The organism is Candidatus Moraniibacteriota bacterium (assembly GCA_035390125.1).
In the GTDB taxonomy this organism is placed as follows: domain Bacteria; phylum Patescibacteriota; class Minisyncoccia; order Moranbacterales; family GWC2-37-73; genus DAOOTD01.
Genome location: DAOOTD010000002.1, coordinates 173,015 through 229,979, shown reverse-complemented (window position 1 = coordinate 229,979; position 56,965 = coordinate 173,015). Strand labels below are relative to the sequence as shown.

Annotated in this window: 62 protein-coding genes and 3 tRNA genes (2 of these 65 cut by a window edge); 18 read left to right on the top strand and 47 right to left on the bottom strand. The window is 34.7% G+C overall.

All coding sequences use genetic code 11. The features are described from left to right. The 4 genes from PLR68_03050 to lepB all read right to left on the bottom strand — a co-directional run. Positions 1-31: the beginning of a GatB/YqeY domain-containing protein gene (locus PLR68_03050; GenBank protein HOW60697.1), read on the bottom strand. It extends 422 nt beyond the left edge of the window; the window shows 31 of its 453 coding nt (coding positions 1-31); its start codon is at positions 29-31; its stop codon lies off the left edge, out of view. Positions 32-36: 5 nt separating this feature from the next. Then, complete coding sequence (locus PLR68_03045; GenBank protein ID HOW60696.1) at positions 37-291, bottom strand: 30S ribosomal protein S21; 255 nt, start codon at positions 289-291, stop codon at positions 37-39. 148 nt (positions 292-439) lie between these two features. Beyond that, positions 440-1,852, bottom strand: a complete 1,413-nt coding sequence (gene hisS / locus PLR68_03040; protein HOW60695.1) for a histidine--tRNA ligase — start codon at positions 1,850-1,852, stop codon at positions 440-442. Positions 1,853-1,884: 32 nt separating this feature from the next. After that, complete coding sequence (gene lepB / locus PLR68_03035) at positions 1,885-2,511, bottom strand: signal peptidase I (protein HOW60694.1); 627 nt, start codon at positions 2,509-2,511, stop codon at positions 1,885-1,887. Positions 2,512-2,711: 200 nt separating this feature from the next. Here lepB and PLR68_03030 point away from each other — a divergent pair, with 200 nt between their 5' ends. The 5 genes from PLR68_03030 (at position 2,712) to PLR68_03010 (ending at position 9,753) form a co-directional block, all read left to right on the top strand. Further along, positions 2,712-4,313: an LCP family protein gene (locus tag PLR68_03030; protein HOW60693.1), complete on the top strand. Its 1,602-nt coding sequence runs from the start codon at positions 2,712-2,714 to the stop codon at positions 4,311-4,313. Positions 4,314-4,319: 6 nt separating this feature from the next. Further along, a complete protein-coding gene (pth, locus tag PLR68_03025) occupies positions 4,320-4,835 on the top strand; it encodes an aminoacyl-tRNA hydrolase (protein ID HOW60692.1) in 516 nt (171 codons plus the stop codon). Continuing rightward, positions 4,835-5,917 carry a DNA-processing protein DprA gene (gene dprA, locus PLR68_03020; GenBank protein ID HOW60691.1) on the top strand — a complete coding sequence of 361 codons (1,083 nt, stop codon included), beginning with the start codon at positions 4,835-4,837 and terminating at the stop codon, positions 5,915-5,917. The genes pth and dprA overlap by 1 nt, the downstream gene beginning before the upstream one ends. 13 nt (positions 5,918-5,930) lie before the next feature. After that, positions 5,931-8,165: a type I DNA topoisomerase gene (gene topA / locus PLR68_03015; protein HOW60690.1), complete on the top strand. Its 2,235-nt coding sequence runs from the start codon at positions 5,931-5,933 to the stop codon at positions 8,163-8,165. A 94-nt stretch (positions 8,166-8,259) separates the two neighbouring features. After that, positions 8,260-9,753: a RelA/SpoT family protein gene (locus tag PLR68_03010; GenBank protein HOW60689.1), complete on the top strand. Its 1,494-nt coding sequence runs from the start codon at positions 8,260-8,262 to the stop codon at positions 9,751-9,753. Between the two features lie 68 nt (positions 9,754-9,821). On the opposite strand, the gene PLR68_03005 is transcribed toward PLR68_03010, so the two are convergent. Both PLR68_03005 and PLR68_03000 read right to left on the bottom strand, forming a co-directional pair. Continuing rightward, positions 9,822-10,724, bottom strand: coding sequence for a ParB/RepB/Spo0J family partition protein (locus PLR68_03005; GenBank protein HOW60688.1), 903 nt, complete (start codon positions 10,722-10,724; stop codon positions 9,822-9,824). Positions 10,725-10,747: 23 nt separating this feature from the next. Further along, positions 10,748-11,536 carry a ParA family protein gene (locus PLR68_03000; GenBank protein HOW60687.1) on the bottom strand — a complete coding sequence of 263 codons (789 nt, stop codon included), beginning with the start codon at positions 11,534-11,536 and terminating at the stop codon, positions 10,748-10,750. Positions 11,537-11,608: 72 nt separating this feature from the next. Here PLR68_03000 and PLR68_02995 point away from each other — a divergent pair. Further along, positions 11,609-11,690 (top strand) — tRNA-Leu (locus tag PLR68_02995). Between the two features lie 45 nt (positions 11,691-11,735). On the opposite strand, the gene PLR68_02990 is transcribed toward PLR68_02995, so the two are convergent. The 14 genes from PLR68_02990 to PLR68_02925 form a co-directional block, all read right to left on the bottom strand. Beyond that, complete coding sequence (locus PLR68_02990; protein HOW60686.1) at positions 11,736-12,179, bottom strand: hypothetical protein; 444 nt, start codon at positions 12,177-12,179, stop codon at positions 11,736-11,738. Positions 12,180-12,205: 26 nt separating this feature from the next. Further along, positions 12,206-12,640 carry an ATP synthase F1 subunit epsilon gene (gene atpC, locus PLR68_02985; protein ID HOW60685.1) on the bottom strand — a complete coding sequence of 145 codons (435 nt, stop codon included), beginning with the start codon at positions 12,638-12,640 and terminating at the stop codon, positions 12,206-12,208. Positions 12,641-12,649: 9 nt separating this feature from the next. Beyond that, positions 12,650-14,023 (bottom strand): F0F1 ATP synthase subunit beta, encoded by a 1,374-nt coding sequence (atpD, locus tag PLR68_02980; GenBank protein HOW60684.1) that lies wholly within the window; start codon positions 14,021-14,023, stop codon positions 12,650-12,652. A 38-nt stretch (positions 14,024-14,061) separates the two neighbouring features. Further along, on the bottom strand, positions 14,062-15,021 hold the full coding sequence (gene atpG / locus PLR68_02975) for an ATP synthase F1 subunit gamma (GenBank protein HOW60683.1): 960 nt from the start codon (positions 15,019-15,021) through the stop codon (positions 14,062-14,064). 9 nt (positions 15,022-15,030) lie between these two features. Beyond that, the gene (gene atpA, locus PLR68_02970; GenBank protein HOW60682.1) at positions 15,031-16,530 is read right to left on the bottom strand and encodes a F0F1 ATP synthase subunit alpha; all 1,500 of its coding nucleotides are present in this window, start codon (positions 16,528-16,530) and stop codon (positions 15,031-15,033) included. Positions 16,531-16,552: 22 nt separating this feature from the next. Beyond that, positions 16,553-16,954 (bottom strand): ATP synthase F1 subunit delta, encoded by a 402-nt coding sequence (atpH, locus tag PLR68_02965; GenBank protein HOW60681.1) that lies wholly within the window; start codon positions 16,952-16,954, stop codon positions 16,553-16,555. Between the two features lies 1 nt (position 16,955). Then, positions 16,956-17,441, bottom strand: coding sequence for a F0F1 ATP synthase subunit B (gene atpF, locus PLR68_02960; protein HOW60680.1), 486 nt, complete (start codon positions 17,439-17,441; stop codon positions 16,956-16,958). Positions 17,442-17,506: 65 nt separating this feature from the next. After that, a complete protein-coding gene (atpE, locus tag PLR68_02955) occupies positions 17,507-17,734 on the bottom strand; it encodes an ATP synthase F0 subunit C (protein HOW60679.1) in 228 nt (75 codons plus the stop codon). An 84-nt stretch (positions 17,735-17,818) separates the two neighbouring features. Continuing rightward, complete coding sequence (gene atpB, locus PLR68_02950; protein ID HOW60678.1) at positions 17,819-18,574, bottom strand: F0F1 ATP synthase subunit A; 756 nt, start codon at positions 18,572-18,574, stop codon at positions 17,819-17,821. A 7-nt stretch (positions 18,575-18,581) separates the two neighbouring features. Next, positions 18,582-18,845 (bottom strand): AtpZ/AtpI family protein, encoded by a 264-nt coding sequence (locus PLR68_02945; protein ID HOW60677.1) that lies wholly within the window; start codon positions 18,843-18,845, stop codon positions 18,582-18,584. 90 nt (positions 18,846-18,935) lie between these two features. Then, positions 18,936-19,769, bottom strand: coding sequence for a TatD family hydrolase (locus PLR68_02940; GenBank protein ID HOW60676.1), 834 nt, complete (start codon positions 19,767-19,769; stop codon positions 18,936-18,938). A gap of 7 nt (positions 19,770-19,776) precedes the next feature. Beyond that, positions 19,777-20,163, bottom strand: a complete 387-nt coding sequence (locus PLR68_02935) for a hypothetical protein (protein ID HOW60675.1) — start codon at positions 20,161-20,163, stop codon at positions 19,777-19,779. A gap of 69 nt (positions 20,164-20,232) precedes the next feature. Continuing rightward, on the bottom strand, positions 20,233-21,648 hold the full coding sequence (metG, locus tag PLR68_02930) for a methionine--tRNA ligase (protein HOW60674.1): 1,416 nt from the start codon (positions 21,646-21,648) through the stop codon (positions 20,233-20,235). 6 nt (positions 21,649-21,654) lie between these two features. Beyond that, positions 21,655-22,953 carry a lytic murein transglycosylase gene (locus PLR68_02925; protein HOW60673.1) on the bottom strand — a complete coding sequence of 433 codons (1,299 nt, stop codon included), beginning with the start codon at positions 22,951-22,953 and terminating at the stop codon, positions 21,655-21,657. A gap of 84 nt (positions 22,954-23,037) precedes the next feature. Here PLR68_02925 and obgE point away from each other — a divergent pair, with 84 nt between their 5' ends. Further along, entirely contained in the window at positions 23,038-24,000 is a 963-nt protein-coding gene (gene obgE, locus PLR68_02920; GenBank protein ID HOW60672.1) for a GTPase ObgE, read from the top strand. A 107-nt stretch (positions 24,001-24,107) separates the two neighbouring features. Here the strand turns inward: obgE and PLR68_02915 are convergent, their stop codons facing one another. The 10 genes from PLR68_02915 to PLR68_02870 all read right to left on the bottom strand — a co-directional run bounded on the left by PLR68_02915 (position 24,108) and on the right by PLR68_02870 (position 33,469). Beyond that, entirely contained in the window at positions 24,108-25,295 is a 1,188-nt protein-coding gene (locus PLR68_02915) for a hypothetical protein (GenBank protein HOW60671.1), read from the bottom strand. Between the two features lie 130 nt (positions 25,296-25,425). Continuing rightward, the gene (locus tag PLR68_02910; protein HOW60670.1) at positions 25,426-25,788 is read right to left on the bottom strand and encodes a phage holin family protein; all 363 of its coding nucleotides are present in this window, start codon (positions 25,786-25,788) and stop codon (positions 25,426-25,428) included. Continuing rightward, positions 25,785-26,783 (bottom strand): tRNA-dihydrouridine synthase, encoded by a 999-nt coding sequence (locus PLR68_02905; GenBank protein ID HOW60669.1) that lies wholly within the window; start codon positions 26,781-26,783, stop codon positions 25,785-25,787. Before PLR68_02905 ends, PLR68_02910 begins: the two co-directional genes overlap by 4 nt. Positions 26,784-27,041: 258 nt before the next feature. Beyond that, positions 27,042-28,283: a replication-associated recombination protein A gene (locus tag PLR68_02900; GenBank protein ID HOW60668.1), complete on the bottom strand. Its 1,242-nt coding sequence runs from the start codon at positions 28,281-28,283 to the stop codon at positions 27,042-27,044. Positions 28,284-28,450: 167 nt separating this feature from the next. After that, a complete protein-coding gene (locus PLR68_02895; GenBank protein ID HOW60667.1) occupies positions 28,451-28,900 on the bottom strand; it encodes a DUF5666 domain-containing protein in 450 nt (149 codons plus the stop codon). 35 nt (positions 28,901-28,935) lie between these two features. Continuing rightward, entirely contained in the window at positions 28,936-30,153 is a 1,218-nt protein-coding gene (locus PLR68_02890; protein ID HOW60666.1) for an ABC transporter permease, read from the bottom strand. A gap of 45 nt (positions 30,154-30,198) precedes the next feature. Then, a complete protein-coding gene (locus tag PLR68_02885) occupies positions 30,199-30,876 on the bottom strand; it encodes an ABC transporter ATP-binding protein (GenBank protein ID HOW60665.1) in 678 nt (225 codons plus the stop codon). A 6-nt stretch (positions 30,877-30,882) separates the two neighbouring features. After that, the gene (locus tag PLR68_02880; protein ID HOW60664.1) at positions 30,883-32,052 is read right to left on the bottom strand and encodes an efflux RND transporter periplasmic adaptor subunit; all 1,170 of its coding nucleotides are present in this window, start codon (positions 32,050-32,052) and stop codon (positions 30,883-30,885) included. A 27-nt stretch (positions 32,053-32,079) separates the two neighbouring features. Further along, on the bottom strand, positions 32,080-32,886 hold the full coding sequence (locus tag PLR68_02875; GenBank protein ID HOW60663.1) for a hypothetical protein: 807 nt from the start codon (positions 32,884-32,886) through the stop codon (positions 32,080-32,082). A 4-nt stretch (positions 32,887-32,890) separates the two neighbouring features. Further along, the gene (locus PLR68_02870; protein HOW60662.1) at positions 32,891-33,469 is read right to left on the bottom strand and encodes a sigma-70 family RNA polymerase sigma factor; all 579 of its coding nucleotides are present in this window, start codon (positions 33,467-33,469) and stop codon (positions 32,891-32,893) included. Positions 33,470-33,734: 265 nt separating this feature from the next. On the opposite strand from PLR68_02870, the gene PLR68_02865 reads away from it, so the two are divergent. Together PLR68_02865 and PLR68_02860 are read left to right on the top strand one after the other, a co-directional pair. Further along, entirely contained in the window at positions 33,735-34,292 is a 558-nt protein-coding gene (locus tag PLR68_02865) for an NYN domain-containing protein (GenBank protein ID HOW60661.1), read from the top strand. A 20-nt stretch (positions 34,293-34,312) separates the two neighbouring features. Then, positions 34,313-35,053 (top strand): sigma-70 family RNA polymerase sigma factor, encoded by a 741-nt coding sequence (locus PLR68_02860; GenBank protein HOW60660.1) that lies wholly within the window; start codon positions 34,313-34,315, stop codon positions 35,051-35,053. A 78-nt stretch (positions 35,054-35,131) separates the two neighbouring features. Here the strand turns inward: PLR68_02860 and mscL are convergent, their stop codons facing one another. Both mscL and PLR68_02850 read right to left on the bottom strand, forming a co-directional pair. After that, positions 35,132-35,533, bottom strand: a complete 402-nt coding sequence (mscL, locus tag PLR68_02855) for a large conductance mechanosensitive channel protein MscL (protein HOW60659.1) — start codon at positions 35,531-35,533, stop codon at positions 35,132-35,134. Positions 35,534-35,653: 120 nt separating this feature from the next. Further along, on the bottom strand, positions 35,654-36,352 hold the full coding sequence (locus PLR68_02850) for a UDP-2,3-diacylglucosamine diphosphatase (GenBank protein HOW60658.1): 699 nt from the start codon (positions 36,350-36,352) through the stop codon (positions 35,654-35,656). Between the two features lie 154 nt (positions 36,353-36,506). On the opposite strand from PLR68_02850, the gene murJ reads away from it, so the two are divergent. After that, positions 36,507-37,829, top strand: a complete 1,323-nt coding sequence (gene murJ, locus PLR68_02845) for a murein biosynthesis integral membrane protein MurJ (GenBank protein ID HOW60657.1) — start codon at positions 36,507-36,509, stop codon at positions 37,827-37,829. Here the strand turns inward: murJ and PLR68_02840 are convergent. The 5 genes from PLR68_02840 to PLR68_02820 form a co-directional block, all read right to left on the bottom strand. After that, on the bottom strand, positions 37,826-38,635 hold the full coding sequence (locus tag PLR68_02840) for a C39 family peptidase (protein HOW60656.1): 810 nt from the start codon (positions 38,633-38,635) through the stop codon (positions 37,826-37,828). The two genes, murJ and PLR68_02840, sit on opposite strands and share 4 nt — an antisense overlap. 30 nt (positions 38,636-38,665) lie before the next feature. Next, a complete protein-coding gene (locus PLR68_02835) occupies positions 38,666-39,106 on the bottom strand; it encodes a hypothetical protein (protein ID HOW60655.1) in 441 nt (146 codons plus the stop codon). A 249-nt stretch (positions 39,107-39,355) separates the two neighbouring features. Further along, complete coding sequence (locus PLR68_02830; protein ID HOW60654.1) at positions 39,356-39,814, bottom strand: hypothetical protein; 459 nt, start codon at positions 39,812-39,814, stop codon at positions 39,356-39,358. A gap of 259 nt (positions 39,815-40,073) precedes the next feature. Then, positions 40,074-40,370 (bottom strand): hypothetical protein, encoded by a 297-nt coding sequence (locus tag PLR68_02825; protein ID HOW60653.1) that lies wholly within the window; start codon positions 40,368-40,370, stop codon positions 40,074-40,076. A 275-nt stretch (positions 40,371-40,645) separates the two neighbouring features. Beyond that, entirely contained in the window at positions 40,646-41,569 is a 924-nt protein-coding gene (locus PLR68_02820; protein ID HOW60652.1) for a hypothetical protein, read from the bottom strand. Between the two features lie 65 nt (positions 41,570-41,634). Between PLR68_02820 and PLR68_02815 the strand changes: the two genes are divergently transcribed. The 7 genes from PLR68_02815 to PLR68_02785 all read left to right on the top strand — a co-directional run bounded on the left by PLR68_02815 (position 41,635) and on the right by PLR68_02785 (position 47,925). Further along, the gene (locus PLR68_02815) at positions 41,635-41,850 is read left to right on the top strand and encodes a hypothetical protein (GenBank protein ID HOW60651.1); all 216 of its coding nucleotides are present in this window, start codon (positions 41,635-41,637) and stop codon (positions 41,848-41,850) included. 500 nt (positions 41,851-42,350) lie between these two features. After that, on the top strand, positions 42,351-43,496 hold the full coding sequence (locus PLR68_02810; protein ID HOW60650.1) for a hypothetical protein: 1,146 nt from the start codon (positions 42,351-42,353) through the stop codon (positions 43,494-43,496). An 18-nt stretch (positions 43,497-43,514) separates the two neighbouring features. Next, a complete protein-coding gene (locus PLR68_02805) occupies positions 43,515-43,715 on the top strand; it encodes a hypothetical protein (GenBank protein HOW60649.1) in 201 nt (66 codons plus the stop codon). A 37-nt stretch (positions 43,716-43,752) separates the two neighbouring features. Continuing rightward, positions 43,753-43,929: a helix-turn-helix domain-containing protein gene (locus PLR68_02800; GenBank protein HOW60648.1), complete on the top strand. Its 177-nt coding sequence runs from the start codon at positions 43,753-43,755 to the stop codon at positions 43,927-43,929. Next, entirely contained in the window at positions 43,913-44,725 is an 813-nt protein-coding gene (locus PLR68_02795) for a site-specific DNA-methyltransferase (protein HOW60647.1), read from the top strand. The genes PLR68_02800 and PLR68_02795 overlap by 17 nt, the downstream gene beginning before the upstream one ends. A 27-nt stretch (positions 44,726-44,752) precedes the next feature. After that, positions 44,753-46,444: an AlwI family type II restriction endonuclease gene (locus tag PLR68_02790; protein ID HOW60646.1), complete on the top strand. Its 1,692-nt coding sequence runs from the start codon at positions 44,753-44,755 to the stop codon at positions 46,442-46,444. After that, a complete protein-coding gene (locus PLR68_02785; GenBank protein HOW60645.1) occupies positions 46,441-47,925 on the top strand; it encodes a recombinase family protein in 1,485 nt (494 codons plus the stop codon). The genes PLR68_02790 and PLR68_02785 overlap by 4 nt, the downstream gene beginning before the upstream one ends. On the opposite strand, the gene PLR68_02780 is transcribed toward PLR68_02785, so the two are convergent. The 9 genes from PLR68_02780 to PLR68_02740 all read right to left on the bottom strand — a co-directional run bounded on the left by PLR68_02780 (position 47,911) and on the right by PLR68_02740 (position 55,520). Continuing rightward, a tRNA-Asn gene (locus tag PLR68_02780) sits at positions 47,911-47,985 on the bottom strand. The two genes, PLR68_02785 and PLR68_02780, sit on opposite strands and share 15 nt — an antisense overlap. Before the next feature lie 88 nt (positions 47,986-48,073). Continuing rightward, complete coding sequence (rpoD, locus tag PLR68_02775; protein ID HOW60644.1) at positions 48,074-49,165, bottom strand: RNA polymerase sigma factor RpoD; 1,092 nt, start codon at positions 49,163-49,165, stop codon at positions 48,074-48,076. A 352-nt stretch (positions 49,166-49,517) separates the two neighbouring features. Continuing rightward, on the bottom strand, positions 49,518-51,323 hold the full coding sequence (dnaG, locus tag PLR68_02770; protein ID HOW60643.1) for a DNA primase: 1,806 nt from the start codon (positions 51,321-51,323) through the stop codon (positions 49,518-49,520). Between the two features lie 43 nt (positions 51,324-51,366). Further along, a tRNA-Ser gene (locus PLR68_02765) sits at positions 51,367-51,453 on the bottom strand. An 18-nt stretch (positions 51,454-51,471) separates the two neighbouring features. Next, complete coding sequence (gene pyk, locus PLR68_02760; GenBank protein HOW60642.1) at positions 51,472-52,875, bottom strand: pyruvate kinase; 1,404 nt, start codon at positions 52,873-52,875, stop codon at positions 51,472-51,474. Positions 52,876-52,958: 83 nt separating this feature from the next. Beyond that, entirely contained in the window at positions 52,959-53,519 is a 561-nt protein-coding gene (locus PLR68_02755; protein ID HOW60641.1) for a hypothetical protein, read from the bottom strand. An 88-nt stretch (positions 53,520-53,607) separates the two neighbouring features. Beyond that, complete coding sequence (locus PLR68_02750; protein ID HOW60640.1) at positions 53,608-54,069, bottom strand: hypothetical protein; 462 nt, start codon at positions 54,067-54,069, stop codon at positions 53,608-53,610. A gap of 3 nt (positions 54,070-54,072) precedes the next feature. Then, complete coding sequence (locus tag PLR68_02745; GenBank protein ID HOW60639.1) at positions 54,073-54,966, bottom strand: M48 family metallopeptidase; 894 nt, start codon at positions 54,964-54,966, stop codon at positions 54,073-54,075. A 2-nt stretch (positions 54,967-54,968) separates the two neighbouring features. Further along, on the bottom strand, positions 54,969-55,520 hold the full coding sequence (locus tag PLR68_02740) for a LemA family protein (GenBank protein HOW60638.1): 552 nt from the start codon (positions 55,518-55,520) through the stop codon (positions 54,969-54,971). 136 nt (positions 55,521-55,656) lie between these two features. Here PLR68_02740 and PLR68_02735 point away from each other — a divergent pair, with 136 nt between their 5' ends. Beyond that, a complete protein-coding gene (locus PLR68_02735; protein ID HOW60637.1) occupies positions 55,657-56,097 on the top strand; it encodes a divergent PAP2 family protein in 441 nt (146 codons plus the stop codon). On the opposite strand, the gene PLR68_02730 is transcribed toward PLR68_02735, so the two are convergent. After that, a protein-coding gene (locus PLR68_02730; GenBank protein HOW60636.1) for a UDP-N-acetylmuramoyl-L-alanyl-D-glutamate--2,6-diaminopimelate ligase crosses the window boundary here: on the bottom strand, positions 56,089-56,965 show its 3' portion. Its footprint extends 368 nt past the window's final position; only the last 877 of its 1,245 coding nucleotides appear in the window; its start codon lies beyond the right edge, outside the window; the stop codon is at positions 56,089-56,091. The two genes, PLR68_02735 and PLR68_02730, sit on opposite strands and share 9 nt — an antisense overlap.

The following is a 56,965-nucleotide window of genomic DNA, read 5'->3' as shown; positions in this document are numbered from 1 at the left end:
TATCTGAAGTTATTTTTTCCTTTAGATTCATAAGCTTTATTCGCTCATTTTACGCTTGATATTTTTCAAAGCTTCATCATCAAACTTTCCAAGCTTTTTTAATTTGTCAATTTCTTTTCTTATTTTAACTTTGTACAAAGCTTCTTGTCTTTTTTCTGGTTTACTCTTTTCTTCAGACCTGAATCTGGTTTTACGGGCACGGACTAAAATACCGCTTTGTTGGATGCGGCGAGAAAATCTCCTCATCAGACTTTCTGCAGTTTCTTTGTCTTTTTTTCTAACTTCTATCATAAATTCCTCCTCTCTATATTTTAACCAAATATACTTATATATAATTTATCATGTAGTATAAATAAGTTCAACCCCTATAAAAAACATTGAACAACTATCAATACTTTTGCATTAAATTATAATTTTTCTGATTTCTTAAAAGATTTAATTATTCTCCTTCATGCGAAACAATTACATTGTTTTTCAAAATTTTCTTAACAGCTGTTATTAATTTTTCTTTAGTCACGGTTTCTTGCGTACCACTCACCATGTCTTTAACTATTATTGTCTCGTCAAGTGCTTCTTTTTGCCCAACAATAAGAGTGATTTCAACACCCAAACGATCAGCTAATCTGAGTTGTGATTTTAGACTTCCCCTACCAAAACTTTCGGCTGTAAGAATACTATTTTTTTGCAATTCAGCGAATACTTTAAGGCTTTTTTTCTTCGCTAACTCACCAAGCTGTGCCAGAAATACGCGTGGTTTTGGTTCTATGTACATTTTTGCATGTACTCTTTTCATTTCAAATATGATCCTATCCATTCCAATTCCGAACCCAACAGCAGGAGTGTGCTCACCTCCAAATTCCTCTATTAAATAATCATATCTTCCTCCTCCACCTAAAGAATATTTTCTCTGTTCTTCATCTCCAGACCAAATTTCAAATACAGTTTTTGTATAATAGCTAAGGCCTCTTACGAGACGCGGATTAATAACATATGGCAAATCCAATTCATCTAAATATTCCAAAAGACTCTTAAAATGTACCCGGCATTCACTACATAAACGATCAACTGATTGGGGAGCAGTCGATGCAACCTGAATGCATTTATCTTCCTTGCAATCTAGAATGCGCAATGGATTTGTTTCTAATCTTTTTTTACAATTTTGACATAATTTCTGCTTCTTGGATTCAAAATAAGCTACTAAAAGTTCTTGATATTCCTTTCTACACTTTGGACAACCTATAGAATTAACTTGAAATTGAACATTTTTAATACCAAGCGTTGTAATAATGCGGTGTGCTAATTGAATAATCTGAGCATCAAGAATCGGATCTTGCTCGCCAAATGCATCGAAATTAGCTTGAAAATGCTCCCTATAGCGACCTTCTTGTGGACGGTCATAACGGTATACTGGTCCAGTTGAAAATAATTTTACTGGTTTTGAAAGAACATTCATACCGTGCTGTATATAAGCACGTCCTATGCTAGCTGTCATTTCGGGTCTTAGGGCAACACGGTCTCCTCCTTTAGTGTTAAAGATATACATTTCTTTATCTATAATATCGGTTCCCTTGCCAATTGAACGTATGAAAAGATTAGCATATTCAACAATAGGAGTGTCTATTCTCCCGAATCCGTATTCGAGTGCTATCCTGGAAAGCACACGCCTAAGCTGATTCCAATATGATTGATCGCCAGGCAACAAATCACGCATGCCTCTTGGTGGCTGCATTAAAATTTCTTCCTCTATTTTTTGACTTTTCTGTTTCTTAGATGAACTAACTGATTTTTTTAATGATGCATTTTTACTTTTCTTTTTTTTAATAGTCCTTTTGGTTTTCTTTCTTTTCAACATATTTTTCTAAAAATTAAAGATAAATATTAATGCTATAATATTTCAGCTTTTGAAATTGGCCATGCCCTAATAAAAACCTTGCCGATTACATCGCTTTTATGAACAGCGCCCCATGCACGTGAATCATAGCTGGCTTTTCTATTATCTCCCAATACAAAATATTGATCTTGCTCTAATTTAACCTCTGAATCACCTACAGTAAAAACAGTCTGAGAAAGATATTCGCTTTCATCAAGAATAAACCCCTCTGGATTTTTATCGTTATATATTCTGATTTTGCCATTTTCAACTTTCACCTTCTCTCCGGGAAGTCCTATCACACGCTTAATAAAAAATTGTTTTTGATTTAAAGGATAACGAAATACAGCAATATCATATCGTTTTAATTCCTTGAAAGATCCTGCCGAAAGAACGCTAACACCTGCAACCTTTATATCAGTTTCTTTATAGCCTAGTTCATTTATAATAAGATAATCTCCATTTTCAAAATTTGGTTGCATACTTGCGCCTTGCACAAAAAATGGCTGAAAAAGGAATACCCTAATAGGAACAATGATTACCAGTGCCCAAAAAAATACTTTTATAACTTCCCAAAGAAAATTGCCAACACCGTATATTTCTTCATTGTTTTCGATTTTTATATTGTTCTGATAATTCATAAATTATTAAAAGATTATTTCATACTAGCTAATAAACACCAAATAAATAGCGTTTTTAGAGGATAAAACAAAGCAATAATAGCACGTATTTTTGCTTAATGCAAGGGTTGTTTTATAGCTTAAAATAAGTATTTTTTGACATTTAGCCTTTTATTGGGCTATCATTAACACATATTAATACCTTTTGTTGCCCTTTCTCTATGGATAGCATTAAAAGAAATCTTTTTAAAGATTCTCAAAATTCACTAAAATGCTTAAAAAATAATACTCGCAATAATCAGGGCAAGGAAGAAGTTTTTATTTCCTGCGATGAATCTGAAGTTATGGATAAAAAGGAAAAAGAATTTCGTACAATAATTATATTTAAAAAAAGCATTGCTTTATTGGCAGTTTTAGTTTTAATATTTTCAGTATCATACGGATTATACTTCTCTTGGAAAACATATACTATAAGTAAAAAAATCAATTCGGAATATTTTTCTGCAGAGAAAAAAACTTTGTCGCAATATGCACGTGCAATTATTTCTCCAATTATTCCAAGTAGTCATAATCAATTAAAAGGAGAAGAAAATGGACGTATAAATATATTACTATTGGGAACGGCAGGAGAGCATAAGCCCGGGGGAAATCTTACTGATACGGTTATTATTATGAGTGTTGATACGAAAAATAAAAAAGTAGCCATGTTTTCTTTGCCGCGCGACCTTTATGTTAAGATCCCGGACACGCAATCCCACGCGAAAATAAACAGTCTTTATCCAATTGGGATAAAGATGAATGAGGGAGTCAATATCATAAAAAAATCTGTCGAAGAAATTACAGGAATTGAATTAAATTATTATTTAGTAATTAATTTTGAAGGATTCAAGAAAATTATCGATCAGATTGGCGGAATAAACATAATTTCCCAGCGAGACATTTACGACACCCAATATCCTGGACAAAATTATAGCTATGAAACATTCTCATTATCCAAGGGTTTTCATGTTTTAGACGGAGAAACTGCTCTGAAGTATGTTCGCCAAAGACATGGCGATCCTGAAGGTGATTTTGGCAGAGCTAAAAGACAACAGCAAGTTATCCAAGCGGTGAAAAATAAATTATTTTCTGTAAAAACACTTCTTAATGTTATAACGCTTAATAATATCCTTAACACACTTGAAGAAAGTATTAAAACAGATATTACTTTTGAAGATATTGATGGATTTATAAAGCTTAGCCAGGAAGTTGATATGCAAAACATCAATAATATAGTTGCAGATGCTTGGAAAAAAGATAGCTTATTGAAAGTATCCCATGTAACATTAGGAAACGCTTCAGCTTTTATACTCATACCTCGCATCGGAAATTATAGCGAGATCCATGATTTAGAAAAAAATATTTTTAATTTAGATGAACTTAAAAAACGTCAGGATGCAATAGTTGAAGAAAAAGCTAAAATAGGTATCATAAATAACAGTGGAGAAAGTCAATTAAATACAAAAATTAAAAATTTATTGACTGAAAAATTAAATATAAAAAATGTTTACTATATACAAAAATCACAAGATATAGTAGTTTCACAAACAAAAATAACAGATAATTCAAATGGTATAAAAATATTTACACTAGATGAACTTATTAAAAAACTGCCTGCAACTTTATCCAATGAACCTATAGATACGACAACTCCCGCATATGATATTATAATTACATTAGGTAGTGACTTGGCTAATATTTATAAATACGAGGAAGATACGATGCAGGATTTGGAAAATGCTGAAGATAAACAAGAAATTTTTTATATAAATAATACCAAATAAATAATTATGAAAATTATCATAGGCCTAGGAAATCACGGCAAAAAATATTTAGGAACACGTCATAACATAGGTTTTGAATTTCTGGATAATTTTAAAGAAGAACTGGCTTTCCCTGAATTTGAATTTAATAAAAAATTCAACGCTGAAATTTCTGCAAAAGAAAAAGTTATTTTAGTGAAACCGCAAACATTCATGAATCTTTCTGGTGAAGCATTACGCAAAATTTTGGATTTTTATAAATTGTCTGCTGATGATATTTTGGTTATCCATGACGACAAAGATATTGCGCTTGGAGAATACCGCCTCGCAGAAGATTCCTCTTCAGCTGGACATAATGGCGTGCAAAATATCATTGACAACCTCGGCACACAGAAATTTAAAAGGATTAGAATTGGCATTGGAACAAACACAAATTTGCCTGCTGAGGATTTTGTTCTGCAAAAATTTTCCGATAAAGAAAAAGAAAAAATTGAGAAAGTTTTAAAAGAAATAAAAAAGTTTTTGTCGAAAATTTTTAAATAATGAAGTACTTAAACGCTTTAAATAAAATTGACGGGCTCGGATGCAAGAAACTGAAACAGCTCATGAATTTTTTCAATTCCTCGGAAATAGTCTGGGAAGCCGATTTTTCTTCCTTGGTTAAATCCGGCATCGGCGAATTAGTAGCCGAAAAAATTGTTACCCAGCGCCCAAATATAAATCCAAATGAGGAGTGGGATAAGCTTAAAAAAGAAAACGTAAAGGTTTTCACTATTCAAGACGAAGAATATCCGGAACTTCTCAAGCAAATACCTGACAGCCCTTACCTTATATACATGAAAGGTAATTTAAATTGCCTTAAACTTCCAATGGTGGCTGTTGTCGGTTCGCGTAAATTGACAGAATATGGAAGTCGAGTTACAAGAGTATTTGCCAGAGATTTAGCTAATAATGGAATTTGCGTAGTCAGCGGGCTAGCTTTTGGCATTGACTCTGCTGCTCACCAGGGCGCGCTTGATGCTAAAGGAAAAACTATTGCAGTGTTAGGTAACAGCTTAGATGCAGAAAGTATTTATCCGCGTTCTAATTTCCAACTAGCACAAGATATAATAGAAAATGATGGGCTACTTATTAGTGAGTTCGCTATGAAAACCCAGGCAGCCAATTGGACATTTCCGGCACGCAACAGGATTATGGCCGGAATGAGTTTGGGTACACTTGTGATTGAAGCTGCTTTAGAAAGCGGCAGCCTTATTACTGCTAATCTGGCACTAGATTATAATCGCGAAGTTTTTGCTGTACCGGGATCAGTTTTCTCTCCGCAGTCAGCAGGCACACATATGCTGATAAAATCATCGGGAGCTAAATTAGTATCCTGCGCTACTGATATCTTAAGTGAATTAAGAATAGAACAAGATATTAAACCGGCTACAGAAAAAATAAATTTAGAACTGACAGAAGAAGAAAAAAATATACTTTCCGTACTGTCGCATGAAAAAATATATATTGACAGAATAACTAAACTGACTAAACTTGAAACAGCGACAGTTTCTTCTACACTTTCTCTTTTAGAAATAAAAGGGTTAGTGAAAAATATAGGAGGACAGCAGTATATAAAATTATAATTTAAAAAAATAAATGAAACTTGTAATAGTAGAGTCACCTACTAAAGCCAAAACGATTTCAAAATTTCTAGGTAAAGGATTCACCGTAAAATCATCTTTTGGCCATGTTCGCGATTTGCCAAAAAGCGAAATGGGAATTGATATTGAAAATAATTTTGCTCCTCATTATATTATTCCGACTAAGTCGCGCATAAAAGTAACTGAACTTAAAAAGGCCTCTGTCAAAGCTAAAGAAATAATTTTAGCATCTGACGAAGACCGAGAAGGAGAAGCAATTTCCTGGCATCTGGTTGAGGCTTTAGATTTAGAAAATAAAAATAAAAAACCATATTCCAGAATTGTCTTTCATGAAATTACTAAGAGCGCTATAGAAAAAGCTCTGCAAAATCCCAGAAAAATAGATTTAAACCTCGTTGATGCACAGCAGGCGCGCCGCGTGCTTGACCGCTTGGTCGGTTATGAACTTTCTCCGTTTCTTTGGAAAAAAATACGCAGGGGTTTAAGCGCTGGACGCGTGCAATCAGTGGCCTTAAGATTAATCGTGGAACGTGAAAGGGAAATAGAAAAATTTAAAGCAGAAGAATTTTGGACTATTAATGCAAAGTTGCAGAAACATAACGAAAAACAAGAGTTTGATGCCAACCTTACGGAAAAGAATGGCAATAAAATAGAAGAAAATGTAACCCTGAAGCTTTTCGCCGGAGATTATAAGACAAAAAAGAGCATAATCACTGATAAAAAATCAGCTGAAGAAATTGCTACAGAAATAAATCAGGCAAAATTCGCTGTTTTCTCTGTTGAAGAAAAAGAAACCTTGCGCAATCCAGCTGCACCATTCACGACCTCGACTTTACAACAGGCAGCTATCAATAATTTTGGTTTTTCCGCTAAACAAACTATGGCCACCGCGCAAAAACTTTACGAACAGGGATATATTACCTACATGCGAACTGATAGTTTGAATTTGTCATTGGAGTCACTCGTGAGTGCACGTAAAGTAATTGAAAAAAAATTTGGAAAGAAATATTCACTTTCAAGCCCGCGTTATTATAAAAATAAATCTAAGTCAGCACAAGAAGCACATGAAGCCATACGTCCGACAAACCTAGAAACGTCTCCTGATAAACTTGAGTCGGATCTGGAATCAAGCCAATACAAATTATATCGTTTAATTTGGAATCGTACCATTGCTTGTCAGATGCAAAGTGCCAAATTAAATTCAGTTAAAGTTGATATTGAAGCAAAGGGAATAAAAAATAATTATTTGTTTAAGGCAACTGGTTCAATTATAGTTTTTGATGGATTTATGAAAGTCTATAATGGAAAAGCTGCGAAAGCAGAATCGTTTTTACCTAAACTCAAAGAGGGGGATATTTTGGATATTAAAAAAATTGAAACCCAACAAAAATTTACTTCTGCTCCTCCAAGATATAATGAAGCAACGCTAGTAAAAGTCTTAGAGGAAAATGGAATAGGTAGGCCTTCTACATATGCTCCGACAATTTCTACCATAATTGAACGTAAGTACGTAGAAAAGAACGAGGAAAAAAGATTATATCCTGTGGAAATTGGTTTACTAGTTAACGACATTTTAGTTGAACATTTTCCAGAAATAGTCAGCATAGATTTTACTGCTACCATTGAAAAGGATTTTGACGAAATTGCCGAAGGGCAGAGGCAGTGGGTTCCAATAATCCGTGAATTTTATGAACCTTTCCATAGCCACTTAGAAATTAAAATAGAAACGGTTGAAAAAAAGGAAGAAAAAATTGATCAGAAATGCCCCGAATGTGGAGGAGATTTGATTATAAAATTTGGACGCTTTGGAAAATTTATTGCCTGTTCTAATTTTCCAACCTGTAAATATACAGGGAAAACAGAAGAAGAAAAAAAAGAAGATGAGAAAAACTCCGGGATTATTTGCGATAAATGCGGAGCTTTAATGGTAGTAAAACGAGGGAGATTTGGATCTTTTTTAGGATGCTCAAAATATCCTGAATGCAAAAATATAATGAAAATAGAACAAAAAACAGGATTGAAATGTCCTAAGTGCAAAACTGGAGATATAGTAGCCCGTAAATCTAGAAATGGAAAAATATTTTATGGATGCAATAAATATCCGGAGTGTGATTTTGCCATGTGGAATAAACCTACAGGTGATTTTTGTCCTAATTGCGGACAACCACTTGCCTTTGCTGCTAAGGGAAAAATTAAGTGTTCTGGCAAGGGATGCAAATTTGAAAAGTAAATTAAAATCCGCAACCAGCGGATTTTAATTTTAAAACTTGCCACTTGTTTATTGCTTATTTATACTATATATATCAATTAAATTCATATAAAAAATGAAACCGTTAATTTTAAAAGATATTTTAAGCATTCTTAGGGATCCTACAGAAGAAAAAGTTAAATTAATAACTAAGGCTTTTAACTTTGCCAGCAAGGCGCATTTGGGACAAAAGAGGCGCAGTGGTGAAGAATATATACAGCACCCCATTGCAGTAGCAAAAATACTGGCAGAAATAGGTATGGGTTCAAAGACCATTGCTGCTGGATTACTTCATGATGTTCCGGAAGATACACCAGTGACATTGGATGAAATTGAAAAAATTTTTGGCAGAGAAATTTCTGGAATGATTGATGGAATCACAAAATTAGGAAAAATAAAGCTGCGTGGATCTCATGAGGAATATTTTCTGGAAAATTTACGCAAGATGTTTATTGCAATGGCTACTGATATCCGGGTAATAATAATCAAATTGGCTGACCGTTTGCATAATATGCAGACACTTAAATATAATCCTTCGGAAAAACAAATACGTATTGCCCGCGAAACCATGGAAGTTTTCGCACCAATAGCCAACCGGCTTGGGATGGGAGATATTAAAAGCAGACTTCAGGATCTTGCTTTTGAATACCTTGATAATGAAAATTTTACATTAGTAAAGAATTTAGAAGAAAAAAATTATAAACAGCAAGAAAAATATGTCTACCAGGCCATTAGTGAACTCAGCGAAGAGATAAAGAAGGAAGGGATAAATATAATAAAAATAGATGGGCGAGCTAAAAGCCTCTACAGTCTTTTTCTAAAGCTTAAAAAATATGACATGGATATCAGTCGCATTCATGACTTAGTTGCTGTACGAATTATAGTTTCTGAAATTGCCGACTGTTATGAAGTTTTAGGTATAGTACACAAAAAATACCGCCCAATGATTGGACGAATCAAGGATTACATCTCCCTGCCAAAGCCTAACGGTTACCAATCTATTCACACTACAGTTTTCGGACCAGATGGAAAAATAATTGAAGTACAGATTAGGACACTAAAAATGCATAATGAAGCAGAATTCGGAATAGCTGCTCATTGGATTTACAGCGAGCAAAAAAAGAAAAAGAACTGGAAAGATTATATAACGTTTAAAAAGAAAGAGGTAATTCCAGAAAAGGAAGTTGAATGGGTCAAACAACTCCGTGAATGGCAAAATGAAATAGGACGCGATGATGAAGAATTTATGCAAAGTCTAAAAATTGATTTTTTTAAAAACCATATTTTTGCCTTTACGCCTAAAGGTGACATAATAGACCTGCCTGAAGAAGGAACACCTATTGACTTTGCTTATGCTATTCATGGAGAAATAGGTAATCATGCTACAGGTGCTAAAGTTAATGGCAATATGGTTCCGCTGGATTATAAAATCAAAAATGGAGACGTTTTAGAAATTTTGACTTCTAAGGATCGCAAAAATCCCAATCAGGACTGGCTGAAATTTGTAAAAACTACCGTCGCTAAATCGCACATCAGGAGAGAACTACGGAAAGAAAATATTATAAAATAGATTACAAAAAACAACCCTGCGTAGGATTGTTTTTGATTTTGTTACTTAACGTGTTAAATAATAATTTTTTATTTTCTTTGTGAAAGTTTTTCTAGAAGTATTTCTAGATCTTCCTTGGAATAATATTCAATGACGATTTTTCCGCCGTCGCCGGCCTTAGAAATTTTAACTTTCGTGCCCAATATTTCTACCAGCCTATTTTCCAATTGTTTAATCTGCGGATCGATTGAAACAACCCGCTTATGTGATCTAACTGAAACTTCCCGGCTTTTATCTTCAATTTGCCTAACTGTTAAATTATTTTTGAGAATTAGTTCATATAAAGCCCGCTGTTTTTCAGAATTTTCAATTGACAAAATTGCTTTGGCATGACCTTCATTTATTTTTCCTTCCACTAAACCTTTCTGAATTTCAATTGGGAGACTTAAAAGCCTAATCTTGTTAGCTACTAAGCTACGGCTTTTACCTATTTTCGTGGCAATTTCTTCCTGCCCCATCTGAAATTCATCACTTAATTTTTGGTAAGCAATTCCTTCTTCAATTGGATTCAAATCATGGCGTTGCACATTTTCTACAATTGCCAATTCAAGTTTTTGAAGTTCATCGGCTTCACGCAAAATAACTGGAATCTTTTTAAGCCCAATTTTATGAGCAGCCTGGAATCTTCGCTCCCCAGCAATAATTTCATAGTAATTTTCTTTTTTAGTAGCAATTAGGGGCTGTATTATGCCATGTATCTTTATAGATTGTGCTAAATTTTCTAACTTATCGTCATCAAATTGCATTCTCGGCTGGTAAGGATTAGCAATTACTTGATTTATATCTACTTCAACTATATATTTATCTCCCCGAATTGAATCAACCGCTGGACTAGAAATAGTTCCAGAAAATTCTTCCATATTTTTGGGCCTAGATTGTTTGTTAGGAATAAGCGAAGAAAGCCCTCTCCCCAAACCAAATTGTTGTACCATAATATATTTTCTAAATTTTATATTTATATTGTAAATTTTTTGCTATTTTTTTCTTCTTTTTCTAAAATTTCTTTGACTAAATTTTTATAAGATCTCGCCCCCTTTGAAAGACTGTCGAAATTCAAAATTGATTTTCCATAACTTGGAGCTTCAGCTAACCTGACGCTCCTTGGGATTACACTATCGAAAACATGCCCTGGAAAATGATTGCGCATTTCTCTAACAACTTGCTTAGCTAAACGATTGCGCTTGTCATACATGGTAAGCACAGCACCCATTATCTTTAGATTTGGTTGCAAATGTTTTTGTACCAATTCAATTGTCTGCAATAACTGACTTAAACCTTCCAAGGCATAGTATTCCGTTTGAACTGGAATTAAAATTTCATCACTTGCAACAAGTCCGTTAATTGTAAGCAATCCTAGGCTTGGCGGACTATCAATAATAATATAATCATAATCAGTGCGAATCTGTCTAAGAACATCATAGAGCTTGAATTCCCTATTATCAAAATTTACTAATTCAATACCTGCACCTGCTAGATCCTGAGAGGATGGCAAGATATCGTGTCCAGAACCTTCTGCTTTTATAATTATATTCCTTGGATGTTCTCCGCCAACCAGAGAATTATATAAACCTTTATTAAGATTGCGTACATCAATACCTAGGCCTGATGAAGCATTTCCTTGAGGGTCAAGATCGACCAAAAGTACCAGTTTTCCAGCACTTGCTAGGTAAGTTGCGATATTGATCGCTGTCGTGGTTTTTCCTACTCCGCCCTTTTGATTTATGAGTGAAATTATTTTAGCCATAACCTAATATTATCACATTGACAAATGACTTTCAAATATCTATCATTAAGAAGTTATTATGGCTTAAATAATGCCCGAGTGGTGAAATTGGTATACACGCACGACTCAAAATCGTGTGGCGCAAGCCATGAGAGTTCGAGTCTCTCTTCGGGCACAAAATCCCTAATTTAAATAGGGATTTTATGTTTGAATAATTTTTTTATTTTACTATTATAAATTCAATATTTTCTTTTTCGCTGTCCAATGCAGCATATACTAAAAATATTTCTTTATCTGCATATTTGCTAACTAATTTTTCCTTGGCTTTTTGGAGCTCAGATATATGGAATTCTTGTTCAGCATCAGCATTGCCTGCAAATTTTTTTGACCCGCCATAGGCGCCACAGTCTTCGTGATTGATAATAATAATTTTATTTACATGATGCAGCTCAACCGGCACGTTGATACATTGTGAAACAATGTCTCCTTCCTGGCTTTCATTGATGGCTTTAGCTGATCCAGGTAGTGAGGGAAAATCAAAACTTTTAATATTTAGCTCTTTTTCAATAAATTCAGCAGTTTCTTTCCAGAACCTGAAATCTATGCATGATAAAACCACTGCTTCACAATGGTGTGTATTTTTAAATTTAAATAGTGTTTTCATATTTTTTAAAAAAATATTTTATAAGTTTAGTTAATTTTCATTCCTTGCCTGCTACGATGTTTTTTAGCAACCTTGACACGTGCCAGTTCTTTTTCAATTAAAGATGCTATTCGTGCATATTCAATTTCGCTCATAGCAACTTTTTCTTTCTTAAGTTCTTCTGCTCTTTTTCTGGCCGTTTCTTCAGCGCGCTGGAGATCTATTTCTGAAGCGCGTTCAGCCGTATCGGCTAATACAACAAGTGTATTTTTATTAAATTCAATAAAACCTCCTGAAGTTGCCAGAAATTTTTCATTTTTTCCCATTTTTAGCCTTATTTCTCCGGGTTTAAGAGAAGCTATATAGCTACGATGATTGGGAAGAATTGTAATCTCTCCATCAGACACTGGCATTGTTGCTTGGTCAACTTCATCTTCATAGACAATTTTCTCTGGAGTTATAATTTTAAAATTTATTTTCATATTAGTAAATTATTGCTTTTTGACTTCAGCTATATCTCCTTTCATATAAAAATCCTGCTCAGGAATATCATCCAGCTCTCCGCTTAAAATCATTTTAAATCCTTTAATAGTATCTGATAATTTTACATATTTCCCACTGGCACCAGTGAATTGTTCGGCCACAAAGAATGGTTGTGAAAGATATTTCTGTATTTTTCTGGCCCGAGTAACCATAATTTTATCTTCATCAGAAAGTTCTTCCATGCCTAAGATTGCAATAATATCCTGTAAATCTTTGTATCTTTGCAAAACTCTCTGTACTCCGCGAGCCACATCATAATGTTCCTGCCCAACTATGTTTGGATCTAATATTGTTGAACTTGAATCAAGAGGATCAACTGCTGGATAAATTCCAAGTTCAGTGAGACCTCTTGAAAGTACAACTGTCGAATCTAAATGACCAAAAGTCGTTGCTGGTGCTGGATCCGTTAGGTCATCAGCTGGAACATAAACTGCCTGCACAGATGTAATTGATCCATTTTTAGTGGAAGTAATTCTTTCTTGAAGTTTTCCCATTTCTTCTGCCAGTGTTGGCTGATATCCTACAGCTGAAGGAATTCTTCCTAAAAGAGCTGAGACTTCGCTACCAGCTTGTGTAAAACGGAAAATATTATCAATAAACAAAAGAACATCTTTATTTTCTTTATCCCGGAAATATTCGGCCATAGTCAGAGCCGAAAGTGCAACTCTCTGACGAGCTCCTGGTGGTTCATTCATTTGGCCAAACACTAAAGTTGTTTTATTAAGTACACCCGAATCTTTCATTTCATGATAAAGATCATTGCCCTCGCGTGTTCTTTCTCCAACTCCGGCAAAAACTGAAAATCCTCCGTGTTCCTGGGCAATATTGCGGATAAGTTCCTGAATTACAACTGTTTTCCCTACACCAGCGCCTCCAAACAATCCAACTTTTCCACCTTTTACAAATGGACAAATTAAATCAATAACCTTTATGCCGGTTTCAAAAATTTGCGCTTCCGTAGTCTGCTCAGAAAATTTAGGAGCATCACGATGAATTGGAGAAGATTGTTTCTTTTTGATATTTTCTTTTCCATCAATCGCTTCTCCGAGCAAATTAAACATTCGCCCCAATGTTTCTTGCCCAACCGGAACTTGAATCGGTGCGCCAGTTGCGGTTACTTCCATGCCTCTTTTAAGACCCTCCGTCGCACCCATAGCCACAGCACGGACTTTGTTGCCACCCAAATGCTGAGCAGTTTCTAACACTAATTTGCTATCTTTACTAAGAGTTATTTCCAACGAGTCATAAATTGCCGGAATTTCTCCAGAGAATTCCACATCCACTACTGGCCCAATTATTTGATTGATTTTTCCTTTATTCATAATATAAAAAATTAAAATTATTTATAGCAAAAAATAAATTACTCTAACGCCGCTCTTCCTGCGCTGATCTCCGCTATTTCCTGTGTAATCTTTCCTTGTCTTATCTGATTGTATGCTAAAGTCAGATCTTCAGACATTTCTGCCGCCGCATCACTAGCATTCCTCATGGCCATCATCCGCGCGCTTTGTTCTGAAGCTTGTGATTCCAAAATTGCATGAAAAAGCTGCATTTCAATAAGGCGTGGCAATATAAACTCCAGAACTTCCCTGGGACTTGGTTCAATTTTATATTCCAAAATTGGTTCTTCTAAGCCATACTCTTTGGCTAGCACATCCATTTCCGCGATTTGTTTTTCTATATCAACTTTAGAAATAGGCAACACCTGACGTATGCACGTCCTTTGTATAATTGTAGAAACATAATCAGTATAAACCACAACTATTTTGTCATACTTTTTCGCCAAATAATCATTAGCTACGATTTTAAAAAGAGGTTCTATGTCTCCAACCTTAGCAAAAGCTCCTGCGTCAGTGAAAGAAGCAATTATATCCCTGCGCAATTTGCGTACTATATTCTCTCCTTTCTTTCCGACGGTTATAAAATCAATTTTTAAATCTTCATTTTTGATTATTGACTCTATTTTTCTATTTCCAAACCTGTTAATCTTCAACCTCTCTGGATTTGAAATTTCTTCTTTTATTTTTTTAGATATTTGCGTATTAAAAGATCCGCATAGACCTCTATCAGAAGCAATAACCACCATTAATATGCTTCTTACTTCACGTACATCCAAAAACCCTTTTGTATTGGAAGATTCAAAAGCTCTAGCTAAATTGGTCAGAACACTCCAAGCAGCATGCGCATAGGGTCTGACATTAAGCACGCTAGCCACAGACCTACGCATTTTGGCAGCAGAAACCATCTCCATGGCACGGGTTATTTTCCTTGTAGAATTTATTGATTTTATTCGACGTCTTATGTCTTTTGAGCTAGGCATTTTATTGTATTATTGATAGATTTCTTTAAATTCTTTAATCGTTTTCTCAAGCGCATTTATAACTTCCTCTGTTAATTCTTTTTTATCTTCAATTAATTTGATTAAATTTTTAGCCTGCGCATCTAAATACTTATGGAAACCATTTTCCCATTCTTTTACTTTTTCGACAGCCACATCATCTAAAAATCCATTAGTCAACGCATACAAAATTGCAACCTGGTGTTCGACAGCCATCGGTTCATATTGCCCTTGTTTAACAATTTCGATTGTTCTTAATCCTCTTTCGATTTGTGCTTTTGTTTTTTCATCGAGATCGGATCCAAATTGGGCAAAAGCTTCTAGCTCTCTGAATTGCGCCAAATCCAATCTCAATTTTCCAGCTACTTTTTTCATAGCTTTAATCTGCGCAGATGAACCAACACGTGAAACTGAAATTCCTATGTTAAGTGCCGGCCTTACACCTTTATAAAACAGATCTGATTCCAAAAAAATCTGCCCGTCAGTAATGGAAATAACATTGGTCGGAATATAGGCTGAAACATCCCCAGCCTGCGTTTCAATAATAGGCAGCGCTGTCAAGCTTCCTCCGCCAAAATCATCATTAAGTTTCGCACTTCTTTCCAGGAGACGTGAATGCAGATAAAAAACATCACCAGGATAAGCTTCACGTCCCGGCGGACGTTTTAAGATAAGAGAAACTTGTCGATAAGCCCAAGCGTGCCTAGAAAGATCATCAAAAATTATCAGCACATCCTCACCTTTATCCATAAAATATTCTCCCAATGCGCACCCCGAGTAAGGAGCAATATAAGAAAGCGCTGCACTGTCTGATGCACCAGCTATAATAACTGTGGTATATTCCATAGCACCTCTTTTTTCAAGCTCACCAACAATCCTGGCAATTTTTGATTCTTTTTGACCAATCGCAACATAAATACATTTCATATTGTGCCCCTTTTGGTTGATAATAGTATCAATAGCAATGGCTGTTTTTCCGGTCTGGCGATCACCGATAATAAGTTCGCGTTGTCCACGTCCAATAGGAATCATAGCGTCAATGGCTTTTATTCCCGTCTGAACAGGCTGATTGACTGATTTTCTGGTTATAACTCCGGGAGCAATTTTTTCAACTGGATAATATTTTTCAGCCCTGATATCGCCCTTACCATCCATGGGCATCCCCAGAGAATTAATAACACGACCAACCATAAAATCGGAAACAGGAATAGAAAGTACTTTGCCAGTAGCCCTTACTTCATCCCCCTCTTTAATTCCAGAGAAGCTTCCTAAAATCATGACACCTACATAGTCTTCTTCAAGATTAAGAGCCACACCGATTTCTCCATTGGGAAATTCAACCATTTCTGAAGCCATGATATCGCTAAGCCCTGAAATGCGGGCGACTCCGTCACTAACTTCGATAACTTTACCGGTTTTTTCAATTTGCATTTCGACCTTAAAATTTTCTATCTGCTTTTTAAGTTGTTCTACAATAAAATCTTTATTCATATTATTTATAATGAAATGAAAATTAATTACTCAATACTTTTTTAATTTTTTTCAATTTGCTGGATACACTTCCGTCTAAAATTTCGTCTCCTATTTTTATAATTATTCCTCCTTTTATTTTTTCATCGATAGTGTTTTTAATGATAACTTTTTTTGCTTTGCATTTATTTTTTATAAAATCCTCAATATCTTTCAATTCTTTGCCCAGAATTCCAAACTTCGTGGTGACGCTTACTTCCACGATTCCATGTTCTGAATTATAAAATTCAGAGAATTTTTCAATTATTTTTTGTATATTTTTAAATTGTCCCTCTTTTTTCAGAATTTCAGCAAAATGCGCAACAATACCGCTGATTTCTTTTTCAGTTTTATCTGCTGTAATCTCCGATAATGTTTTAGCATATTGCTGAATTGTAGCTTTCATTTTATTTTAGTGCCTTTTCTATTAAATTCTTATCCTTTTCATAATTCATTTTCTCATCAATAATTTTCTCTGTCGCAGCCACAACTAGTTCTGCCGCCTGTTTTTTTATTTCCTGGAACATTAGTGTCCTTTCTGATTCAATTTTTCTGTTCGAATCGGCTATAATTTTCTCTGATTGTTCTTTAGCAGAAGCAATTATTTCCTCTTTATTTTTTATGGCTATTTCTTCTGCTTTAGCTACAATTTCTTGAGCTTGTTTTTTAGCTTTAATCAAAATTTCTTTTTCCTTTCCAGAGATTTCAGACAGTTTTTTTTGTGCATCTTCAGCATCTTTCAAGCCTCTTTCAATTTTTTTGGTTCTTTCATCAAGCAATTTTAATACTGGGCCATAAGCAAATTTATACAATACAAATAACAATATTAAAAAATTAACAATTTGCGCAATAAGCAGTTTGGCGTTAATTCCGAGATTATTTAACAGTTCCATATTTTTATAATTATTAGTTGATAGTTTACAGCCCGCAATATTACGAGCTGCTGACTATAAACCAATTAAACAAATTTAATAATGAGAGCCACAACCAGTGCATAAATAGCTATAGCTTCTGTAAAGGCTATAGCCAGAATCATGGCTGTCTGAACCTTTGAGGTAGCTTCCGGATTGCGCCCAATTGACTCCATAGCTTTTGAAGCTAAAAGTCCGATTCCAATGCCAGGTCCAATTGCTCCCAGCCCGATTGCGAGAGCAGCACCCAATGATTTCATTGCTTCTGCATCCATACTTTTTATTCGTGCATCATCTTTTCTTTCTCTCTTATGGGAGAAAAGATAAAGCTCGATTATAAATTAAAAAATTAACCAATTTTAGTGTGCCACTTCTGTCACTGCCATTTTCAGAAAGACCAATGTCAACATTGCAAAAACCAGTGCCTGGATAAATCCGACAAATAATTCCAAAAATAAAAAAGGAAGTGGTACAAAATATGGAACCAGATTTAGCATCACAATAAGCAACACCTCTCCAGCAAAAATATTTCCGAATAAACGAAAAGAGAATGAAATTATTTTTGCAATTTCACTGATAAGTTCCAAACCTCCGACAAATGTTCCTATAAAATATGGCTTATGGAATGGGTTTACAAAAAACTTTCCTGCATATTTAGCAGCACCAATAGCAGCAATACCCATGAATTGAATGGTAAAAACGGAAATAAGAGCTATAGCTAGAGTAACATTAAGATCAGCTGAAGTACTGCGGATAAATGGAACTAAAACTGTTTCTCCATGTTTGTTAATTTCATTTATTCCAATAGTTCCAAGTCCAGGAATTATCTCTATCCAATTAGATAAGATGATAAATATAAAAATCGTAGTGACAATTGGAAAAAATTTTTTTGTCTGTTCTCTGTTTTGTGTCACACTGTCTACCAAGTCTAAAATAGCCTCGACTATATATTCAAAAACATTTTGAAAACCACGCGGAATAAGCTTAAGCTTATTCCGTAAAACAAGCGAGGTAATTATAATCAGCGTACTAAGCAAAAAAGTCATCACTAGTGTGTTAGTAATCGGGAAACTGCCAATGTGAAAGAGTGATTCTGCTGATAATGAAATCTCCATTATTTTTTTATTCTTTTTTATTATCTTTTAAGTCTTTATTTGAGGATTCTTGATCATTGATTATCGCCATCAATTTCTGATAAACGATGTAGAACGTAACTATAATTGAAATAAACAATCCTGCTAAAAGCAACCACGGAGATGTTTCAAGTTTTTTATCCAATATTCTTCCTCCCAGAGTAAAAACTGCAAGTGGGATAGAAATTGAATATCCCAACTCCCATGCGAAACCAATTGCAGACCATGAATCTTGTTTCTTACTTTTTTCCATAAAAAACAACGGCCTTTAGCCGGTTTATTTGATCAACCATTAGTATCTATTATCTCTCAAAAGCCCAGTAAAGTCAAGCATAAAAAATTTTTATATACCAAGCAAATCCTTAGAGTTTTTGGTCGTTATTTCTGCCACTTCCTCAACAGAAATTTCCTTTACTACAGCTATTTTTTCAGCCACAATTTTCACAAAAACCGGTTCGTTGCGTTTTTCTCTTTCGAGCGGACGCGGAGTCAGATATGGGCAATCAGTCTCAATAACAATATTCTTTAGATCTATTTCTTTTATCAATCGATCATAACCTTCACCATACGTGACAATTCCATTGAGACCGATTTTATATCCAAGTTCAATAAATTTATTAGCTGTTTTATAACTCCCGATAAAACTATGCAATATACCTTTCTTTTTTACTGGATGTTTTTCCAAAATTTCCAACAGATCATCATATGCATCCCAACAATGCAACATAACTGGCTTACCAACTGAATTGGCAAGTTCGATAAATTTTATAAAAACTTCTTTCTGTTTATTTTTCAAAAATTCAACATCATCTCCCTCTGTAAAATGATGGTAATCTAAACCGATTTCACCTATAGCCACAACTTTTTCGTTTCTAGCTAATTCTAAATATTTTTCTGCATCATAATCCTCGCCATTGGCTTCTATTTCTATAGTTGAATCCAATTCATCGGAGTCTATATGAACTGTTTTTTTATTAAGATGAATTGGATGAATTCCAACGGCTGCATATACTCCCTTCAGTTTGTGTGCATATTTAACTGCACGCTGACTGGTCGAATACTGCGAACCGACATTAACAACAAGCACTCCTTTGTTGAGTGCTTCTTTCAGAACTTCTTCGCCATCATTTTTATAGGCATTGAAGTTTACATGCGCATGACTATCAATAAACTGCATAATTTATCTATCTTATTTTGTTTAAGTTTCCATTTAATACAATTGGTTTCATAGCCATAATTTCGTCCTTATATGATAAATCAGGAATGTCTTGCAAAATAAATATCTTTTTTCCTAAGGCGTGTGCAAATCCCATTTCCAGAAAAGAACTTCCGCTAATATAATTTTCACGACCCTTTTTTAGCGAATTATTAACCACTAAAAGCGCGTCGCATTTTTTCAGTTTATCAAAAAAAGATGTCCTGTTTTTAGTTCTTTTTTTTTCATTTATTTCCTCTAGCTGATCCAAATATTCAAAAGTAGGAATGACTTTATGTTTACGCTCCTCTAACAATTCCTGCATCTCTATTATGTCTGGCAACATATAAATATTGCCACTAATTGCTATCTTCATATTATTTATACAGGTTAAATTTTATCTATTGCCATATAATACAAACAATATGAATTCTTATTTCTTAAACTACTTTATTCTTTGGAAAAGAGGCTCAACCTGCTTTGTTTCCAATGCTTTTTTGATTTTTTCTGATGTTTCAGGCAAAAAAGGCGCTAGAAATTGAGATATGAGATGAAGATCTGAGATTAATTTTTCCATAACTTCTTTAAACTTATTCTCGTCATTTTTAGAAAGTTCCCATGGTTTATTATCTTCAATATATTTATTATCTTCTTTTACAATATCCCATATATATTCCAACGCCTTATTTATCTCTAAATTTTTTAAGAAATTAGATATTTTTTCATTAGGACTTGATCTGAAATCTGAAATTTTAAATTTAAAATTTTTAGCAAGTTTTATAACTCGTGAAGTTAGATTGCCTAGTCCATTTGCCAAATCAGCATTATATTTTTCTACCATCCAGCCCCAATTAATATCCACATCATCCCCAAAGCTATTAAGGATAAGCAAAAGATAGCGCGTGCCATCGACATCGAATTTTTCAACCATTTCATAGGGTGAAATAACATTTCCTAATGACTTGGACATTTTTTGCCCATTACTGGTTATGAAACTGTTTATAAAAATCTGCTTGGACGGAGGCAGTTTATTTGACAAAAGCATCGCCTGCCACATAGCTGACTGCTGGCGAATGTTGTCCTTGCCGGCTACTTGAATTCCCGGCCACCAAGAATTAAATTTCTCCAGATCATCTGGCCAACCAATAGCCGAAATATAGTTAACTAGAGCGTCAAACCAGACATAAATTACATGGTTTTCATCGCCTGGAACTGGTACACCCCAAGGCATCTTTTCTTTTATCCTGGAAATACTGAAGTCCATGAGACCCATCTCTACAAATTTTTTAATTTCATTAAAACGATGTTTTGGCACTACAAATTCAGGATTTATTTCATATAAATCCAACAATTCTTTCTGAAAAGCTGAAAATTTAAAGAAATAATTTTCCTCCTCTACAATTTGAATTTTTCTGTCAGGATGCAATGGACAGCAATCGTCAATAAGCTCTGAATCTGTCTTCTCCATCTCACAACCTATGCAATATTTAGTCTTGTAATTTTTCTTGTAAATATAACCATTGGCATCAGCCTGTTTCCAGAATTTCTGGGCTGCCTGAATATGATGTTCATCGGTTGTACGAATAAAATTATCGAAGCTTAAATTTAAAATATTTTTCAATTCTTTGAATTTTTCTACCTGTTGATCGCAATAGGCCTGCGTATCAATGCCTAGCTCCTTGGCACGCTCATAAATTTTAGCCCCATGTTCATCTGTCCCGATATTGAAAAAAACTTCATGGCCTGAAAGTCTTTGAAATCTTGCCCAGGCATCTGCCCTAACCACCTCCCAAGCATAACCAATATGAGGCTGAGCATTAACGTATGGTAAAGTAGTTGTTATGTAAAGTTTATTATTCATAACTCATTAATTAAAAAGCCGCTTGTAATTCTTAGACCAATAAACTATGCCATTGTAATAATTTGCATAGAATGTTCCCAGATAATTGATTGAAGCTTTTTTAATTGCAGTTTTACTGTCTGAAGTTGCTCCAGCTTCCCTCAATTTTATAGCCATAGCCATAACACCGTCAGTTAAATCCCATGGATCCGGCGTTTTATGCCCAGTCTTGGCAGTTATCCTTGATTTATATCCTTGCCACGTGTCAGACATGAATTGTGGGACACCCATAGCTCCTCCTTGTCCGATATAACCACTTGGCGAACAGGAAACTTTTTTACTTTTACTGTATCCTAAATCGTCCACTAAATCATAAAAAAGGTCCCTCCTTTTATAAAGCAATGCAATTGAGTTCTTGTATTTTGATCCGTATTTCTTATACCTTGCAATTGCCACTTTTTCAACTTCTTTATAAGTACACTGTCCCGTATTGGCCCCTAAATTCGTTTCCATTTTCAAAAATCCATAAAGAACCCCCTTTGGAACTCCCGTCTTATCACTAGCATATTCGACCGCTTCTTTAATGTCTTTAGCGTTGAATGATTTTCCGGTTAAAACATTTAAATCGCTTTCCAATTCTGCTAATTTCGCCTGTAATTCTTCAATTGTTGCTTCTTTTTCTGCTACATCTGATGCAGCTTCTGCTTTATCTGCAAGTAAGCCCTGCTTTTCATCAATTCTTTTTTCTAAAACATCCTCATGTTTTTCTTTTATATCGGCTAGCTCAATTTTGTCTTGTTCAACCTGTTTTTTTGTTTCTGAAATTTTATTTGTCATATCCATAATCTTATCTTCAAGAGTCAGGATATTATCAACACTAGAAAACATGCCCGTGAAACTTTCTTCAGATAGAACCACTTCCAGAATAGCCTTATTTTTTATATAATAAATTTTTTGTAAAAAACTTTTCAGTGCTTCTTCACTCAATTTTATCTGATCATTCAAATTTACTATTTCCATTTCCTTACGAGAAATTGTTTCTTTAACTTTATTCAAATCAGACTGGGTCTTATTTATGGCTGATTGAGTTGAATTAACTGCGCCTTGTATTTGTGAAAGTTCCTGTTGGCTTTTTTGCAGGGCTTTTTGTTCTCTTTCGATTTTGTCTTCAATTTCTTCTTTTTCTTCTTCAATATTGGATATACTGTCTGCTGCATAAACAACAATGACTGGAGCCTGCCAAAAAGAAATCTGGGACACTAAAAATACAGGAACTGTTAAAGCCCAGGCCATTATTAAAGCCAATTTTTTTGTTTTTTTATTCATCTTCCCTTATTTTAGCACAGAAAAAGGCATAAGCAAACATAAAGCATTGCCTTTTTTGAGATTTTATTTTATACTTATTCAGTTATGCTGATTGATGACGTAAAAATTGAAATAACTGCCGGGCATGGCGGAAAAGGATGCGCGAGTTTTAACAAGAATCTTATGAGTCTTGGGCCTGCTGGTGGAAGCGGCGGTAATGGAGGAAATATAATTTTCATTGGTGTTTCTGATCTTAATGCGCTTGGCCAGTTCCGCTATAAAAAGCAGCTTAGCGCTCAAAACGGCCGCGATGGCAAGGGCCAGTTTTGCGATGGTCCAGATGGTGAAAATTTAGCCATAAAAGTTCCTATCGGAACTGTTATCCATAATCTAGACACCAAGGAAGATTTAGAAATAACTAAAGTCGGACAAGAAATTTTGGTTGCCAAGGGCGGCAAAGGCGGCCGCGGAAATTTTCTTTTCAGGTCTTCAACCAACACAACTCCGGAAGAATTTGAAGAAGGAAAACTTGGCGAGCATTTCAATTTGCGTCTGGAGCTAAAATTGATTGCCGATGTTGGATTTGTCGGACTTCCCAATGCTGGAAAATCAAGCCTGCTCAATGAGATCACCAATGCCAGCGCCAAAGTCGCCAATTATCAATTCACCACACTTGAACCAAATTTAGGCGTCTACTATGGGCTTATTTTAGCTGATATTCCGGGACTGATTGAAGGAGCTTCTGAGGGCAAGGGCTTAGGCATAAAATTTTTGCGGCACGTTGAACGCACAAAAATTCTTTTTCACTTTTTATCAGTTGAATCTGAAGACCCAATCAAAGATTATAAAACCATAAGAAAAGAATTGGAGAAATACAACCCAATTTTACTTAAAAAACCGGAATATATTTTCATTAGCAAAACCGATATTGTTTCGCCGGAAGAGCTTAAGAAAAAAATTAAGAAGCTGGAAAAAATTTCTTCCAATATTTTGCCAATCTCAATCCATGACTGGGATAGCATCCAAAAAGTCAAAGAATTGCTGAATAAGATTGAGAAGGAAAAATAAAAACACCACTTGATTTATTTAAGCAGTGTTTTTATTTATCTTAATTTGGAAATTGCACAAAATATATCATTCTCACAAAAACAAATAAATTTGCTTTTTAAATCTTTTTAAATTTTTATATCGTAAGATCGGAGCAATGTTTCCATTTTTTCTAGTTCAGAGCTATGCATTTGATAAGTCGGCCCAGTCGTAACATTAGGATCGCGATTATCAATCCGATGCAGTCCAGTTGAAATAAAATTCTTCCATTGACCATCTGTTTTTTCCATAAGAGAAAACTCATTTCCCTCCAAGGAACCCTTTGAATTACGTCTAATAGCATAATATCGAAGTTTGCTATCAGGTCCCTGACATAAAAAAATCTTACTACCCTCAAATTGCTCTGAAGTCATTGGACCCTGCAATACTTTTCCGAATATTTTTTCGGCACTTTCTATATCTTCTGCAGATGGCATTGGTTTTTCTTGTTGCACTTCATTCTTTTTCTTTGATGATCCATCTATCTTTTCCCAGATAGAATTCCTTTCTTCTTCTTTCATCCCACCTTGTTTTCTCCACATCAGCTCTTTTAATTTAAATTTATCTAAGCTACTGATTGTTCCATTTTCAATTTGACCAACTAATTCATTTATTTGATTCATTTCATCATTATGAAGTTGTTTCATTGTTTTTTGGTATGATTCTTGGTCATGATATGCATATTTTAAAAAGGGATTTTCTTGTTGCGCTTCATTCTTATTTTTATCCTCCTCTCCTCCATTTATTTTTTTTCGTATTTCCTCAATTTTTTTAGTAGTATCTTCACTATCTTTCGATTTTAATTCTTCTATAGTTGTAATTTTCTCCCCTGTTTCCTCTTTTTGCGAACCTCCTTCAATTTCTTTCTTTTTTTCTTCAATCTCCTTTAATTGTTTTGCAATCTCTATCATCTCATCGGCAGATTTTGCTTGGTTTAATTGTTCTTTTAAATTTTTGGAAGTCTCTTCGAGCTGATTTATATTTTTAGCTTTTTCAAATTCCTTATTTTCGTCTTCCGCTTCTTCGTACATTGTTTTTTCCGAACCACTTTCCTTTAACTCGCCCCTCTGCATTCTTGCTTGATTTTCAGCCAAAGCTTCATCATAAGCGGCATCATGAAGTTCTTGTTTGTTGCTCTCGATTTCTTTGAGTTTCGTGGCGATTTCTATCATTTCATCGGCAGATTTTGCGTTACCTATCTGTTGCTTTAGATTTGCCTCATCCTCTTGGGTTTTATCATAAGATTCTCTTGAATAATTTCCTTCAATTTTTGACATATGTTTGTTTTTTAAAATTAATAAAAAAAGACGGTCACCCGTCTAAAAAGCTAACAAAATTATAGAAATAGAGCTTATTTTTAGCCTATCTAAGTCGATTATAGCACATATTTCACTAATTGTCCATTTTTTATTCATGATTATGCTTTTTGCTTGGTTCGAAAAAATGAAGAAACGTGTTGACTAACCAAAGCACAAGACTGAAAGCCAACGCCCACCAAAAATCTTGCACGTGAAAACCATCGACAATCCGGCTAGTTAGCAAAACCAGTCCGGCATTAATTACGAAAGTAAATAAGCCTAATGTTAATATTTGAAAAGGTAATGATAATAGGATTAGAATCGGCTTTATTATGGTATTTAAAAATCCCAAAACCACAGCCACTACCAGAGCCACAAAAAAACTTTGAACAAAAATTGCTTCTGTCGGCAACAGATAGGCCGTTATAACAATAGCTACCGCTGACAAAAACCAATGAATGATAATTTTCATATTTTTATATTTATCTTATTTATATTATACAACTTTTTTAAAAAATCTTGCACAACCTTTTCTGTTTGCTTAGCATTCCTGGTTTTCATAAGTTCCATGCGGAGTTCTTTGGCGCCGTCAAAACCCCTAGCATAAGTGGCGTAATGTTTTTTTATTACATCATAGTTTTTTATTCCTTTTAGCTCTTTCTCAAAAATTTTCACATGTTCTATCATAGCCTGTAGCCTTTCTTTGACAGAAATTTTTTCTATTTTTATTTTACGGTTAAAAAACCAAGGATTTCCAAGTATTCTCCGCCCAACCATAATACCGCTAATTTTCGCTTTTCTAGCTTTCAAGATTCCATCTTTAATGCTTTCTACATCACCATTTCCTATAATTATGACTCCGAGCCCCTTGGCAATTTCTGCAGCTTGCGCAATCGCATCCCAATCTGCTTTGCCGGTAAACATTTGCTTTTTTGTCCGTCCATGAACTGTTATTGCCGCCGGTTCTTCGGCCAATAGTTCAGGAAGCCACTTTTTAATTTCATTTTCATTATATCCAATTCGGGTTTTCACGGAAACAGGCAAACTACCAGCTCCTTCTTTGGTAGCACGTATAATTTCTCTGGCTCTTTTCGGATTTTTTATAAGCGCCGCGCCAGCTCCCTGATCTACTATGCTTTTGTCAGGACAACCCATGTTTATATCAATACCATCAAAACCAAGTTTGCGGGCAATTTTTGCGCATTCGCGGAAATTTTCTGGCTTGGCTCCAAAAAATTGGGCGACAAGCGGATGTTCATTTTCAAAAAAACGCAAAGTTTTCATTAATACTTTTCTTCCTTTTTTGTCTACCAACCCATCACAAGCTACGAATTCGGTATACAGAACATCAGGTTTGCCATATTTAACAAGCATCTGCCTTTGGGCAATGTCAGTGATATCATGCATTGGTGCTAATGCAAAAAAAGTTTTTTTTTCTTTCGCTAATTTTTGCCAGAAATTTTTCATATCTTTATGTTACCAAAAAAACAAATAAAGAAGAAATTTTATAGTAAAAAGAGGACTAATGTCCTCTTTCCAAACCTATGACAAATAACTTTGTTAATTTTATGCTGTTAGTAGCATGATTTCTGAGGTTTGTTTTTGTTTTTGTATTAAATTGTGCTTATTGAGCTTAGAATAAAACAAAAACGGGGTTCACCCGTTTCTGCTCTATCTATTTCAATACGTTAATTATACACCCAATCGAGAAAAAAATCAAGCCTTTTAAATGTATTTTTTGTTTTTTAATTTATCCGGCAAGTATTGTTGTCCTGTGCTGTCTTCAAGTGGTGTATATTTATAACCTTTTCCATAACCTAATTTTTCCATAAGTTTTGTCGGCGCATTGCGGATGTGCATCGGCACCGGCAGATTTCCATATTGTTCAACGTCCCTCTTGGCTTTTCCGTATGCCATATAGGCGCTTACGCTTTTCTTGGCATTGGAAAGATATATTACCAATTGCGCTAGATGCACGCTACATTCCGGCATACCGATTTTATGGCAGGCATCAAAGACACTATTAGCTAAGACCACAGCAAAATTATCCGCCAAGCCAACGTCCTCGGAAGCAAAACGGAACAGTCTCCTGGCGACATATCTTGGTTCTTCTCCACCCTCCAGCATCCGTGCCAGCCAATACAAAGCCGCATTGGCATCTCCGCCGCGCATAGATTTATGCAGCGCTGAAATTATATTATAATGTTCTTCCCCAGTTTTGTCATAATAAAGATGCGATTTCTGCAATATTTTTTTTATGAGTTCCGAAGTTACATTTGTATTCTGCTGAGTAGCTGCTTCCAGAGTATTCAACGCCATGCGCGCGTCACCATTAGCAAAAGCTGCAATATGAGAAATAACTTCCTTGGAAATTTTTATTTTTTGTTTGCCAAAACCATTTTCTTTGTCACTTAAAGCATGCTCAATAATTTTTTGGATATCTTTAGCTTCCAGTTTATTCAGAACCAGTACACGCGATCTGGAAATTAAAGCTGAAATTACTTCAAAGCTTGGATTTTCTGTCGTCGCTCCGATTAAAGTTACAACCCCATGCTCCACATGAGGCAGCAATGCATCCTGCTGAGCCTTGTTCCAACGGTGGATTTCATCAATGAATAAAATAGTTTTGATATTTTTTTCTTTGTTTTCCTTGGCAGTTTTAATCACAGCCATTAGATCTTTTTTTCCACTGGCAACACCGCTAAGAACCACAAATTCTGAATTAGTTTCATGGGCAATGATTGAAGCTAAGGTTGTTTTTCCGCTACCCGGAGGTCCCCAAAAAATCAGCGATGGAACTTTGTCATCCTGAATGGCTTTTCGGAGGAAAGAATCTTTTCCAACCAATTCTTCCTGCCCGAAAAAATCCTCAAGTTTTTTGGGACGCATCCTGTCCGCCAATGGCCTTGCCTCGCCAAAACTTGGTGACGGCGGAGCATATTGAAGATTGTTCGATTTATTAATCATAGGAAGCACCTACATCCCCACACCAATTAAGCAATTACACATTCTCTTTTTATATAAGTACCACATATTTCATTACTAAAGCAAGCTAAAACAATCTTTGTTTTTTGTTTTAAATTAGTGTGGAGATATACACTGTAATACTCCCTGTAAAAGTAAAGAGGGTTCTTTTATTGCTGTGGCAAAGGGCGGATTTGGATATTTTGGGCAGTAATACTGCCATCAGCATTCGTTTTTCCATTGACCATTACATCTTGCCCGGCATTCAAATCAGAAAGTGACCCATCGATTGTTTTTCCGACTATTGTTGAGTCAGAAAAGAAAATTATTTTAGAATTTCCCTTTCTGTCTTTTACTGTAATACTCTTATCATCTTTGGATAATATTTCTCCGCCCATAAATCCGCCTTCACTCATATTGCCGCCGCCCATGCCCATTCCTGGCCTGTTTTGCACCGGAATCTGTCTATTGCCGCGCTGCCCTCCATTAAAACTTCCTTTTGTGTCAAACTGCCCGGTTTTCTCTTTTTTAATTTCATACTTCATCCCGGCATAAAACATACCGACTCCCACAGCCACAACTGCAATTGCTGCAAGAATTATAATTTTTTTGTTGTTCATTTTTTTAAAATTAATTTTTTAGTTTTAAATTTCTATTATTCATACCTAAGCGCTTCTATCGGACTGAGATTGGCAGCGCGGCGGGCTGGGTAAAAGCCGAAAATAATCCCGACTCCAGCTGAAACTCCGAATGCCAACAAAATTGATGAGAGTGATATGCTAGTCGTCAGATTGCTGACAAAATGAGCGATAGCCAAAGACATTATCCATCCAACAATAACCCCCAATATTCCTCCGATAAAAGTTAGCGCTACCGCTTCAGCCAAGAACTGCAGGTTTATATATTTTTTCCTGATGCCTACAGCTTTTCTCAGTCCGATTTCACGAGTTCTTTCGGTAACAGTTGTCAGCATCATATTCATAATTCCGATTCCTCCGACTAAGAGCGAAATGCCGGCAATAGAAGAAAGCAGCATTGTAAAAGTTCCGGTTATGCTGGTAGCTGTAGCGATAATATCATTCTGATTCATGATATTAAAATCAGCATTGTTCGGATCGGAAATTTTGTGGCGCGTCAAAAGCAAAGTGGAAATCTGATCCTGCACGGCAGCCATGGAATTCTGATCGGCAGCTGCCACACTTATATTATTAAGATAATCATTTCCTGACAGATAGTGCTGGGCTGTAGTTATCGGAACATAGATAACATCATCTTGATTATTAAATCCGCTTCCGCCCTTGGAAACCGTCATACCTATCACCGTAAAATCCATTTTATTAATGTTTATTGTTTTTCCAACCGGATCAGCATTTTCTCCGAAAAGATCGTCCCTGACAGAAGGGCCAACGACAGCTACTTTGGATGATCCTTTGAGCTGTTGTTCACTGAAAAACGAGCCACTGTCCATACTTACATTTCTGATTGTCAAATAGTCTTCTGTGGTACCGATAACCTGCGTGTTCGTATTGTTGCCTTTGGCAGTCACTTGATAACGCCTGGAAATTGACGGCGCAACTGCTTTGATATTTTCAATTTCGTCTTTGATTGCATCAGCGTCTTCAACTGTGAGCGTTTGAATACTTCCTATTCCTTGGCTTACTCCACCAACTCTTTGCGAGCCAGGACTTATCATAATAAGGTTTGATCCGATTGCCTCAATATTTTTTTCGATTGAACTTTGCGCGCCTTGACCTACTGCAACAAGCGCAATCACCGAAGCAATTCCAATCACAATACCTAAAATAGTGAGGCCTGATCTCACTTTGTTTGCAGCCAATGACCAAATTGTTTCTTTAAACAAATCTTTTAGCATCGATTTATGAATGAAATTAAAATTTTAATTTCATTTTATTTTATCCTATTTAACATCATCCTTCTCAATCATTCCATCACGTATATGGATTATCCTGTTAGCATAATTCGCAACATCTATTTCATGCGTAATGAGAATTATAGTGTGTCCTTTTTCATTCAGCTCCTTTAGAGCATCCATAACAAGATGACTTGTTTTCGTGTCCAAATTTCCAGTTGGTTCGTCAGCAAGAATTATGGCAGGATTATTAATGAGCGCTCTCGCTATCGCGACTCTCTGCATTTGTCCTCCAGAAAGTTGATTGGAAAGATTCATGAATTTTTCTTTCTCCATACCCGCATATTCCAAGCATTCGCGCGCGCGCGATTCTCTCTCTTCTTCACTAAGCCCGGAATACAGCATCGGAAGCATGACATTTCTAAGCACAGTTGTTCTTGGGAGTAGATTAAAAGATTGGAAAACAAATCCTATTTTATTCCTTCTCAGATCAGAAAGTTCATCATCATTAAGACGAGAAACTTCATGGCTGTCGAGAAAATATTTTCCGCTGGTCGGAACATCGAGGGCTCCGATAATATGCATCAGGGTTGACTTTCCGCTTCCGGAAGGACCTACAATAGAAACAAATTCTCCTTTCTCCGCGTGGAAAGAAATGTTGCGAAGAGCAACCGTTTCAATTCCTCCATTGTTATAGACTTTTGTAATATTTTTACAATCAATCATAGAAAATTAGTCAAAGCGCCCTCCTTCGCCCAAACCTGGGATTCTAACACTACTTCCAGATCTTGAACTTGGAGAAGATGAAGATGAATTTACACTATCAGAACTGACTGTTTGTGTAATAATATTTTCTCCTTCGCTCATACCGCTTATTATTTCCGTTTGTACATCATTCGATAAACCAATTTCTACTGTTTTTCTCTCCGGAGTTTCTCCTAAAAGCACTTGCACATAAAAACTTCCATTTTGCGTTTTCACTGAGCTGTTCGGAACAAGAAGAACATCCTGTTTAACGTTTGTGATTATGGCAGCAGACACACTCATCTCCGGTTTTATTCTTTCATCGAGCGAATCAAGTCCTATAGTCACGTTATATGAAACAACTCCTGAGCTCGAAATACCCAAGGAATCTATCTTCTCCACTTTGCCAGTTGAAGTAAGACCATCAATGGCGTTAAATGTGAGCGATACTTTTTGACCAATACTAACATTGGCGATATCAACTTCATTAACTTCAACTTGCGCTTTCAGCGTGTCCATGTTTCCAATTATTATTGGTGCGGAAGAATTACTATTTGACGAAAGTCTGCCTAAATCATCTCCGTTTTTTATATTAACCGCATTAATTGTTCCTTCTATCGGAGAAACAACTTTTCTTTTTGAAGCATCAGTTAAAGCATTTTGGTATGAGCTCCAGTTTGTTTCTACATTTTTTTCCGCCACTTCTAATGAAATTTCAGCAGCTTTATATTTATATTTTAAAGATTTTTCCTCTTCCGAACTTGCATCTTCATAATTATTTTTAGCGTCTCTTCTGTTAGCCTTAGCTGTTTCCAGGGAAGATTTTGCCTGAAGATATGAAGAATAAGCTTTATTGGCATCAATTCCCAGATCGTTATTTTCAATCATAAAAAGTAGCTGGCCTTTTTTAACAGTATCGCCAACGCTTACTGCTAAACCATAGACTGTTCCGGTTATAGTTGGATCGACTGTGGCGCTATCGTCAACAATAACATTTCCGCTAGCAGAAATTGAGGTTGTTAACGTTCCTTTTTCTGCTACAGCCGTTTTATATGTAACAGATATTGAGGAAGATTTTGATTTGCTGTACCAATAATAACCTCCTCCGATTATTACGAGTGCTATAGCTAACCAAAAATATTTTTTCTTAAATTTCATCTGATTGATTGTCAAAAATATTAAAAGTTATGGATGCATGTTTTCAAAAGGCGAAAAATTTTCAGGTGGAGGTAAATGCTCTGGATTGTTTTTCCCCTGCCGATTAAAACGCTGATTGCGCGGAGTTTTTCCGTCCCAGTCTTCCGGAAAAGTTCTTATTGAAAACGCACTTATTGAAAAGTCATTATTTTTTTTGCCTATAATTCCTACTTTATCGCCCACAGAAAATTCAGATGGATTATTTTTCTCTGTTCTATCGTTATAAACTATCTTCCATTCTTCACCATCAAAACTTTTTATTGAAAATTCATTTGTCCCAATGTTTATAATTTCCCCACCAATGAGACCGTCCCCAGGTCTTGTCCAGCGTCCTTCCCTAGGAGCGACCAATCTTTTTAAATTAGGTGTATTTTTTGAAAATGCTCCGTGCATTTTATTGTCTATCTTGAGAAAATGACTAATAAAAGCCAAGATGGAAATTATAAGCACAACCAGGCTAGTTATAAAAAGTGTACTGTGCCTATAACCTTTATGGGTTCCCCTGAAAGCTTTTATGCCGAAATAAAGAGCCGCCAAAGAAAGGATTATCCATAAATAAGGAGCGGTAACAGTAATAATTCTGACAAATTTAAATAATTCCATGTGGCGTATAAATCTTGGATCTATATCAGAAACATTCAAAATAGCTAGCGACAGAGATAGTGCTCCTATAAGTATCATCACTACCATTAAAATCCAAAACAAATAGCTTTTCCATTGCAACTTTAATTTTGATTCGGGAATAATGTGTCCTTCTTTGATTTTTTCTATGATTTTTTTAGAGATGTCTTTCATATGTTTAATTATTTATTCCAAATTTATTACTGGCCTCTTTAAGAAGCATTTTTCTTCCGCGGTTTATAAGTGCCGCCACCGTCCCCTTGGGTTTCTGGATAATATCCATTATTTCCTCATAATTTTTGTCTTCCAAAAACCTTAGCACCAGCACTTCTTTATATTTATACGGCAGCTCGTCTATTATCTTGCGTATGATATCCAGATGATTTCTTGCTTCCGCCTGTATATGCACATCTATGTCTGACTGAAAAAATTTAAGCACATCATTTTCTTCGAAATACATAGCCTGTGGCCGCGCCTGTTTTTTTCTTATGGCATCAATCGTTGCATTCCTGGCTATTTGATATATCCACGAAGAAAATTTTAAATCATTATCAAATATATTCAAGCTTTTATACGCTTTTATAAATGTCTCCTGTATAATGTCTTCTATATCTTCATCGGCAAAATAAGAAATTCTTTTAATATAGCGAAACAGGCGATCTTGATATCGCAATACGATTTCACTGAAAGCATCTGGACTTCTTTTTGAAAACTGAACCAATTCATTATCTGTCATTTCGGCTGATTTTTCTGGCATATAAATTTTAGCTTAACCAACCGGTTAGTTATACGGCTAATTAACTTTTTAGTTTGCAATTCTTAATGTTTCTATTTTAGCACAGATATTAATTGAAAACATAAAATACACCTTTATTATTAATGCTTAACGATTTGACAAATCTCTTTGTTTGGTTGACAAATGAGAGCACGTGTTGTACGATCCATTTAAAACATTTAGGAAAGGAGGTTAAAAAAAGCATTAATATTAGTAGTTTAAAATCAGAATAAAAAAGGAGTATTTTATGCCAAAAAATGCAATAGTAGCAGTAGATTTCTCTAATATAACTTCAGCTTTTGAAGATATTAGAAGAAAGTCTGGTTTGGATCCAAGAAGTAAACTTGATTTGGAGAAGCTTGTCAATATTGCAACGATGGGCTCAAATGTTGCCTCAAAAACAGTGTATGTAGAAACAAGAAGCACGGATGACCAGGTTGGCCAGCGAAAATTCTTGTATCAGTTCTCCGTTAAAGGCTTTAACGTTGTTACGAAAGAAGTAAAACGTATATGGACCGGGGTCGGTACAAAAGAGAAGGCTAATTTTGATGTAGAAATTACGACAGACATCAGCGACAGCTTCTGGCGAAGAGATTGTGATGAAATTATACTTCTTTCCGGCGATTCAGATTTTGAATATCTTCTCAGCAAAATAAAAAAAAGAGGAGGAATCAGCGTAACAATCGTGTCTTCAGATGATACAGTTTCAAGAGAACTGAGAGCATTGGCCGACAGACTAATTCTTATTGGCCATGATGTAAAAATGGAGGAAATATCTTTTATAAACTCAAAATCTGCACAATAGCATAAAAATCGAGGTGAATAATGGCAAAAAATCAAAATGAAGAAACGGCTTGCTTGCGTTTTCTCATAAAACAAGCACAAAAATGCCCACGATTATCTAGAACAGAAGAGAGCGAGCTCCTGGAAAAAATATGCGAACAAAGAAATGAAGGCGAAGAAAAGAAAAAATTAACGGAGATGGAGAAAAAAATAGTCGAATCGAATATGGCTTTTGCCATTTTTTTCGCCAGAAAAAATTGGAATAGTGGATTAGCAATTGAAGATTTAATCCAAACGGCAAATATCGGATTAATCTTGGCTGTTAAAACATTTAAGTCTGATTGCGGTTGCGGGTTTGCAAGATGGGCCGGGTTTTACATCAAGACCAGGATAGACGTTGAGTTGGCTTATCAATCAGATAATATTTCTGTTTCGCGCCAATTAAGGAGGGCAATAATAGAAATTGAAAAAACTGAGAAGAATTTTTTGCAGAATTACAAGCGGTTACCAACTCATGAAGAGCTGGCAGAGTGTTTGGGCCTTACTAAGGAGAAAATCTCTGAAGTACAGGTTATAAGGAAAAGAGGAAAAACATTCTCCTTTTCTAAACTAGTCAACGAAGATGATGACTCGACGATCGATTGCGTTATACCAGACTCTAAAAATATTTCTTCCGAAGAGACAGTGCAAGACAAAGATATGGCTGATCAAATTCATAAGGTTTTGACTACATTGAAAGCTAGTGAAGAAAAAGTCATCAGATTACGTTTTGGCCTAAGATAAGAACAAGATACTATTTACAAAAACCATGCAATTAACAAATTGCGTGGTTTTTTCTTTTTGTATTTTATTTTTTTAAGTTTATGAAGTAATCTGTGCACAATGTGAGCAGCGTTTGGCCTCAGTGGGAATTTCACTCAGACATTCCGGGCATTTCTTGGTAGTCGGATCTGCCGGCGCTTCTTTGCGAGAACGCGCAACAAGCATATTCATCGGTTTTATTATAAAAAAGAAAATGGCAGCCGCAACTAATATAAATGAAATGAGAGCATTAATAAAATGTCCAATCATAAATTTGCTGTCATTGATTGTAAAAATTAAACCAGAAAAATCAGGTACTTTAGCAATGGCTGCAATCATTGGAGTCAGCAAATCAGACACAAGAGCTGAAACTACTGACCCAAAAGCGGCACCAACTACAACTCCTACGGCCAGATCAACGACATTTCCGCGAAGAAGAAATTGTTTGAATTCTTTTAACATAATTTTTTAAAATTAATAATTATTTTTAAAGCTAAATAAAAAAATATTTATTATTCTAAGGATATTTTTGCCATATTCTTACTATATTTAAAATAGCATGTTTTTTGTCCTTTGATAATTTCATATATATTCTTGAATTTTTATACCTCCATCGTTAATAGTTATATAACTACATGGAGTGTCATCCCAACAGCCCGAATTAAAATATTTTATTTTATGATTTTTTCTTTGAATAGACTTATGTGTATGTCCACAGAAAACAAAATCGGCTCCATTTTCTTTACCATAAATAATTGCAGAACGGGCTACTTTTTCAGAAAGTCTTAGCCAACCTTTGCTTTTTTTCTTAAGATAATGACTAAATTTTTTTTCATTAGAATCAATTCTTTGTATAAAATTATAAATTTTATTCGCCAAATAACTAATCATAGCATTATTAACTAAAAAACGGTCGAATTGATGTCCATGTATGGCAAGATATTTTTTCTGCTTATAATGCCAAACGTATGTTTCATATATTTTGGCATCCATTAGAGATTTAAAAATATTTACCAATCCCTCATCATGGTTTCCAATAACCCACCTGACTTTCTTATTTTTAGATATTTTTCCAATATAAGTAAGCAGATTCCAGCATTCTTTAGAAAGATTGCGGAAATCCATGTTGTCAAAAACATCTCCCAAGAGTATAAGCTTTTGGAAAGAATAATTTTCCAGCATTGCCAAAGTTTTTTCCGGTTGGCTCACTTTTGATCCCAGGTGAAGGTCAGAAATTATTATTGTATGTGTTTTTGTTTTTTTAGTTTTTTCTTTTTTCATCTATTACATTTTATCACTTATGGGCATTATTACAATTTTAGATAAAAATATGGTTTGCAAGATTTACTAAACCAAACAAAATAAGTTTATTCCAAAAAAACAAGGAATATATTTGGTAATTTCAAATCTTTCTGTTTGGTGATATAGTATTTATATGAAGAAATGGACAAATATAATCCCCAAGGGTAGCGTGATACTTGCAATTACATCTTTTGCTTCCTATGTTCTTGGATTGGCGCGAGATCACTTTTTTGCGCAGACTTTTGGCGCTTCAAGACCATTAGATGCTTATAACGCTGCTTTTCTTTTTCCTGATCTTTTATTTAATATTCTTATCGCCGGAGGGATTACTGCTGCCTTTGTGCCAATACTTTCAGAACTTTTGCACTCAGACAAAGAAAAGGCTAAAGAATATGTCAATTCCATAATAACAGCCGCTACTGGCATCATGTTTATAATCGCCGTAATTATTATAATATTTGCAAATTATATAAGTGTCATCGTGGCTCCTGGTTTTAATGAAGCTGATAGACTTTTAGTAGCAAAGATTGTACGAATTCTGGCACTGTCTCCTATCTTTTTTGCAGCTTCCAACGCTATTGGTGCCATGTTGATAACTCAAAGGCGATTTCTTTTTTATGGAATGTCCCCAGTTCTTTACAATTTTGGGATAATTCTTGGAACATTATTTTTGGCTCCATTTTTTGGTATAACGGGCGTAGCTGTAGGCACAGTTTTTGGGGCTTTTCTTCATCTTTTAGCAAGATTTGGTGATGCTTGGTGGCATGGTTTCAGATTTAGAACAGCATATGATTTCAAATCCGCTCCTTTTCGTAAAACCATCAGAATGATGATACCCAAGATGTTTGGACATCCTATTGAACTTGCGACTTTTTGGGGTTTTACAGCTATAGCTTCAATGCTTCAGCCTGGATCAGTAACAGCAATAAGCTTTGCGCGTAATTTTCAAAGTGTCCCGATAAGCCTTATTGGCATAACTATTGCCACAACCAGTTTTCCTTTGCTAGCTAACGCTATTAATGATAACGCTAAGGATAATTTTTTAAAAACACTAAAGAATTCTTTTCTCTTGATACTTTTGGCAAGCTTATTATCTGCATCCATTATTTTTTTAATTCGTGATGAACTAATAAGTATTTTTTTGGGTGGTGGAGCATTCGAATCTTCTGACATAATCCGCACATCTGCTGCCCTTGGAGTATTTTGTCTGAGTATTCCTACCGAGTCATTAGTCCACCTTATGGCCAGAGCTTTCTATGCAACAAAAAATACAACCATTCCAGTTGTAATCAGCATATTAGGAATTATAATCGCTATACCAGGGGGATATTTTATGAGTTTTCATTATGGATTAGTAGCTTTGCCATTCGCTTTTTTCCTGGGTAGTGCTTTTGAATTATTAATCCTATTGATCTTACTTCCACTGCGTTTACGTAAGATAAATAACGGCCACTAGCCTGCTATTATCACAGCTTTTTTCCCATTATACACATCTCCATTATTCCAATCATGAATAGCATTCATTATTATTCCTGTTTTATACCTATAATTAGCACCTTTTCTGGTTCCCGGTTCATTCGTTATAAAATTATCATTCTTATCATAACCTTTAATTACCAGCATATGATATAGCGGGCCAGGACTACGAAAATTAGGATTTTTTAATTCTCGGCCAGCCAATGGAACTACTACGGCTTTCCCTTCAGCCAAAGCAATTTTAATTTCATTCACGCTTGGATTATAAACTATTTCAATCTTTTGCAAATTATATAACTCACGAAGAATAGTTGCTGTTTCTTCTATGTTTGTGTCTTTGTGATATCCAAATTTTTTCATTTCGAAATCCATAATAGAAAGAAGTTTTGCATCAGCATCGTTAGAATTGAGTATTGGGCTGTTTTTTAAATAACTAGCTGCCATTAAAACCGATGCTTCTTCACAGAAATCTTCATAGGGATAGACCCAATTCTGGTTTGGCGCTTGCAGAACAAATGGTATAGATAGATTTGTTTCTTCAGGCAAAACAATCTCTTTTTTAGGTGATGCTTTTTCATCTAATTTTATTGATTTATCTGAAGCTTTTTTTTCATTTTGAGTCGGGATTTTTACAGCTTCATCATAAGTGTGAGCAGGTGGCAAGGGAGTTGCAGTTTGTTTTTTACTTTCCAAAAACGCCAAAAACCAACCGCCGCCTCCGGCTGTGATTATCCAAATAATAATAATGACTAGAGTTAAAACAATGCTACCTTTTTTATTTTTCATTTGTTTTTTTTCTTTTCTATCTATTGCTGTTTATTTATCGTTCAAATAGAATTTACTGATAAAATAATAAAATACGAAATAAGACAGTAGACTTGCAATAATGATAGTAAATTGCATTTTTTCTTGACTAATAACTTCCGGCGAAAAAGTTCCTGTTTGAAATAACAAAATCAATTCAAGAAAAACAAGCAGTGTTGTGGCCGTAATAACAATAACATTGGGCTGATCTATGGAAAAAAATTTTTTAATAAAATTTGAAACCACCATAATAAGAATCCAAGTTATAAATATATTTGCCAATATCCTGATAACAAACAATATACTCATCATAGATTTATAACTTATATCAGTATCAGATATTATGCTGTTGAAAACAAAATTACTCAAAATTGCAGAAATATAAATAGAAGGAACAATTGTGATAAAAAAGAAAACCAACGATGCTTTGAAATTACTTAATGTGTTTTTCATAATAATATTCAAAAAAATTATTACTAGGTTTATTATAACATAAATTCTATCATCCTACTCTGGTATAAAAAATAACCCCATAAAAAGTGTGTTTTATTTGGTTCAATTTAGTAAAAAAATTATAACTTTTAATTATAGATAATTTGGTGAATTATTGGAAGAATTTAATTTAAGTTGGATATAAAAACAGAAAACCCACCAAAGCAAGTTTCCTTGCTGGTGGGTTATATTATAATAAAGTAACTTTACTTAATCCTTCAGACTCACATGAATTATGGAGATGCCTCCAAGATCAGGAAAACCGGCCCCGAGCAGATTTTTGCTCATCTTGATGACTTTATAGCCATCTCTTATGCCGGTGCCGCAGTCCCAAACGCCAAATCTTCCCCTTATCGAATTCCACATGAGCTCATTGGAAATCTCAAAATTTTCCCTGATAGTTTTAAGCTCATTATGCTTCGGCTTGAATTCCGGCGACTCCTGCTCGTTTTTTTCTTTCATCTTATTGAGCTGTTCTACCAGTTCTTCTTCTTTTTTACCGCAGAAATCTGCGTAAGCTAGCAAGCCTTTTTCGAAAAGACTCATATCGCCGATTACCTCTTCATTCTCCTTTACGGCTGCTCCAACGCTAGGAAAAACTCCTTTGCCAATAAAGCCCAAAACATCAGCCAAAAATGAACCCTTTACCGCTTCGATTGCTTTTTCCAAGTTACTACCTCCTAATTATAATATTTCTGATCCATAATGAATCAGATTTTTTATTATACATAAATTAAACTTTATGTCAACAAGCAATTAATAAATTAAATAAAAAAAGGCTTAAATAAGCCATTAAAATATGATGCCCATACTAAAAATTGAGCACTTTTAAGTGAGTAAAGTTTTGGAAAATTTTGGAAGAATTTAATTTAAGTTTGATATAAAAACAGAAAACCCACCAAAGCAGATTTTCTGCCGGCGGGTATTATTATCCAATGATTCTTTCTTCCGAGAAATGACGAACGGTTATACCCTTGTCACCAGCCTGAAGGTTAAGTTGACTACCAGGAATAACTTGAAATCCGTTTTCATCATCAGGAGTTTCCTGACAAATAACTTCTCCTTCAATGGCTATACAGCAACTTCCGCCGCCCATTTCGCCAATATATGAACCAGAAATATCAGCGAATTGGCCTGTTTTTATTTCCACATCATTTCCGTAGCCATACTTTGTGTGCCAACCGAATGCAATTAGATTAAAAGAAGTTTTGTTAATGATTCTCATTGTTTCCTCCTTTTTAATAGAACAATTTTTGTATAACAAAAAATCATATACCCAGGCTATATTTTTGTCAATATATAATTCGCTAATTATAAAAATTTAGAATTATGAATTGAACAAATATAAAAAACAGGGCTTTAAATAAGTCCTGAAAATCGTTGCTCCCGCTAGCTAATATGTTCAGAAACTTGAATTTAGGAAGACTTATGCAAGAAATGGAATTGTTGCCAGCATTTGCAGAGCTATAACAGGACATCACAGGACAAATCAGAGGAATGCTATTTGTCTTCTTGCATTTTTTTACGTCTTGGAGTTCTTTTTGCTAATTCTGGCACGCCGGGACCGGGAGTAATATAGCTAGTCGCTTTAATGTTTGGTAATTTTTGAATAAGTCGTGCCATTGGAATTCCTGTTCGTTTATGCTCCTCTACTAAATCAGCGATGACTGAACCTGATATTGTAGTTCCGGGATCAGCCTCGACAAGCGTAGAGGTATGAAATTGAGCATTTTCTTCATCGTCAGCCTTTACCATTTGCTCAAGAATTTCTTCTGGAGAAAAATTATCAAGAAGTTCTTGCATTCCCGCACCGTGAATATGTTTATAGCCTAGTCTGGGAATTTTTCCTTCACTCAATGCAAATGAAAAAAAATCTTCATCGTGAAAAGGAATATGGAAGCCGGCATAGTTTATTATTACATTGCCAGCTTTCTTCATCTGAAAATGATAGTGAGGCATTTTTCCTTCTCGTTTGTCTTGATGTCCTTGATAATCAGACCTAGAACAGGAAAATGACCATTCTAAATCTTTATAGACCACTGTTAGCTCAATTTTTTTTGAAGATGTTTTTTCTTCAACTAAATCGTTTATATTTTTAAGGGGTATATCAGTATTTGCCACCCAGCGTAAATATGCCTCCATTCTACGAAAACTATATTTTTTATATAGCAAGGGAAAGTGTCTTTTCTTAAAGCCATTCGGTTTTAAAAGCCAATGAAAACACGGTTTCTTTTCAGAAAAATGAGAAATAGAATTTCCGCAGAAACTACATTTTCCTTCCGCAAGAGCTTCTTTTAATTCCTTAAAATCCTTTTCCGCCTTGGCATATTCTTCATCACCTTTTTTTCTAAGCTCCTCATCGCTAATACCTTCTAGGTATTTATTTACAGAAGCATTTCTTTTTTCAATTTCAGATAAGTCCATTTTATTAAAATATTATGAGTTTCTTTTATAAAGTATATAAAAATTAAAAATTTATCACAAATTATATGAGGTTTACGAAGAAACTATTACTGCCAAGAATTCAGAGAAGAGAGAACGCCAAGCTGGAAAAATTCGTAGTTAAAAGCATCAACAAAGAGCTGAAAAGTGTAAATTTAGACTATAATTTAGTTCAAATGCAATACTTCTTTGAAAGCGTTTTTTTAAACAAAAGCGAAAGAAAAAAATTTCTAAAGAAAATTACTGAAAGTAAGAAAAAGTAATGAATGTTCAGCTGCGCGACAGCTTATTTAAGCCATTTTTTGGCTTAAAAATTAAATTTATAACAAAATAACTACACCTTGACAAAGTCTATTTTTGTATGATATTGTATATATAAGCCTTAAAAAGTTAATAAAGTTTTGATTTAGCTCAATATAAGACTTGGAACGTTAATACTATAAGTCGCCCTAGGGCACTACAGCAATCTTAACCTGCATACAGCCTTTGAGATAACAAAGCATTCAACTTTAAGTTGATTAGCCTCTGTTGTCTCTTTTTTTGTCTTCAGAAGCCAGCAATTTAAAGTTGCTGGTTTTATGTTATCTGACAAGGAATTCTATGAGAAATTAAGCAAAAAGACGCTTTCTAACAAGGAAGTATTTGAAGCAAAGCACAATTTTGTGGGATTTTTTGACTTGCTTTTTAGAATTGACAAACGAATAAATGAACAACAAAAGGAAAATAGCTCAAATAAGACGAATAATGAAAATAACGCAAAATTATGCTAGACACAGTAATCTTGAATTTTCCACTTGATAAGTTTGATATTTGGACGCCAGAAATGTTTTTTCCTAACGCGAAAGACTTTTTATCTGATGCCGGATATGGCAAAGCCGTTAACAATCCTTCAAAGGAAGAATCAAAATGGGAATATTATCCAAGAATGACACTCTATAGACGACCTTCAAGAATGGGAATAAATATCGGTTTAAGAGTTGAATTTTCAGTTCCAAAGTTACTATTTCAGAATAATCTAGACGAAATTAAAGAAAGTGATTTTGAAGAAGTTATCCTCAAATTACAGGAAAAACTAATCAAAAAAGGTGTCTATATTATGCGAGATAATTTAGCGGAAGCTACTGTGTCCGGATTTCACGCCTCAAAAAACATTGAGTTAAACGGCTACATAACAGCTACAATGGCAATCAAAGAGCTTTCCAAAATACAGCTAACAAAGAGGTTGGATCTGACAAAGACGGATTTTCGCAACGGCGGTCATTCACTTCAGTATTATTCAAAATCTCACTCCCTAGTTTTCTACGATAAAATCGCCGATATGGGAAAAGACGAAAAAAGGTCAATTGACCACGATATGAAAGGAAATCAAAAAAGTTTGTTTTGTCAGATAAACGAGTGGCGAAGAAAGACTGACATTGAAATTCTTAAAATGGAGGTTAGGCTTTCGCAAAAAAGAAAAATGGACACGGTTTTGGAAAAAATAGGATTTGGCAAAAATCCAAACTTCAGAGATATTTTTAAAAAAGATGTTTGCCAAAAAGTTTTGCTTGATTATTGGAATACGCTTGTCCAAGAAAGAAACCTGCATCTCTTTCAGCAAAACAAAAGCAAGAAAGATGAGCTTATGGAAATTTCTGATTATATCGCAAATCAAAATGGAAGACCTACAAAAGCAGTAGCTCTGTATGCTATCAAAGATTTTTGCAAGAGCGAGGGTGCAGAATTGTTTCGTCAGATTATAGAGGACAAATTCGGAAAAGGCTCTTGGAATAATGTAAACAAGCACTTGAAAGAATTAAATGCAATAGCATTAAATACAAACGCATTGTCGCCAGAGCTTTATTTGAAGGATATTGAAGAAGGATTAAAAAAATTTGATGTCTTTAAGAAAGAGCAAATTACGAGTTAATTATTTAATTCTAAATAAATGAGTAAAAAAAATTTAAAAAAGAAAAAAGTTGAACTCACTGATGAGTTGCTTGATGAAATTTTTCAAGGACGAACTGCTGAAGAAATAAGAAAGGAGCTAAAGAAAAGAGGCTTGGAGGACGAGATTACTGTAATAGGAAAGTATGATTATTGCGATGCGTGTGGTGGTTGCAATGATCGTAAGGACTGTTTCTTGTAAAGAAAAGTAAAGTATCTTATAATTAAAAAATAAACATATGCAAGAAAAAGAATTTTACACAGCTCAAGAATTAGCTGATATTTTAAGGGTAAATATAATGACTATTTATCGCTACATTAAAGCTGGAAAAATTAAAGCTTATAAATTCGGTAAAGAGTTTCGTATTAAAAAGAACGAGTTTCAAAGTTTTGTAGAAAATGCATCAACAAAATAAATCTATGAGAAAATTATCTTTTGAGGTCAAATATAATAAAGGAAAAAATACAATAAAAATCGTTCACGATGATGTATTAAAATTTCTTGAAAGTCAGCCAGAAAAAAGTATAGACATTATTGTAACAGATCCAGCTTATTCAGGAATGAATAATCATTTAAGCTTGGGGAACGGAAGAATTGTTGGAAAATATGCCGAAAAAGGAACAGTAAATGGAAAATGGTTTGAGGAATTCAAAGATACAGAAGAAAATTATAGAAATTTTTTGCTATTGTGCAAAAAAGCACTGAAAAGTTCAGGTCATTTATATATAATGTTTGATTCCTACTCCCTTCTTTCGCTTGGTCCAATAGTAAGAGAACTATTTGATGTGAAAAATATTATTTCCTGGGATAAGGTCAATTTAGGAATGGGACATTATTTCAGAAGGCGACACGAATTTATTATTTTTGCAACAAATAAAAACAACCGTAAGATAAAGAGCCGCTCATTTCCAGATGTTTGGAGAATTAAGAGGGTTCATCAAGCAAAGTATCCTACGCAGAAACCGGTTGAATTATTTGACATAATGTTAAGTGCCAGCACTTCACCAAACTTTGTTGTCTGTGACCCATTTTTAGGCAGTGGCTCTGCAGCAATTTCTTCAATCAAACATAATTGTAATTTTATAGGCTGTGATATCTCAAACAAGTCTATTGAAATATCGGAAAAGAGAATTAAAGAATATATTAAATTTAAAAAAGATATTCTTCAAAAAAATTCCTCTATTCCAGATAACGAGAAAATATTTTGGTAAATAATAAACGATAAGAAAAAAATAATTATGGCTCACATAACAGATAAAAAAACAATATTTTTCGTTACCTCGCCTAGGTCACCACACAAACTGGTTGATGAGATAAAATTTTTATCAGAAAATTTTGAAGGTCAGAAATGGAATTCAGAGACTCAAAAAAAGTTTTATTTACAACTAGCTAAACAAGATTTTTTTGAGGGTTCAGCAACTGGAGATGTCGCTTTTAAGGCTAGAGATAGAGTAAACAGAGCTCCTAAATCTCTTGGATTGATTGACTTAAAGCCAGTTATCAAGCTTACTGAAGCTGGAAAAAAATATGTTTATGGAAACAGACCGGAAGAGATATTTTTAAGACAGCTATTGAAGTTCCAGCTTCATTCGCCTTATCATAAAGATAAAAATAACACATTTAGAATAAAGCCCTACCTTGAGTTAATGAGACTTATTTATGAATTAGACGGTTTAAGCAAGCATGAGATAGGGCTATTTGTTATTCAACTTACAGATTTTGCTAAATACAATAATGTAAAAAATAAAATTATCAATTTCAGAGAAGAAAAAAAGTTATTGCGAACAAAAAAGATAAATTATAAAAAATTTATCGCCTTGCAATTTGAGAAAGAGCTGACTGAATTATTCAAGGAAGACATTGAGCAAGGAAAGTTATCAATAAGGGAAAGTAAGGAACAAACTTTAGATAATTTTGTTAAAACTAAACGAAGTAATCATCTTGATTATGCCGATGCCTCTATTAGGTATCTTCGTGCTACCGGACTGTTTTCGTTAAATCCAAAAACATCAAAAGTATACATTCTCAAAGAAAGAAAAAATGATATTGAATTTATTCTAAAGAATATTGATAGGGATATATTTGCATATAAAGATGAAGAAGATTATGAAGCGAATTTGTTTGATGCGAGCAAGCCATTGCTTCTTGTAGATAATAAAGACTTGATAATTTCTAAAATTACACAGAAAGATACAAGAGTTAGTGTTTCGGCACTCAAAGAGAAGGACACGGAAGACTTGAAAAATATCTATGAAAGCCTAATCAAAGAGAGTCTTGAAAAATATATTGAAAATGAAAAAAGTAAATTACGAAATTATGAAGAATATAATGATATACTTGAAGTTTTTTCAGGTATTGTAAATAGAGAAAATATAGATCCATCTCTTTTCTTTGAATGGAATATTTGGAGAGCTTTTACAATGTTGAACGACGGAGATATTCAAGGAAACTTTAAAATTGATGACGATGGTATGCCATTATATACAGCTCCAGGCAACACACCCGATATAGTTTGTAAATATAAAGATTTTGATGCAATTGTTGAAGTCACTCTATCATCAGGACAAAAACAATATGAAATGGAAGGAGAGCCTGTAGCAAGACACTATGGTCAATATAAAAAAAGCAATTCAAAACCTGTATTTGGAATATTTGTAGCTCCTAATTTGAATAATGCTACCATTGCTCACTACTACGGTTTGTATCGCATCAACATAGAATATTATGGCGGAAAATCACAAATAATACCTTTAAGTTTAGAGGACTTCAAATGTTTATTAAAAAACGCCCATAGCTCCGCAATTAAACCGAAAGCAGATGATTTAAAAAATTTGTTTAATTCACTATCTAATCTTGCGTTGAAAACTGAAAATGAAAAAGATTGGTATCAGCAAATTTCGCAAACAGTCCAAAACGCATTCGTAAAATGAAAGCGATAATATTAGCTAGAGTTTCAACAGAAGAACAAAAAGACGCCGGAAACTCTCTACCAGCTCAAATTCATAGGCTTAAAGAATACTGCAAAACAAAAGGTTTTGCAGTTTTAGAAATCTTTAGCTTTGATGAAAGTGCCTATAAACAAAAAAGAGACGAATTTGATAAGGCAATTGATTTAGTAAAGAAAAGCAAAGATAAAATTGTAGTCTGTTTTGACAAAGTAGATAGATTTACGCGAAATGTTTTTGATAAACGCGTTCCACTTTTATATGATTTAGCAATGCAAGATAAAATAGAATTACATTTTGTTTCAGACAACCTTGTTATCTCTTCAAATATATCGGCAGCAGAAAAATTTCATTTTGGAATAAATTTAGGTCTGGCGAAATATTATTCTGATGCAATTAGCGACAATGTAAAAAGAGCTTACGAGCAGAAATTAAGGAATGGCGAATGGATTGGACAAGCCTATCTGGGATATAAAAATATAACACTGGAAAATGAAAAAAAGCATATTATCATAGACAAGGACAAAGAATTTCTAGTCCTAAAAATGTTTCAGTTGTATGCCACGGGTAAATTTTCAATGAAAAAGCTTGCACAGGAAATGAACGACAGAGGCTTGAGAAGTAGGAGCGGAATGAAGATGACAACAAGCCAAGTTCATGCAATTTTAAGAAACCCGTTCTATTACGGCGTAATGAGAGTTAAGGGTAAGCTATATCCGCATAAATATCAACCTATCGTTTCAAGATATTTATTTGAAAAAGTCCAAGAAGTTATAAACGGCTATAATAGGCAAAATTTCAAACGAACAAACAATCCATATATTTTCAGAGGATTGATAAAATGTTCACATTGCGGATTAGCAATTACGCCAGAACTTCAGAAAGGGCATGTTTACTATCATTGCACTAATTATTACGGGACTTGTCCTGATAAAGGAATAAAGTGGTTGAGAGAAGATGAATTAGTGGATCAAACTAAAGACCTATTTCAGAGTTTAAAATTGGAGCCAGAAGCCCTTGATAGGCTCAAAGATGAGCTAAGAACTATTCATGATGCTGAAAAAGTGTATTATGAGAAAAATAAAGCAACTATTCAAAGAAAAATAGGCAATATAGATGCAAGGTTAAAGGTTATGTATAGAGACAGACTTGATGGACGTATTACTGCGGACGAATATGACAAAATGGCTATTGAATACACACAAGAAAGAGAAAACTTAAATACACAACTTCAGGAACATTCGTCCGCTGATAGAGACTTCAGTCTTACAGCAAATAAAGTATTAGACTTGTCGCAAAGGGCATTAGAATTGTTCCAAAATTCTGAACCACAAGAAAAAACCCAACTATTGGGTTTCTTACTTCAGAACCTTACTTTAAATGCAGGAAAGCTTTCATTTGAGGTAAAAGCTCCCTTTAATGGCATAATGGAATATGCCAAAACTAAAGAATGGCTCCGGCGGTAGGATTCGAACCTACAACCAAGGGATTAACAGTCCCCTGCGCTACCGTTGCGCTACGCCGGAATATGTTTTATTTGATTTTGAAAAATGTTGCCTAAACAGACAACGAAAACATTGTATCAAAAATATTCTAATCTGGCAAGGTTCAATATTAGTAGTCTTTAAGCTTTCCTATTGACCTATGCTGCCTGATTTTATCTAGAGCTTTAGCTTCAATTTGACGAATGCGTTCTCGAGTTACTCCGAATTCTTTTCCAACTTCTTCTAGGGTGTGGGTTACCCCATCTTCAAGTCCGAAACGTATTTTCAAGATTTTTTGTTCACGTGGAGTAAGTTCTCTTAAAACTTCTACCACATGATTTTTTAAAAGTTTTCTGGAAGCTACCTGATGAGGCATTACAGTTTCAGTGTCTTCAATAAAATCTCCAAGCACACTGTCATCATCACTGTCACCGACTGACGTTTCCAAGGAAACAGTTTCCTGGGAAATTTTTTGGATATGTCTGATTTTATCCACTTCTAAATTCATTTCGGCAGCTATTTCCTCCGGTAAAGGTTCCCTTCCTAATTCCTGGACGAGTCTGCGCGTAATCTGGGTATATTTATTTATAGTTTCAACCATATGTACCGGTATGCGTATGGTTCTGGACTGATCAGCTAAAGCGCGTGTAATTGCCTGGCGTATCCACCAGGTGGCATAAGTAGAAAATTTGTATCCTTTTCTGTAATCAAATTTTTCTACTGCTCTGAAAAGACCTATATTTCCTTCCTGAATAAGATCAAGCAAAGACAAATTATGAGAACGTCCGACATATTTTTTCGCAATACTGACAACTAAACGTAAATTTGACTCAGTAAGTTTTTGTTTGGCCGCCAAATCTCCTTTTTCATTAGCTTTAGCCAATTTTATTTCTTCTTCTGATTTTAAAAGTGGAACCCGTCCTATTTCACGAAAATACATTTGAACCAAGTCTGATGAACTGTCCTCAACTCCTTCTCCCAGGATAATATCGGCATTTTTATCCTTTTTACTCTTTTCATAAGCTTCGACCTCTTTATCAGTATCTATTTTCAACATATCATCAGAAACGACAACTTTTATGCCGGCAGTTTCAAGTTTTTCATATAAATTTTCCAATTCATCCAATTCTTCTTCGATTTCTGGGATAAGATGGATTATTTCATCTTCAGTCACAAATCCTCGCTGCTTTCCGCGTGCAATCAACTCAGCCACTACATCCATGCCTTCTGGCTGAATTTCTTTCGATTTTATTGTTAATTTTTTATTTTTAGATTTCTTTTTAGTCAGAATATCTTTTTTCTTTGATTTTGTTTTTGATTTTACTTTCTTAGCATTTTTAGGTTTTTTCTTTAATTTTATAGATACCTTTTTCCGTAAGGATCTTTTAAGTTTTCCTGATTTTATTTTTTTAGCCTTGCGTATAATATGTTTCTTTAACACTTTCTTCTTGCTTTTCTTTTTTTGTGTTCTTTTCATAATTTAAAAAATATATTATGGAATATATTCCTATTCCACTGAAGATTAAGTTTCAACAAACAAACATCAAAAACCGGGCTGACCCAGTTTTTGTTTTCTATTGAATCTCTTGAGAAAGTTTAGTAAACTCGCTCATTAATTTGGCAAGGGTTTCTTTATCGCCCTTGTTTTCAGCTTTCTCGATTTCCTTTATAATACTACGGATTTTTTCTTTTTGCAATTCTCTATTATATTCAACCATATATCCATCTGCTAATTTTTTAAGCTCTTCCTCTGTTTGTTCGACTATTTCTTCCTGTGCGAAGCGGTACTTTGTTTCAAAATAAATCCTGCGCAGTTTTTCCACAATCTGGTCATCTTCAATTATTGTAAGCATTTTATCGAAAGAAAACTCAGCCTCTGGACCTTTCTTAAGCACGAACCACAATAGTTCATCATTTTTAATACTTTCATTTTCTCTTTCTTTTTCAAATATTCCTTTCCATATTTCGCTACTGCTTAAAATAACTCCTATTAATGATTCACTTATTAAATCACTGCGTTTCTGAAAGGATGATTTTTTTTCTGTCTGTTCGCTTTCATATCCAGCGTATTCCCTGGGAATAGCAACAACTTCTTTTAATACATTGTTTATTACATTTTCTTCCACATCAAGCTCATGCGAGATTTTCTTTACCCAATGTGATTTTTCTATTTTATTTTCAATATGTGAAACATGTGCCAGAATTTCTTTGGCAATACCATTCTTGCCACTGGCTGAATTTTTATCATATTTTTTCAAGATTAAATTGAAAAAATATTCCATAGCTCCGACTGATTCTTTAACCGCTTTTAATAAAAGCTGCGGGTCTTTTTTAACCACATCAGCCGCATCTTTTCCATCAGACAAGGCGACTATTTTTACCTTCATGTCTTTCTCAAAACACAAGTCTGCACTTTTCTCTGCAGCCTGTTGCCCGGCACTGTCCATATCAAAAAGCATGGCCAGATTCTGGGAATATCTTTTAAGCATTATAATCTGATCGGCAGTCAAGGCTATCCCAGAAACTGCAACTGCGTTTTGAATTCCTGCTTGGGAAGCCGCAATAACGTCCATATTCCCTTCCACTAAAAGCGTATAATTTTTATTTTTTATTTCATTCTTCGCATGCGAGATACCATAAAGAGCCTTGCTTTTATGATAAACTGCTGTTTCTGGAGTATTCACGTATTTTGCCTGTGATTCATCTCCTCCTGGAGCTACCCTGGCCGAAAAACCAATCACATTTCCAAAAATATCCTGAATAGGAAAAATTATCCTATCCCTAAATCGATCATAATAATTAGCTTCCAGTTTGTGGCTTTTAGCTTCGTTAGACTTTTCTACCAAAAGACCGGTTTTATTTATTTCATCAATTTTATAACCTCTTTCTATCAAAAAATTTAGGATATTTATCCACCCCTCCGGAGCATAACCTAAACGGAATTTTTTAATGCTTTCTTCGGTCAGCCCGCGATCGTAAAGATATTTTAGTATTTTGTCTTTTCCTGCTCCTTTCCAAAGCTGTGTTTCATAAAACTTAGTCCCAAGTTCTAGAATTTCTAAAATTCTTTTTTTATTATCTGTATCTTGTGATTTATATTCTTCCAGCTCTACTCCGGCTTTTTCTGCCAGCATTTTCAAGGCTTCTCTAAATTCAATACTTTCTATCTCTTGAATAAAAGTTAAAACATCCCCACCCTTAGTACAGCCAAAGCAATGAAAGATCTGTTTTTCTTCATTAACCGTGAAAGAAGGAGTTTTTTCATGATGAAAAGGACATAAGCCTTTCCAGTTTGCGCCTGCTTTTGTTAGACGGACATATTCGCCGACTACATCAACGATATTAAGTCTCGATTTTATTTCTTCTACATTTTTATTCATATTTTCAGACTAAAGAACTTTAGAGAAAAAAGCAAACAATTAGCGGAGAGAGAGGGATTCGAACCCTCGATACCGTTTCCAGTATGCCACCTTTCCAAGGTGGTGCACTCGACCACTATGCGACCTCTCCTTATTTTTGGTTTAAAAGTTAAATTAATTTCATTTTTTCCCCTTGTGGCGTGTTCCCAGCAATTCTGATAATTTCCTCCTTTTTATCCAGATTTTTTGCCTTCATCATGGCTTCCAGCATTTGCTTGGGTTTATCCTGGCTAGTATAATAACCTTCAACACCCCAGAGGAGGGATAGCTGATTATATGTCTTTTTGTTATTAGTTGCAACTAGAAGTGGCTTTTCTAAACGGAAATGGGAAATGAGGCGTGCCGTAAATCCAGAAAAACTGGCCACCGCAATGCCCTTTATTTTCTTATCTTTTACTAATTTATATGTATTTTTTATGAAAGAATTAAATTCTTCTTCATTTCTTAATTTAAGCAAGTGATCGACATTATCATAAGGAGAAGCTTCCGTGTTTTCAATAATTTCCTTCATAATCTTTACGCTCTCTACCGGATATTTACCACTGGCTGATTCTCCACTAAGCATGACGGCATCAACATGATCGATGACTGCATTAGTCACATCACTGACTTCGGCCCGTGTTGGACGCGGATTTTCAATCATAGAATTCATCATCTGTGTCGCCATAATTACCGGCTTCATATTTTGCAGGCTTTTACCCACGATTTCTTTCTGAAAAACTCCGACCTTACTTTCATCCATTTCAATTCCCAAATCCCCACGAGCTACCATTACTACATCAGCATGAGCAACAATATCTTCTAGATTTTTAATAGCCTCCTTGCGCTCGATTTTTGCTACTATTTGCGGAAGATTTTCAGTACGTCCGAGAATTTTTTCAATTCTACTTCGAAGATTTTCAATATCCATTCCGGAACTCACAAATGACATGGCTACAAAATCAACTTCATTTTCAAGAGAAAAATCCAGATCCTTTTCATCTTTTTCGGTAATTGGATCAATATGTAATTTTGCATCCGGAATATTAATACCTTTATGATTTTTAATAATTCCTCCATCAATAACTTCTGCTAATAAAATATTATTATCTTTTTCGCGAACAACAACTTTCATTAATCCGTCTTCAATTAAAATCTCATTACCTACTTCAATATCATCAATAATGTTTGGTATGTCCAATAAAAAGCATTGTTTATCTTGTATTCTATGTCTTACATCTTTGACTTTTTCAATATCACTTACTGCAATTTTATCGCCAGTATTTATTTCAACTTCAGCCTCCACTAATGTGCGTATGCGCGGTCCTTGCAAATCAGCCATTATTCCTACTGGTTTTTGCATTTCTTCTGAAAGTTCACGGACGATCTTGATAACGTCTCTATGCCACTCATAACTTCCATGTGAAAAATTAAGACGTGCCACGTCCATACCAGCCTCAATCATATCTCTTATTACTTCCTTTTTATCAGAGACAAGCCCTAAAGTAGCTACAATTTTTGTGTGTTTTTTCATATAAGATATTTTTGTGTTTATACAGTAATATTATAACAAAACAAGCAACCCGGAAAGGCTGCTTGCTGTCAGAATGAAAAAACTTAGTTTTTATAAAGTTCTTTAACCTGAAATAAAATGTACCAACCAATAATTGCTCCTATAATTCCGCTTATGATACCTGCTACAGAAATTATACTTCCAATCAAGCTTACGATACTGGCGTAAAAAACCAATTTCCATCCTCCCTTGGTTCGCTTAAATAATCCCGGTACAGCAATAAGTTCCATAACAACTACCACTATAGAAATTACGAGGGAAATAAGAGCAAGAAATCCGAATCCATGGCCAATCGCATAACCAACCATTGCAAAAGGAGCTAAAACAGTAGAAAGACCCAATGCTAATAAAATTCCTGGAATTGCAATAATAGCAAAAATGATAATTAGATACGGAGCAACCTTAACAATAAATTCTTTGCCACCAGCTGGAATCGCAAAGGGAGCCTTTTTTACTAAATATTCTTCTAAAAAAGCTTCGAATTGTGAAATATCTCCTTTCACGCTTTTTTGTTCAACTTTTGGTTCAGACGCAGGCGCAGATTTTTTAGCTTGTTCTTGAGACTCTTGTTTTGGAGCCTCTGTTTTTTGTGTGTTTTCTTCCATAAGTTTAATTTTTAAAAGATTATATTTTTAACTTATCTTTTTATATTCTATCATATTTACTAAAATAATAATAGCTATTAAAATGTCCCTATTTTAAGCCAATTTGCTCTATTTCCCTCATGATTTCTTCAGGAATCGGATTTTTTTCCGGACTCACTCCAGGATACCGCCAAGCTGAAATTATTGTGATTTTTTTATTTGAATTTATTTTATTTTGTAATTCTTTTAATTTTGAATTCTGCGTTGTTACTTTATTTTTTATTTTTTGATTTTTCGTTTGGTACATTACCCAAACTTCCTGACTCCATTTTTCTTGTTCGCCATCATCGTTAAACGAACGATTCCATATTGAAGGTTTTTTATTTCTTTTAATATTTCCAACTGGAATCATAACTGCTACTGTATTTTCTGCAATTCCGGTTTCAATTCTTTGCGGTTTTCGAATCACACCCAAAACTTTTTGCTCAGAAAGCCCGTAATAATGCATTTTTTCCTGGACGTGCTGCGTCCAAAAATATTTATCCGTATTTTTCGGCTTTTTCCATTGCATATCCTAAACAGACATTCCCCGTAGAGCCTTTACTCTATCTTCAATAGGAGGATGGGTTAAGAATAATTTAGAAACTTTTTTCCCCTTAAAAGGATTAGAAATATAAAGATGGGCTGTGGCACGATTGGCAGCCTCTAGCGGTTCCTGATCAACTGAAATTTTTTCCAAAGCGCGCGCCAAGCCTTCAGGATGCCGCGTAAGAAGTGCTCCTGAAGCATCGGCTAAAAATTCTCTTTTTCGTGAAATAGCCAATTGCATTAGCATGGCTGCAATTGGAGCTAAAATTGAAAGAACAACAGCTATAAGTATCAAAATTGCACGTAGTTGACTCCCTCCCTCACTATCACGTGATTTACCGCCAAAAAAAGCCCAGTGACGAAACCAATCAGCTAAAAGAGTTATAAAACCAACTAAAACAACAATGACTGTGGAAAGAAGAATGTCTCGGTTACCAATATGGGAAAGTTCATGCGCAATTACTCCTTCTAGCTCGACCTTTTCCAATTTCTGTATTATTCCGGTTGTCAGACAAATTACTCCATGTTTCGGATCCCTCCCTGTTGCAAAAGCATTTGGAGCACTGTCTTCTATGATATATATTTTCGGCATCGGTAGCCCAGCTGTAATGCAAAGATTTTCCACGATATGAAATATTTCCCGATTATTATCATGGCTTATTTCTTTAGCCCTGCTCATTCCCAGCACTATTTTATCACTCCACCAATATGAACCGAAACTCATTAAAATTGAAAATATTACAGCACCATAAAGAATAGAGCTGTTGCCCATCGCTCCCGCGAAAACGTACCCAACTCCAATCACAAACACGAGAAAACCGGTGATATATATCCAAGTTAAACGGATATTTTTATCCGCTTGATTATAAAGTGTAGACATAATTAAAACTCGACTTTAACAGCTTCTTTTTCGCCTTCTTCAGCTTCAAAAAATTCACGCTTAGTAAGATTCATCATTCCAGCAATAATATTGCTTGGAACTGTTTCGATCTTAATATTGAAGTCTCTAACATTGCCATTGTAAAATCTGCGAGCAGCCTGAATTTTGTCTTCCGTATCAGTTAGCTCTCTTTGTAGCTCTAGAAAATTTTGATTGGCTTTAAGATCTGGATAATTCTCAGCCACTGCAAACAATGATTTTAGTGTTCCACTCAGCACATTTTCCGCTTGTTCTTTTTGAGCAGGAGTTTCAGCTCCCATAGCAGCTGCACGAGCTTCAGTAACTTTTTCAAAAAGCTCTCTTTCATGTGTCGCATAACCCTTAACAGTACTAACTAAATTTGGAATAAGATCATATCTGCGTTTAAGTTGAACATCGATATCACTCCAAGCCTCATCTACGCGATTTTTTAATGTTATCAGCCCATTGTAAATTCCGATACCTGCTACAACCAAAAAAGCTGCAACGATTAAAATAATTATTCCAATACTCATATTTTTTTATCATTTAAAGTTGTAAAGAAATTTATATTTACCGCTTAAATGATTGGATTTATTAATATATTTATTATACCACCAACTTAAAAATCATGCTATAATTTAACCAGTAAGAAAATAATACAAAAAAAATATGAAATTTATTACTTCCTATGCCATTTTTCTTATTCCTGTTTTTGTCGGTATTATTACACAAGCCATCAAATTTATAATTTATAGCACAAAACATGGTTGGGATATTCGTTACCTTTTTACTCATGGACACATGCCATCGGCTCATACGGCCTTTGCAATTTCTCTAGTAACATCAGTAGGCTATTTTGAAGGTTTCCACTCTGGTTCATTTGCTGTAACTTTTGCACTAGCATTTATTATTATTGACGATGCGACAAGAATACGCATGTACCTGGGAGACCAGGGACGTTACCTTAATATGCTCATACAGCAACTTAATTTCGATGAGAGCAAGTTTCCTCGCTTGAAAGAACGAACGGGGCACAGAACTAGTGAGGTTATTGTCGGTGCAATTTTAGGATTTGTTTTCACTTTAGTTTTTATAAGCCTGCTAGCTTAAACTTTCTAATTCTTCCTCTATAATTCTCCTATCATTCCAAGGAATTCTTTTTTTACCAACCGCCATGGTTTCTTCCGCCCCTTTGCCAGTTACGATAACAAAATCGCCCTCTTTCGATAAAATCAGGGCTTTTTTAATTGCTTCTTTTCTATCTAAAATTTTCCAAAACTTTTCTCCTTCAATTTTGTTTCTAATCCCTGAAGCAACTTCATCAATTACTCTAATCGGATTCTCATTATATGGATCTTCGTTAGTAACAATTATATAATCAGCGTATTTTGAAACTATTTCTCCCATTATCGGCCTCTTGCCGCGGTCTCTTTCACCGCAAGAACCAAACACGGCAATAATCTTAGATCTTGAGGTATTGATATGATTTATTAATTGGTAGAGTTTTTCTAAAGAATCCGGAGTTACCGCATAGTCAATAATAATATTAATCTTTCTTTTATTCGGGATATTTTCCATTCTACCTGGCACTAGTTTTATTTTTTCTAAGGAATTTTTTATTATTTCCATGTTTATTTCTTCAGAAATGCCCACACAGATAGCCGCCAGTGCATTTTCTATATTAAATTCTCCTAGCAATTTTAAATTTATTTCTGTATTTTTAACCGAAAATTTAGTTCCTGATGGATTTAATGATATATTTTTCGCTAAAATATCAGCTTTATTGTTTTTTAATGAATAAGTAATTTTTTTGCCAGTAGAAATGTTTAAAAATTCTCCCGGATTTTCCATATCTAAATTTATAATTGCATTATTGGCCTTTTTAAATAATTCTGATTTAACCTTTCTGTATTCTTTCATTGTCTTATGGTAGTCTAGGTGCTCCCTGGTGACATTAGTAATAACAGCAGTTTCATAT

What these genes read in the sequence shown, in the direction of transcription:
- PLR68_03045 (HOW60696.1), bottom strand. Translation starts at nt 291, where the DNA reads ATGATAGAAGTTAGAAAAAAAGACAAAGAAACTGCAGAAAGTCTGATG.
- hisS (HOW60695.1), bottom strand. Translation starts at nt 1,852, where the DNA reads ATGTTGAAAAGAAAGAAAACCAAAAGGACTATTAAAAAAAAGAAAAGT.
- lepB (HOW60694.1), bottom strand. Translation starts at nt 2,511, where the DNA reads ATGAATTATCAGAACAATATAAAAATCGAAAACAATGAAGAAATATAC.
- PLR68_03030 (HOW60693.1), top strand. Translation starts at nt 2,712, where the DNA reads ATGGATAGCATTAAAAGAAATCTTTTTAAAGATTCTCAAAATTCACTA.
- pth (HOW60692.1), top strand. Translation starts at nt 4,320, where the DNA reads ATGAAAATTATCATAGGCCTAGGAAATCACGGCAAAAAATATTTAGGA.
- dprA (HOW60691.1), top strand. Translation starts at nt 4,835, where the DNA reads ATGAAGTACTTAAACGCTTTAAATAAAATTGACGGGCTCGGATGCAAG.
- topA (HOW60690.1), top strand. Translation starts at nt 5,931, where the DNA reads ATGAAACTTGTAATAGTAGAGTCACCTACTAAAGCCAAAACGATTTCA.
- PLR68_03010 (HOW60689.1), top strand. Translation starts at nt 8,260, where the DNA reads ATGAAACCGTTAATTTTAAAAGATATTTTAAGCATTCTTAGGGATCCT.
- PLR68_03005 (HOW60688.1), bottom strand. Translation starts at nt 10,724, where the DNA reads ATGGTACAACAATTTGGTTTGGGGAGAGGGCTTTCTTCGCTTATTCCT.
- PLR68_03000 (HOW60687.1), bottom strand. Translation starts at nt 11,536, where the DNA reads ATGGCTAAAATAATTTCACTCATAAATCAAAAGGGCGGAGTAGGAAAA.
- PLR68_02990 (HOW60686.1), bottom strand. Translation starts at nt 12,179, where the DNA reads ATGAAAACACTATTTAAATTTAAAAATACACACCATTGTGAAGCAGTG.
- atpC (HOW60685.1), bottom strand. Translation starts at nt 12,640, where the DNA reads ATGAAAATAAATTTTAAAATTATAACTCCAGAGAAAATTGTCTATGAA.
- atpD (HOW60684.1), bottom strand. Translation starts at nt 14,023, where the DNA reads ATGAATAAAGGAAAAATCAATCAAATAATTGGGCCAGTAGTGGATGTG.
- atpG (HOW60683.1), bottom strand. Translation starts at nt 15,021, where the DNA reads ATGCCTAGCTCAAAAGACATAAGACGTCGAATAAAATCAATAAATTCT.
- atpA (HOW60682.1), bottom strand. Translation starts at nt 16,530, where the DNA reads ATGAATAAAGATTTTATTGTAGAACAACTTAAAAAGCAGATAGAAAAT.
- atpH (HOW60681.1), bottom strand. Translation starts at nt 16,954, where the DNA reads ATGAAAGCTACAATTCAGCAATATGCTAAAACATTATCGGAGATTACA.
- atpF (HOW60680.1), bottom strand. Translation starts at nt 17,441, where the DNA reads ATGGAACTGTTAAATAATCTCGGAATTAACGCCAAACTGCTTATTGCG.
- atpE (HOW60679.1), bottom strand. Translation starts at nt 17,734, where the DNA reads ATGGATGCAGAAGCAATGAAATCATTGGGTGCTGCTCTCGCAATCGGG.
- atpB (HOW60678.1), bottom strand. Translation starts at nt 18,574, where the DNA reads ATGGAGATTTCATTATCAGCAGAATCACTCTTTCACATTGGCAGTTTC.
- PLR68_02945 (HOW60677.1), bottom strand. Translation starts at nt 18,845, where the DNA reads ATGGAAAAAAGTAAGAAACAAGATTCATGGTCTGCAATTGGTTTCGCA.
- PLR68_02940 (HOW60676.1), bottom strand. Translation starts at nt 19,769, where the DNA reads ATGCAGTTTATTGATAGTCATGCGCATGTAAACTTCAATGCCTATAAA.
- PLR68_02935 (HOW60675.1), bottom strand. Translation starts at nt 20,163, where the DNA reads ATGAAGATAGCAATTAGTGGCAATATTTATATGTTGCCAGACATAATA.
- metG (HOW60674.1), bottom strand. Translation starts at nt 21,648, where the DNA reads ATGAATAATAAACTTTACATAACAACTACTTTACCATACGTTAATGCT.
- PLR68_02925 (HOW60673.1), bottom strand. Translation starts at nt 22,953, where the DNA reads ATGAATAAAAAAACAAAAAAATTGGCTTTAATAATGGCCTGGGCTTTA.
- obgE (HOW60672.1), top strand. Translation starts at nt 23,038, where the DNA reads ATGCTGATTGATGACGTAAAAATTGAAATAACTGCCGGGCATGGCGGA.
- PLR68_02915 (HOW60671.1), bottom strand. Translation starts at nt 25,295, where the DNA reads ATGTCAAAAATTGAAGGAAATTATTCAAGAGAATCTTATGATAAAACC.
- PLR68_02910 (HOW60670.1), bottom strand. Translation starts at nt 25,788, where the DNA reads ATGAAAATTATCATTCATTGGTTTTTGTCAGCGGTAGCTATTGTTATA.
- PLR68_02905 (HOW60669.1), bottom strand. Translation starts at nt 26,783, where the DNA reads ATGAAAAATTTCTGGCAAAAATTAGCGAAAGAAAAAAAAACTTTTTTT.
- PLR68_02900 (HOW60668.1), bottom strand. Translation starts at nt 28,283, where the DNA reads ATGATTAATAAATCGAACAATCTTCAATATGCTCCGCCGTCACCAAGT.
- PLR68_02895 (HOW60667.1), bottom strand. Translation starts at nt 28,900, where the DNA reads ATGAACAACAAAAAAATTATAATTCTTGCAGCAATTGCAGTTGTGGCT.
- PLR68_02890 (HOW60666.1), bottom strand. Translation starts at nt 30,153, where the DNA reads ATGCTAAAAGATTTGTTTAAAGAAACAATTTGGTCATTGGCTGCAAAC.
- PLR68_02885 (HOW60665.1), bottom strand. Translation starts at nt 30,876, where the DNA reads ATGATTGATTGTAAAAATATTACAAAAGTCTATAACAATGGAGGAATT.
- PLR68_02880 (HOW60664.1), bottom strand. Translation starts at nt 32,052, where the DNA reads ATGAAATTTAAGAAAAAATATTTTTGGTTAGCTATAGCACTCGTAATA.
- PLR68_02875 (HOW60663.1), bottom strand. Translation starts at nt 32,886, where the DNA reads ATGAAAGACATCTCTAAAAAAATCATAGAAAAAATCAAAGAAGGACAC.
- PLR68_02870 (HOW60662.1), bottom strand. Translation starts at nt 33,469, where the DNA reads ATGCCAGAAAAATCAGCCGAAATGACAGATAATGAATTGGTTCAGTTT.
- PLR68_02865 (HOW60661.1), top strand. Translation starts at nt 33,735, where the DNA reads ATGCCAAAAAATGCAATAGTAGCAGTAGATTTCTCTAATATAACTTCA.
- PLR68_02860 (HOW60660.1), top strand. Translation starts at nt 34,313, where the DNA reads ATGGCAAAAAATCAAAATGAAGAAACGGCTTGCTTGCGTTTTCTCATA.
- mscL (HOW60659.1), bottom strand. Translation starts at nt 35,533, where the DNA reads ATGTTAAAAGAATTCAAACAATTTCTTCTTCGCGGAAATGTCGTTGAT.
- PLR68_02850 (HOW60658.1), bottom strand. Translation starts at nt 36,352, where the DNA reads ATGAAAAAAGAAAAAACTAAAAAAACAAAAACACATACAATAATAATT.
- murJ (HOW60657.1), top strand. Translation starts at nt 36,507, where the DNA reads ATGAAGAAATGGACAAATATAATCCCCAAGGGTAGCGTGATACTTGCA.
- PLR68_02840 (HOW60656.1), bottom strand. Translation starts at nt 38,635, where the DNA reads ATGAAAAATAAAAAAGGTAGCATTGTTTTAACTCTAGTCATTATTATT.
- PLR68_02835 (HOW60655.1), bottom strand. Translation starts at nt 39,106, where the DNA reads ATGAAAAACACATTAAGTAATTTCAAAGCATCGTTGGTTTTCTTTTTT.
- PLR68_02825 (HOW60653.1), bottom strand. Translation starts at nt 40,370, where the DNA reads ATGAGAATCATTAACAAAACTTCTTTTAATCTAATTGCATTCGGTTGG.
- PLR68_02820 (HOW60652.1), bottom strand. Translation starts at nt 41,569, where the DNA reads ATGGACTTATCTGAAATTGAAAAAAGAAATGCTTCTGTAAATAAATAC.
- PLR68_02815 (HOW60651.1), top strand. Translation starts at nt 41,635, where the DNA reads ATGAGGTTTACGAAGAAACTATTACTGCCAAGAATTCAGAGAAGAGAG.
- PLR68_02810 (HOW60650.1), top strand. Translation starts at nt 42,351, where the DNA reads ATGCTAGACACAGTAATCTTGAATTTTCCACTTGATAAGTTTGATATT.
- PLR68_02805 (HOW60649.1), top strand. Translation starts at nt 43,515, where the DNA reads ATGAGTAAAAAAAATTTAAAAAAGAAAAAAGTTGAACTCACTGATGAG.
- PLR68_02800 (HOW60648.1), top strand. Translation starts at nt 43,753, where the DNA reads ATGCAAGAAAAAGAATTTTACACAGCTCAAGAATTAGCTGATATTTTA.
- PLR68_02795 (HOW60647.1), top strand. Translation starts at nt 43,913, where the DNA reads ATGCATCAACAAAATAAATCTATGAGAAAATTATCTTTTGAGGTCAAA.
- PLR68_02790 (HOW60646.1), top strand. Translation starts at nt 44,753, where the DNA reads ATGGCTCACATAACAGATAAAAAAACAATATTTTTCGTTACCTCGCCT.
- PLR68_02785 (HOW60645.1), top strand. Translation starts at nt 46,441, where the DNA reads ATGAAAGCGATAATATTAGCTAGAGTTTCAACAGAAGAACAAAAAGAC.
- rpoD (HOW60644.1), bottom strand. Translation starts at nt 49,165, where the DNA reads ATGGATGTAGTGGCTGAGTTGATTGCACGCGGAAAGCAGCGAGGATTT.
- dnaG (HOW60643.1), bottom strand. Translation starts at nt 51,323, where the DNA reads ATGAATAAAAATGTAGAAGAAATAAAATCGAGACTTAATATCGTTGAT.
- pyk (HOW60642.1), bottom strand. Translation starts at nt 52,875, where the DNA reads ATGAAAAAACACACAAAAATTGTAGCTACTTTAGGGCTTGTCTCTGAT.
- PLR68_02755 (HOW60641.1), bottom strand. Translation starts at nt 53,519, where the DNA reads ATGGAAGAAAACACACAAAAAACAGAGGCTCCAAAACAAGAGTCTCAA.
- PLR68_02750 (HOW60640.1), bottom strand. Translation starts at nt 54,069, where the DNA reads ATGCAATGGAAAAAGCCGAAAAATACGGATAAATATTTTTGGACGCAG.
- PLR68_02745 (HOW60639.1), bottom strand. Translation starts at nt 54,966, where the DNA reads ATGTCTACACTTTATAATCAAGCGGATAAAAATATCCGTTTAACTTGG.
- PLR68_02740 (HOW60638.1), bottom strand. Translation starts at nt 55,520, where the DNA reads ATGAGTATTGGAATAATTATTTTAATCGTTGCAGCTTTTTTGGTTGTA.
- PLR68_02735 (HOW60637.1), top strand. Translation starts at nt 55,657, where the DNA reads ATGAAATTTATTACTTCCTATGCCATTTTTCTTATTCCTGTTTTTGTC.